51 protein-coding genes and 1 pseudogene (2 of these 52 cut by a window edge) are annotated in these 57,671 nt (G+C 68.7%); 13 read left to right on the top strand and 39 right to left on the bottom strand.

Annotated features, from left to right (window positions below; translation table 11 throughout):
• Nucleotides 1-252, top strand: a pseudogene (locus WKC72_RS17815) (IS1380-like element ISRop1 family transposase) (it extends 1,148 nt beyond the left edge of the window).
• A 156-nt stretch (nt 253-408) separates the two neighbouring features.
• Here the strand turns inward: WKC72_RS17815 and WKC72_RS17810 are convergent.
• Genes WKC72_RS17810 through WKC72_RS17795 form a run of 4 tightly spaced genes read right to left on the bottom strand, consistent with a single transcriptional unit; the run spans nt 409 to nt 4,224 of the window.
• Nucleotides 409-1,161 (bottom strand): succinate dehydrogenase/fumarate reductase iron-sulfur subunit, encoded by a 753-nt coding sequence (locus WKC72_RS17810; protein ID WP_037240754.1) that lies wholly within the window; start codon nt 1,159-1,161, stop codon nt 409-411.
• A 1-nt stretch (nt 1,162) separates the two neighbouring features.
• Nucleotides 1,163-3,097 (bottom strand): fumarate reductase/succinate dehydrogenase flavoprotein subunit, encoded by a 1,935-nt coding sequence (locus WKC72_RS17805; protein ID WP_007297414.1) that lies wholly within the window; start codon nt 3,095-3,097, stop codon nt 1,163-1,165.
• A gap of 21 nt (nt 3,098-3,118) precedes the next feature.
• Nucleotides 3,119-3,943, bottom strand: coding sequence for a hypothetical protein (locus WKC72_RS17800; protein ID WP_037240749.1), 825 nt, complete (start codon nt 3,941-3,943; stop codon nt 3,119-3,121).
• Nucleotides 3,940-4,224: a hypothetical protein gene (locus tag WKC72_RS17795; RefSeq protein ID WP_037240747.1), complete on the bottom strand. Its 285-nt coding sequence runs from the start codon at nt 4,222-4,224 to the stop codon at nt 3,940-3,942. The genes WKC72_RS17800 and WKC72_RS17795 overlap by 4 nt, the downstream gene beginning before the upstream one ends.
• 171 nt (nt 4,225-4,395) lie before the next feature.
• Between WKC72_RS17795 and WKC72_RS17790 the strand changes: the two genes are divergently transcribed.
• Together WKC72_RS17790 and WKC72_RS17785 are read left to right on the top strand one after the other, a co-directional pair.
• Nucleotides 4,396-4,782: a VOC family protein gene (locus tag WKC72_RS17790; protein ID WP_037240744.1), complete on the top strand. Its 387-nt coding sequence runs from the start codon at nt 4,396-4,398 to the stop codon at nt 4,780-4,782.
• Nucleotides 4,783-4,804: 22 nt separating this feature from the next.
• Nucleotides 4,805-5,179: a VOC family protein gene (locus tag WKC72_RS17785; RefSeq protein WP_037240741.1), complete on the top strand. Its 375-nt coding sequence runs from the start codon at nt 4,805-4,807 to the stop codon at nt 5,177-5,179.
• A 7-nt stretch (nt 5,180-5,186) separates the two neighbouring features.
• Here the strand turns inward: WKC72_RS17785 and bioD are convergent, their stop codons facing one another.
• Both bioD and WKC72_RS17775 read right to left on the bottom strand, forming a co-directional pair.
• Complete coding sequence (gene bioD, locus WKC72_RS17780) at nt 5,187-5,882, bottom strand: dethiobiotin synthase (protein ID WP_112299710.1); 696 nt, start codon at nt 5,880-5,882, stop codon at nt 5,187-5,189.
• Complete coding sequence (locus WKC72_RS17775; protein ID WP_037240736.1) at nt 5,879-7,033, bottom strand: 8-amino-7-oxononanoate synthase; 1,155 nt, start codon at nt 7,031-7,033, stop codon at nt 5,879-5,881. The genes bioD and WKC72_RS17775 overlap by 4 nt, the downstream gene beginning before the upstream one ends.
• Nucleotides 7,034-7,098: 65 nt before the next feature.
• Here WKC72_RS17775 and WKC72_RS17770 point away from each other — a divergent pair, with 65 nt between their 5' ends.
• From WKC72_RS17770 to WKC72_RS17755, 4 genes are read left to right on the top strand one after another with little or no spacing between them, the layout of a single operon-like run.
• On the top strand, nt 7,099-8,394 hold the full coding sequence (locus WKC72_RS17770; RefSeq protein ID WP_370183697.1) for an adenosylmethionine--8-amino-7-oxononanoate transaminase: 1,296 nt from the start codon (nt 7,099-7,101) through the stop codon (nt 8,392-8,394).
• A gap of 51 nt (nt 8,395-8,445) precedes the next feature.
• On the top strand, nt 8,446-10,701 hold the full coding sequence (gene glgX, locus WKC72_RS17765; protein ID WP_370183694.1) for a glycogen debranching protein GlgX: 2,256 nt from the start codon (nt 8,446-8,448) through the stop codon (nt 10,699-10,701).
• Between the two features lie 13 nt (nt 10,702-10,714).
• Nucleotides 10,715-13,072: a malto-oligosyltrehalose synthase gene (treY, locus tag WKC72_RS17760; protein ID WP_370183693.1), complete on the top strand. Its 2,358-nt coding sequence runs from the start codon at nt 10,715-10,717 to the stop codon at nt 13,070-13,072.
• 54 nt (nt 13,073-13,126) lie between these two features.
• Nucleotides 13,127-14,068 carry an NADP-dependent oxidoreductase gene (locus WKC72_RS17755; protein ID WP_370183691.1) on the top strand — a complete coding sequence of 314 codons (942 nt, stop codon included), beginning with the start codon at nt 13,127-13,129 and terminating at the stop codon, nt 14,066-14,068.
• A 17-nt stretch (nt 14,069-14,085) separates the two neighbouring features.
• On the opposite strand, the gene WKC72_RS17750 is transcribed toward WKC72_RS17755, so the two are convergent.
• The gene (locus WKC72_RS17750) at nt 14,086-14,712 is read right to left on the bottom strand and encodes a TetR/AcrR family transcriptional regulator (protein WP_370183688.1); all 627 of its coding nucleotides are present in this window, start codon (nt 14,710-14,712) and stop codon (nt 14,086-14,088) included.
• Nucleotides 14,713-14,803: 91 nt separating this feature from the next.
• Nucleotides 14,804-14,992, bottom strand: coding sequence for a DUF1918 domain-containing protein (locus WKC72_RS17745; RefSeq protein ID WP_005247576.1), 189 nt, complete (start codon nt 14,990-14,992; stop codon nt 14,804-14,806).
• Between the two features lie 109 nt (nt 14,993-15,101).
• Between WKC72_RS17745 and WKC72_RS17740 the strand changes: the two genes are divergently transcribed.
• Entirely contained in the window at nt 15,102-15,251 is a 150-nt protein-coding gene (locus WKC72_RS17740; RefSeq protein ID WP_005260252.1) for a hypothetical protein, read from the top strand.
• A gap of 40 nt (nt 15,252-15,291) precedes the next feature.
• Nucleotides 15,292-17,025, top strand: coding sequence for a malto-oligosyltrehalose trehalohydrolase (gene treZ / locus WKC72_RS17735; protein ID WP_370183683.1), 1,734 nt, complete (start codon nt 15,292-15,294; stop codon nt 17,023-17,025).
• On the opposite strand, the gene WKC72_RS17730 is transcribed toward treZ, so the two are convergent.
• Nucleotides 16,992-18,557, bottom strand: a complete 1,566-nt coding sequence (locus WKC72_RS17730) for an MFS transporter (RefSeq protein ID WP_112299717.1) — start codon at nt 18,555-18,557, stop codon at nt 16,992-16,994. The two genes, treZ and WKC72_RS17730, sit on opposite strands and share 34 nt — an antisense overlap.
• Nucleotides 18,558-18,681: 124 nt before the next feature.
• On the opposite strand from WKC72_RS17730, the gene WKC72_RS17725 reads away from it, so the two are divergent.
• Nucleotides 18,682-19,206, top strand: a complete 525-nt coding sequence (locus tag WKC72_RS17725) for a TetR/AcrR family transcriptional regulator (RefSeq protein ID WP_037226667.1) — start codon at nt 18,682-18,684, stop codon at nt 19,204-19,206.
• Between the two features lie 4 nt (nt 19,207-19,210).
• On the opposite strand, the gene ilvA is transcribed toward WKC72_RS17725, so the two are convergent.
• The 3 genes from ilvA to WKC72_RS17710 are packed head-to-tail and all read right to left on the bottom strand — an operon-like array spanning nt 19,211 to nt 22,871.
• Nucleotides 19,211-20,563 (bottom strand): threonine ammonia-lyase IlvA, encoded by a 1,353-nt coding sequence (gene ilvA, locus WKC72_RS17720; RefSeq protein WP_037226701.1) that lies wholly within the window; start codon nt 20,561-20,563, stop codon nt 19,211-19,213.
• A 43-nt stretch (nt 20,564-20,606) separates the two neighbouring features.
• Nucleotides 20,607-22,382, bottom strand: coding sequence for a pyruvate dehydrogenase (locus WKC72_RS17715; protein WP_037226665.1), 1,776 nt, complete (start codon nt 22,380-22,382; stop codon nt 20,607-20,609).
• Between the two features lie 54 nt (nt 22,383-22,436).
• Nucleotides 22,437-22,871, bottom strand: a complete 435-nt coding sequence (locus WKC72_RS17710; RefSeq protein ID WP_037226700.1) for a nitroreductase family deazaflavin-dependent oxidoreductase — start codon at nt 22,869-22,871, stop codon at nt 22,437-22,439.
• Between the two features lie 171 nt (nt 22,872-23,042).
• Here WKC72_RS17710 and WKC72_RS17705 point away from each other — a divergent pair, with 171 nt between their 5' ends.
• A complete protein-coding gene (locus tag WKC72_RS17705) occupies nt 23,043-23,279 on the top strand; it encodes a hypothetical protein (RefSeq protein WP_128641972.1) in 237 nt (78 codons plus the stop codon).
• A gap of 3 nt (nt 23,280-23,282) precedes the next feature.
• On the opposite strand, the gene dnaE is transcribed toward WKC72_RS17705, so the two are convergent.
• From dnaE to lspA, 5 genes are all read right to left on the bottom strand, one after another.
• Nucleotides 23,283-26,819 carry a DNA polymerase III subunit alpha gene (gene dnaE / locus WKC72_RS17700; protein ID WP_370183681.1) on the bottom strand — a complete coding sequence of 1,179 codons (3,537 nt, stop codon included), beginning with the start codon at nt 26,817-26,819 and terminating at the stop codon, nt 23,283-23,285.
• A 98-nt stretch (nt 26,820-26,917) separates the two neighbouring features.
• Nucleotides 26,918-27,835, bottom strand: coding sequence for an EamA family transporter RarD (rarD, locus tag WKC72_RS17695; protein ID WP_370183678.1), 918 nt, complete (start codon nt 27,833-27,835; stop codon nt 26,918-26,920).
• Nucleotides 27,832-28,509, bottom strand: coding sequence for a hypothetical protein (locus WKC72_RS17690; RefSeq protein WP_112299720.1), 678 nt, complete (start codon nt 28,507-28,509; stop codon nt 27,832-27,834). The genes rarD and WKC72_RS17690 overlap by 4 nt, the downstream gene beginning before the upstream one ends.
• 1 nt (nt 28,510) lies before the next feature.
• Nucleotides 28,511-29,437, bottom strand: coding sequence for an RluA family pseudouridine synthase (locus tag WKC72_RS17685; RefSeq protein WP_037226659.1), 927 nt, complete (start codon nt 29,435-29,437; stop codon nt 28,511-28,513).
• A complete protein-coding gene (gene lspA / locus WKC72_RS17680) occupies nt 29,434-30,030 on the bottom strand; it encodes a signal peptidase II (protein WP_174233796.1) in 597 nt (198 codons plus the stop codon). Before lspA ends, WKC72_RS17685 begins: the two co-directional genes overlap by 4 nt.
• A gap of 51 nt (nt 30,031-30,081) precedes the next feature.
• Between lspA and WKC72_RS17675 the strand changes: the two genes are divergently transcribed.
• A complete protein-coding gene (locus tag WKC72_RS17675) occupies nt 30,082-31,035 on the top strand; it encodes a hypothetical protein (protein WP_112299723.1) in 954 nt (317 codons plus the stop codon).
• Nucleotides 31,035-31,787, top strand: coding sequence for a sensor domain-containing protein (locus tag WKC72_RS17670; protein WP_370183672.1), 753 nt, complete (start codon nt 31,035-31,037; stop codon nt 31,785-31,787). Before WKC72_RS17675 ends, WKC72_RS17670 begins: the two co-directional genes overlap by 1 nt.
• A 102-nt stretch (nt 31,788-31,889) precedes the next feature.
• Here the strand turns inward: WKC72_RS17670 and WKC72_RS17665 are convergent, their stop codons facing one another.
• The 22 genes from WKC72_RS17665 to mraZ form a co-directional block, all read right to left on the bottom strand.
• Nucleotides 31,890-32,390, bottom strand: coding sequence for a hypothetical protein (locus WKC72_RS17665; RefSeq protein ID WP_005247603.1), 501 nt, complete (start codon nt 32,388-32,390; stop codon nt 31,890-31,892).
• Nucleotides 32,391-32,542: 152 nt separating this feature from the next.
• Nucleotides 32,543-33,877, bottom strand: coding sequence for a DNA polymerase IV (locus WKC72_RS17660; protein ID WP_370184390.1), 1,335 nt, complete (start codon nt 33,875-33,877; stop codon nt 32,543-32,545).
• 46 nt (nt 33,878-33,923) lie between these two features.
• Nucleotides 33,924-37,091 (bottom strand): isoleucine--tRNA ligase, encoded by a 3,168-nt coding sequence (gene ileS / locus WKC72_RS17655; protein WP_112299725.1) that lies wholly within the window; start codon nt 37,089-37,091, stop codon nt 33,924-33,926.
• Nucleotides 37,092-37,352: 261 nt separating this feature from the next.
• A complete protein-coding gene (locus WKC72_RS17650) occupies nt 37,353-37,604 on the bottom strand; it encodes a hypothetical protein (RefSeq protein WP_128641967.1) in 252 nt (83 codons plus the stop codon).
• A 49-nt stretch (nt 37,605-37,653) separates the two neighbouring features.
• On the bottom strand, nt 37,654-38,499 hold the full coding sequence (locus tag WKC72_RS17645) for a DivIVA domain-containing protein (RefSeq protein ID WP_005247608.1): 846 nt from the start codon (nt 38,497-38,499) through the stop codon (nt 37,654-37,656).
• Nucleotides 38,500-38,601: 102 nt separating this feature from the next.
• Entirely contained in the window at nt 38,602-38,904 is a 303-nt protein-coding gene (locus WKC72_RS17640; RefSeq protein ID WP_005247609.1) for a YggT family protein, read from the bottom strand.
• 133 nt (nt 38,905-39,037) lie between these two features.
• Complete coding sequence (locus WKC72_RS17635; RefSeq protein WP_005574458.1) at nt 39,038-39,715, bottom strand: cell division protein SepF; 678 nt, start codon at nt 39,713-39,715, stop codon at nt 39,038-39,040.
• 85 nt (nt 39,716-39,800) lie between these two features.
• Nucleotides 39,801-40,526 carry a YggS family pyridoxal phosphate-dependent enzyme gene (locus tag WKC72_RS17630; RefSeq protein ID WP_370184387.1) on the bottom strand — a complete coding sequence of 242 codons (726 nt, stop codon included), beginning with the start codon at nt 40,524-40,526 and terminating at the stop codon, nt 39,801-39,803.
• Nucleotides 40,527-40,573: 47 nt separating this feature from the next.
• Nucleotides 40,574-41,317, bottom strand: a complete 744-nt coding sequence (pgeF, locus tag WKC72_RS17625; RefSeq protein WP_037226651.1) for a peptidoglycan editing factor PgeF — start codon at nt 41,315-41,317, stop codon at nt 40,574-40,576.
• Nucleotides 41,314-42,513: a cell division protein FtsZ gene (gene ftsZ, locus WKC72_RS17620; RefSeq protein WP_037226649.1), complete on the bottom strand. Its 1,200-nt coding sequence runs from the start codon at nt 42,511-42,513 to the stop codon at nt 41,314-41,316. Before ftsZ ends, pgeF begins: the two co-directional genes overlap by 4 nt.
• A gap of 217 nt (nt 42,514-42,730) precedes the next feature.
• Nucleotides 42,731-43,618 (bottom strand): cell division protein FtsQ/DivIB, encoded by an 888-nt coding sequence (locus tag WKC72_RS17615; RefSeq protein ID WP_255221326.1) that lies wholly within the window; start codon nt 43,616-43,618, stop codon nt 42,731-42,733.
• A complete protein-coding gene (murC, locus tag WKC72_RS17610; RefSeq protein ID WP_037226648.1) occupies nt 43,615-45,126 on the bottom strand; it encodes a UDP-N-acetylmuramate--L-alanine ligase in 1,512 nt (503 codons plus the stop codon). The genes WKC72_RS17615 and murC overlap by 4 nt, the downstream gene beginning before the upstream one ends.
• Entirely contained in the window at nt 45,123-46,271 is a 1,149-nt protein-coding gene (gene murG / locus WKC72_RS17605; RefSeq protein ID WP_370183665.1) for an undecaprenyldiphospho-muramoylpentapeptide beta-N-acetylglucosaminyltransferase, read from the bottom strand. The genes murC and murG overlap by 4 nt, the downstream gene beginning before the upstream one ends.
• Nucleotides 46,268-47,803 (bottom strand): putative lipid II flippase FtsW, encoded by a 1,536-nt coding sequence (gene ftsW / locus WKC72_RS17600; RefSeq protein ID WP_112299727.1) that lies wholly within the window; start codon nt 47,801-47,803, stop codon nt 46,268-46,270. Before ftsW ends, murG begins: the two co-directional genes overlap by 4 nt.
• Entirely contained in the window at nt 47,800-49,299 is a 1,500-nt protein-coding gene (murD, locus tag WKC72_RS17595; protein ID WP_037226645.1) for a UDP-N-acetylmuramoyl-L-alanine--D-glutamate ligase, read from the bottom strand. Before murD ends, ftsW begins: the two co-directional genes overlap by 4 nt.
• A 4-nt stretch (nt 49,300-49,303) precedes the next feature.
• Nucleotides 49,304-50,383 carry a phospho-N-acetylmuramoyl-pentapeptide-transferase gene (gene mraY / locus WKC72_RS17590; RefSeq protein ID WP_005247625.1) on the bottom strand — a complete coding sequence of 360 codons (1,080 nt, stop codon included), beginning with the start codon at nt 50,381-50,383 and terminating at the stop codon, nt 49,304-49,306.
• Nucleotides 50,380-51,894, bottom strand: a complete 1,515-nt coding sequence (gene murF / locus WKC72_RS17585; RefSeq protein WP_370183661.1) for a UDP-N-acetylmuramoyl-tripeptide--D-alanyl-D-alanine ligase — start codon at nt 51,892-51,894, stop codon at nt 50,380-50,382. The genes mraY and murF overlap by 4 nt, the downstream gene beginning before the upstream one ends.
• Nucleotides 51,891-53,504: a UDP-N-acetylmuramoyl-L-alanyl-D-glutamate--2,6-diaminopimelate ligase gene (locus tag WKC72_RS17580; RefSeq protein WP_037226643.1), complete on the bottom strand. Its 1,614-nt coding sequence runs from the start codon at nt 53,502-53,504 to the stop codon at nt 51,891-51,893. The genes murF and WKC72_RS17580 overlap by 4 nt, the downstream gene beginning before the upstream one ends.
• A gap of 169 nt (nt 53,505-53,673) precedes the next feature.
• Complete coding sequence (locus tag WKC72_RS17575; RefSeq protein ID WP_037226642.1) at nt 53,674-55,524, bottom strand: penicillin-binding protein 2; 1,851 nt, start codon at nt 55,522-55,524, stop codon at nt 53,674-53,676.
• Complete coding sequence (locus WKC72_RS17570; protein ID WP_037226640.1) at nt 55,521-56,198, bottom strand: hypothetical protein; 678 nt, start codon at nt 56,196-56,198, stop codon at nt 55,521-55,523. Before WKC72_RS17570 ends, WKC72_RS17575 begins: the two co-directional genes overlap by 4 nt.
• Nucleotides 56,195-57,211: a 16S rRNA (cytosine(1402)-N(4))-methyltransferase RsmH gene (rsmH, locus tag WKC72_RS17565; protein ID WP_037226638.1), complete on the bottom strand. Its 1,017-nt coding sequence runs from the start codon at nt 57,209-57,211 to the stop codon at nt 56,195-56,197. The genes WKC72_RS17570 and rsmH overlap by 4 nt, the downstream gene beginning before the upstream one ends.
• Before the next feature lie 196 nt (nt 57,212-57,407).
• Nucleotides 57,408-57,671, bottom strand: partial view of a division/cell wall cluster transcriptional repressor MraZ gene (mraZ, locus tag WKC72_RS17560; protein ID WP_005247637.1) — the 3' portion only. The gene runs 168 nt beyond the window's last position; only the last 264 of its 432 coding nucleotides appear in the window; its start codon lies beyond the right edge, outside the window; the stop codon is at nt 57,408-57,410.

Below are 57,671 nucleotides of genomic sequence, written 5' to 3'. Positions count from 1 at the left end.
GCCGCCAACAGTGCCTGGCTGGTGCTTGCGGTGATGGCGTTCAATCTCACCCGCGCCGCCGCCACCCTCACCGGGGCCCGCCTGGCCAAGGCGACGACCGCCACCATCCGCCGGACCCTGATCTCGGTCCCGGCGCGGATCGCGTCCTCGGCCCGCCGCCTCACCCTGCACCTGCCGCGGCGCTGGCCCTGGGAATCCGAATGGAACCAACTCTTCACCCACACCCGACATCGAAGACCCCAGGTCACCTAATCCGCCCGGCCACCCCCGGCCCCGACCCGAAAGACCCAGTGGAACAACCCGACACATCGGTCGGGCGATCACCCACACCCCTGACAGCCCATCAACGGCCACAACCGAACCCATCACCCGACCCGCCCCTATCGGTGGATCCAGGTTAACAAGTACTCACGGGCGGCGACGCCGCAGCTTGTTGCCCAACCAGACGATGGGGTCGTACCGGCGGTCGACCACCCTTTCCTTCATCGGAATGATGGCGTTGTCCGTGATCTTTATCCCTTCGGGGCACACCTCGGTGCAGCATTTGGTGATGTTGCAGAGCCCGAGACCGAATTCTTCCTGCGCCGCGTCACGACGATCGGCCGTGTCGAGTGGATGCATCTCCAGTTCGGCGACACGGATGAAGAAGCGGGGGCCGGAGAACGCCGGCTTGTTGTCGTCGTGATCACGGATGACGTGGCAGGTGTTCTGGCAGAGGAAGCACTCGATGCACTTGCGGAATTCCTGCGACCGTTCGACGTCGACCTGCTGCATCCGGTACTCGCCCGGCCCGAGCCCCGGCGGCGGGGTGAACGACGGGATCTCCCGCGCCTTCGCGTAGTTGAACGACACGTCGGTGACGAGATCCCGGATGACCGGGAACGCTCGCAGCGGCGTGACCGTCACGACCTCGTCTTCGGTGAACGTCGACATCCGCGTCATGCACAGCAGCCGTGGCTGGCCGTTGATCTCCGCGGAACACGACCCGCACTTGCCCGCCTTGCAGTTCCATCGCACCGCCAGGTCCGGGGTCTGCGTCGCCTGCAACCGGTGGATGATGTCGAGCACCACCTCACCTTCGTTGACGGGGATGGAGTAGTCCTGGAGTGCTCCGCCGTCGGCGTCGCCGCGCCAGACCCGGAACTGCGCGTCGTAACCCATCTCAGGCCTTCCTTCCCGGGTGTTCCGCGAGTTCGGCGTCGGTGTAGTACTTGGCCAGTTCGTCGATGTCGAAGAGTTCCAACAGCTCTGCGCGCATCGGGAGCTGCGGCTCGCGGGTGACGGTGACATCCGGCACCACCGAATCGGGATGCGCGGACATGTCGCCGACCACGCTGCACACCAGCAGGGTATTGCGCCACTCCGCCTCCATGCTCGGGTGGTCGTCGCGGGTGTGCCCGCCGCGACTTTCCGTGCGCAGCAAGGCCGCCTGCGCGACGCATTCGCTGACCAGCACCATGTTCCGCAGGTCCACGGCGAGGTGCCATCCCGGGTTGAACTGGCGGTGCCCCTCCACCTCCACGCCCCCGATCCGGCCCTTGATCTCCGTGAGTTTCTCCAGAGCGCGGACGATCTCGTCTTCCTTCCGGATGATGCCGACGAGGTCGTTCATGGTCTGCTGCAGTTCGGTGTGGAGCGTGTACGGGTTCTCGGTGGTGCCGCCCTCCCCGACCGCGGGATCGAACGGCGACAACAACATCCGTGCCGCAGCATCGACGGCGTCCGCGGAGACGACCGGCCGCTCCTGCAGCGACTTCACGTACTCCGCCGCCCCCAGTCCGGCGCGACGCCCGAACACGAGAAGGTCGGAGAGGGAGTTGCCGCCGAGCCGGTTGGAACCGTGCATCCCGCCCGAACACTCCCCCGCCGCGAACAGACCCGCGACGCTGGACGATCCGCTGTCGGGATCGACTTCGATGCCCCCCATCACGTAATGGCAGGTGGGCCCGACCTCCATCTGCTCCTTCGTGATGTCGACGTCGGCGAGTTCCTTGAACTGGTGGTACATCGAGGGCAGCCGCCGGACGATCTCGTCGGCGGGCATCCGTGAGGCGATGTCGAGGTACACGCCGCCGTGCGGGGTCTGCCGTCCGGCCTTGACCTCGGAGTTGATGGCCCGGGCCACCTCGTCGCGGGGCAGCAGATCCGGTGTGCGGCGGTTGTTGTCGGAATCCTTGTACCAGCCGTCTGCTTCTTCCTCGGTCTCCGCGTACTGGCCTTTGAAGACCGGCGGGATGTACGAGAACATGAACCGTTCGCCCTCGGAGTTCTTCAGGACCCCGCCGTCGCCGCGAACGCCTTCCGTCACGAGGATGCCCTTGACGCTCGGCGGCCACACCATGCCGGTGGGGTGGAACTGCACGAACTCCATGTTGATGAGGTTGGCGCCCGCGCGCAGGGCGAGGGCGTGACCGTCGCCGGTGTACTCCCACGAGTTCGACGTCACCTTGAACGACTTGCCGATCCCGCCGGTGGCCATCACGACCGCCGGCGCCTCGAACAGGACGAAACGTCCACTCTCGCGCCAGTATCCGAATGCACCCGAGATCCGGTCGCCGTCCTTGGTCAGCTCGGAGATGGTGCACTCGGCGAAGATCTTGATCCGGGCCTCGTAGTCGCCGGTGGCGGCGAAATCTTCCTGCTGCAGCGACACGATCTTCTGCTGCATGGTGCGGATCAGTTCGAGTCCGGTGCGATCACCGACGTGCGCGAGCCGCGGATACGTGTGACCGCCGAAGTTGCGCTGGCTGATCCGGCCGTCGGGGGTCCGGTCGAACAGGGCGCCGTACGTTTCGAGTTCCCATACCCGGTCGGGAGCCTCACGGGCGTGCAGTTCGGCCATTCGCCAGTTGTTGAGGAATTTGCCGCCGCGCATCGTGTCCTGGAAATGGGTCTGCCAGGTGTCCTTCTCGTTGGCGTTTCCCATCGCGGCGGCGCAGCCACCCTCCGCCATGACCGTGTGCGCCTTGCCGAACAGCGACTTGCAGACGACGGCGACGGACAGACCCTGTTCGCGGGCCTCGATGACCGCTCGCAGTCCGGCGCCGCCGGCACCGATGACCACGACGTCGTACTGGTGCCGTTCGACTTCCGTCATTCCACTCCCTCTTCGATGAAGTCAGTTGATCAGGCGCAGGTCGGAGATGGTGCCGCTGGCCACGAGCATCACGTAGAAGTCGGTGATGATCAGTGTGGCGAGGGTGGTCCAGGCGAGCTGCATGTGCCGGGTGTTCAGTGTGCTGACCCAGGTCCAGAGCCGGTACCGGATCGGGTGCTTGGAGAAGTGGGTGAGTCTGCCACCCATGACGTGCCTGCAGGAATGGCAGGAGACGGTGTACGCCCAGAGCAGGATCACGTTGCAGACCATGATGAGTGTGCCGAGCCCGATTCCGAATCCGCCGTCGGCGCCGTGGAACGCGCGGATCGCGTCGTACGTGTTGATCAGCGAGACGACGAGTGCGACGTAGAAGAAGTAGCGGTGTGCGTTCTGGACGATCAGCGGCAGGCGCGTCTCACCCGTGTAGGTGCCATGGGGCTCCGCGACCGCGCACGCGGGCGGCGAGAACCACACCGACCGGTAATAGGCCTTGCGGTAGTAGTAGCAGGTGAGCCGGAATCCGAGCAGGAACGGCAGCACCAGGAACCCGAGCGGGATGATCATCGGCAACTCGCCGATGGGTGTCCCGAAGTCGCTCGAACCGGGCACACAAGAATCGCTCAGGCACGGCGAGTAGAACGGCGTCAGGTAGTGATAGTCCTCGACGAAGTACGCGGTGCGGACCCACGAGCGGACCGATGCATACACCACGAAGACGGACAGGCCGAGCACCGTCAGCAGCGGGGCCAGCCACCACCGGTCGGTGCGGAGGGTGCGTTCCGCTATCCGGGCACGCGTCGGTGCCCCCACACCGGCACTTTCGGGCTTCTTCGGCGGCGCGCTCATCCGCGCTCGTAGTGGAGCCCGCCCAGCCCCTCGTCGTCGACGCCGAGCCACATCGACGCGTCGTACGGGGTGTCCGACACCTTGATTCGCTCCACCGGCTCGCGGTGGACGACGTTCGGCGGCGATGCGTCGAGGTCGCGCGCGTCGATCTCGAGCCGTTCCAGATCGTTGGTCAGTCGCCGCACGGATGCGGCGTCGCCGTACATCGAATGCAACGACCCGACAGCGCGCCGGAGACGGTCGATGGTGCGATTCAATTCGAGCATTTCGGAGGTCGACATGTGACCCCTCCCAACCCAGCCGGATGTAGCCGTGACACGAATCACACTACCGACATTCCGGGAACCCGGGGCAGCTTTCGGCCCCCGGCAACGCCGTGGCGATGAATTTCGCCGGGCAGCCGAGTCCATACCTGTAGGACAACCGAAACCGAACCCCACCGGGAGGAAATCATGGCCGACGCCACGATCGGAAGCATCCTGCTCGCCAGCACGCGCCCCGAGCGATTGCGGGACTGGTACACGGCCGCATTCTCGCCGAAGGTCGAACGTACCCCCGGCGAACCCGGCTACGACGTCCTCGATTTCGACGGCTTCTACATCATGCTCGACCGCCGCGACGACGTCGGCGACACGAATCCCGAACCCGGCCGCGTACTCCTCAACGTCGAGGTCACCGACGCCCGCGCCGCAGCAGGCCGGATCGACGAACTCGGTGCGACGTGGCTGTCCCCGCTCGAGGATCGTGACGGCAGCTGGTTCGGCACCGCCGTCGACCCCGACGGCAACTACGTCCAGATCATCCAGCTCAGCGCGCAGGCGCGGGCCGAGATGTCCTGACCGGCAGAGAAAGAGAACAGACATGTTGAACAATGCGAGAGCATTCAGTGGATTCGCCGTCGACGACATCGCCGCGGCCAAGTCCTTCTACACCGACGCCCTGGGCCTCGAGGTCACCGAGGAGGAGATGGGCCTGCTGGGCCTGCATCTCCCGAAGGGGCCCGTGGTGCTGATCTACCCCAAGCCCGACCACACGCCGGCGACGTTCACCATCCTCAACTTCGCCGTCGAGGACGTCGAGAAAGCCGTCGACGCGCTCACCGAACGCGGGATCCAGTTCCTGCGGTATGACGGTTTCGATCAGGACGACAAGGGAATCATGCGCGGCAACGGTCCCGACATCGCGTGGTTCACCGACCCGGCCGGCAACGTGCTGTCGGTGCTGGCGGAATCCTGACGGCCGCTCAGCGAGCCGTCAGCGTCGCCTTCAGCCAGGTGCCGTCGAACCACGTGGACGCGGCCGCACCGAACGACGCGGAGTCGAGGCGTCCGCTGCCCGCAGGCACCGAGCCGACGACGTCGACCCCCGTGACGGCGGGCAGGTCGTCGAGATTGCACCGCTCGGCCAGGCCGGGCTCGTCCGGCCACGACCCGATCACCGTTCCGGCGCACGCGAGACCGGCCGCCGACAGTGCCCGGATCGTGAGCTCGGTGTGGTTGAGCGTGCCGAGGGCTGCCGCGGCGACCACGACAGCCGGTGCGTCGAGGGCGCGCGCGAGATCGACGAGCGTGAAGCCCTCCGCGCCCAATCGCACCAGCAGGCCGCCCGCTCCCTCGACGAGCACCAGATCGTGCCGGTCGTCGAGAGCGCGGACCGTCTCGACGACGTCGGCGCACCGCAGCATCGGCAGGCCGCTGCGCCGGGCAGCGGTGTCGGGGGCGAGGGGTTCGGGGTAGCGGGCGAGTTCCACCACCGCCGTGACACCGGACAATCTGGTCACCTCGGCCAGATCGCCCGGTTCTCCCGGGGCGACGCCGGTCTGCGCGGGCTTGCACACCGCCACGGACAGGCCGGCCTCGCGTGCAGCCGCCGCGAGCGCCGCCGTGACCACCGTCTTGCCGACGTCCGTCGACGTGCCGGTGACCACCAGGATGCTCACGCCGACGCTCCCGTCAGGACGTCGGTCAGCACGGTTTCGATCCGCGCCAGCTCGTCCGCGTCGAGCGTCGCACGCGCGGTGAGCCGCAGACGCGACGTCCCCTCCGGCACCGACGGCGGCCGGAAGCAGCCGACGTGCAGTCCCTGTTCCCGGCAGGCGGCGGCGGCGTCGACGGCGCGTTGCGGGTCGCCGAGGATCACGGAGACCACGGCGGACTCCGGTGTCCCGGCGCCGGTGAACCGCGCGAGATCCCGTGCGCGATCGAGCACGGATTCGGCACGGTCCGGTTCACGCCGCAGGACGGCGAGCGCCGCCCGCGCCGCGCCGACGGCCGCGGGGGCCAGTCCGGTGTCGAAGATGAACGTGCGCGCGGCGTCGACGAGATGCGCGCGCACCTTCTCCGACGCCAGCACCGCACCGCCCTGACTGGCCAGCGACTTCGACAGCGTGGCCGTGACGACGATGTCGGGTTCGCCGGCGAGCCCCACCTCGTGCACGAGTCCGCGGCCCCCTGCGCCGCGGACTCCGACGCCGTGCGCCTCGTCCACGACGAGGAACGCGCCGTGGTCGCGGCACACCCGGTGGAGGTCGACGAGGGGTGCGAGATCACCGTCCGCGCTGAACACCGAGTCGGTGACGACCAGCGCCCGCTCCTCCGGCCGGGTGGCCAGTGCACTGCGGACGAAGTCGAGATCGGAGTGCGGTGCGACGGCGACGCGGGCCCGGGACAGCCGGCATGCGTCGACCAGCGACGCGTGGCTGCCCGCGTCGGAGACGATCAGCGATCCGGCGCCGGACAGTGCGGTGACGGCACCGAGATTCGCCGTGTACCCGGAGGAGAACACCAGCCCGGCCTCGGCGCCGACGAACTCGGCCAGTTCCGTTTCGAGGAGTTCGTGTTCGGTGGTCGATCCCGTGACCAGACGGGAGCCGGTGGCCCCCGCACCCCAGCGACGCAGCGCTGTCATCGCGCCGTGCAGCACCTCGGGGTGCCGTACGAGTCCGAGATAATCGTTGGACGCCAGGTCGATGAGCGCGTTGCCGGGCGTGCGTGGACGCAACTCGCGGCGCAGTCCCGCGGCACGCCGCCGGTCCTCGACGTCGTCGAGCCAGGTGGTGAAGGTGCGGTCGATACTCACCCCCGGCACCATACGCGACTTGAACGGTGTTCAACCCGGGTGGGCCCGGTTTTCCTCGGGTGGCTAGGGTCGAGACCGTGACCACCCCGAGCCTGTCCGTCGACGACATCACGTCCCTCGATGCCTCCCTGCTCTGGCATCCGTACGGCGCCTTCCCCGCCTCGACCACCCCGCTCGTGGTGGCGGAGGCGAGCGGGACGCGCCTCACTCTCGCCGACGGACGCGAACTCGTCGACGGCATGAGTTCGTGGTGGGCCGCGGTCCACGGGTACCGGCATCCCGTCCTCGACGCGGCGGCGACGGCGCAGCTCGGGCGGATGAGCCACGTGATGTTCGGCGGGCTCACCCACGAACCGGCCGCGCGGCTCGCCCAGCTGCTCGTCGAGATCACCCCGAACGGACTCGACAAGGTCTTTCTCGCCGATTCCGGGTCGGTGTCCGTCGAGGTCGCCGTCAAAATGTGCCTGCAGTACTGGCGCAGCCGCGGCAGGCCGGAGCGACATCGGCTACTCACCTGGCGCAGCGGGTACCACGGCGACACGTTCGCCCCGATGAGCGTCTGCGACCCGGACGGCGGCATGCACTCCCTATGGACGGACGTCCTGGCACGGCAGGTCTTCGCGGGACCGCCGCCCCGCGAGTTCGACCCGCAGTACGTCGCGGAGTTCGAGCGTCTGGTGGCGTCGCACACCGACGAACTGGCGGCCGTCATCGTGGAACCGGTGGTGCAGGGCGCCGGCGGCATGCGCTTCCACGACCCCCGGTACCTGTCGGAGCTGCGGCGGATCTGCGACGAGCACGGGCTGCTGCTGGTGTTCGACGAGATCGCGACCGGTTTCGGCCGCACCGGCGAGCTGTTCGCCGCGGACCACGCCGGTGTCCGGCCCGACATCATGTGCGTCGGCAAGGCCCTCACCGGCGGGTACCTGACGCTCGCGGCGACGCTCTGTTCCACCGACGTCGCCGAGACCATCAGCGCCGGGGACGCCGGCGGGCTGATGCACGGTCCCACGTTCATGGCCAATCCGCTCGCCTGCGCCGTCGCGGTGGCGTCGATCGACCTCCTGCTGTCGCGCGACTGGCGAGGCGAGGTCGAGGCCGTGCGCCGCGAGCTCGAATCGGGACTCGCGCCGGCGCGGGAACTGCCCGGCGTCCGCGAGGTCCGGGTGCTCGGCGCGATCGGTGTGATCGAACTCGCCGAACCCGTCGACATGCGGGCCGCCACCGACGCCGCGGTGGCCGCCGGGGTCTGGTTGCGGCCGTTCCGGAACCTGATCTACGCGATGCCGCCGTACGTGTGCACCACCGAGGACGTGCGGAAGATCACAGCCGGAATGCTTGCTGCCGCACGGAGCTCCACCCCGGGCCGCTAGCCCGCTCTCGTCGAGCTGAGAGCGACGCCGACGCGGGCTAGTGTTCTCGATATGGAAGCAAGCGAGTCGACCGGCACCACGCCCATTCCCGTGTGGCCCGGCAGCGCCTACCCCCTGGGTGCCACCTACGACGGGGCCGGGACGAACTTCTCCTTGTTCTCCGAGGTCGCCGAGGCGGTCGATCTCTGCCTCATCGCGAAGGACGGCACGGAGACGCGGGTGCGCCTCGACGAGGTCGACGGCTACGTGTGGCACGCGTACCTGCCGACCGTCGTTCCCGGTCAGCGCTACGGGTACCGGATCCACGGGCCCTGGGATCCCGCGGCCGGCCACCGCTGCGACCCCAGCAAGCTTCTCCTCGACCCCTACGGCAAGGCGTTCGACGGCGAGTTCGACGGAGACCGGTCGCTGTTCTCCTACGACATCGACGCGCCCGACGAGCCCGCCTCCGAGGACTCGGAGGACGTCATCGAGATCGTCGACACGGACGACGACATCGAGGCCGAGGACGACGCCGAACTCGCAGCGGAACCCGAGGACACCTCGGTGCCGGGACTGCCCGGACACGACTCGCTCGGCCACACGATGACGACGGTGGTGATCAACCCGTTCTTCGACTGGGCCGCCGACCGCGCGCCGAAACACCCCTACCACGACACCGTGATCTACGAGGCCCACGTCAAGGGCATGACGGCGACGCACCCCGGCGTGCCGGAGGAGCTTCGCGGCACGTATGCGGGCCTCGCGCATCCGGTGATCATCGACCACCTCGTCGACCTCGGGGTCACCGCGATCGAACTGATGCCGGTGCATCAGTTCATGCACGATCAGACGCTGCTCGACAAGGGGTTGCGGAACTACTGGGGCTACAACACGTTCGGGTTCCTCGCCCCGCACACCGGGTATTCGTCGGCGGAGAAGCCGGGCGCCGCGGTGTCGGAGTTCAAGGCGATGGTCCGCTCGTTCCACGAGGCGGGCATCGAGGTCATCCTCGACGTCGTCTACAACCACACCGCCGAGGGCAACCACCTCGGTCCGACCATCTCGTTCCGCGGCATCGACAACGCCGCCTACTACCGGCTCGTCGACGGCGACGCCGAGCATTACATGGACTACACGGGCACCGGGAACAGTCTCAACGCCCGGCACCCGCACACGCTGCAACTGATCATGGACTCGCTGCGGTACTGGGTCACCGAAATGCACGTCGACGGATTCCGGTTCGACCTCGCGTCCACGCTGGCCCGTGAACTGCACGACGTCGATCGGCTCTCCGCGTTCTTCGACCTCGTCCAGCAGGATCCGATCGTCAGCCAGGTCAAGCTCATCGCCGAGCCGTGGGACATCGGCGAGGGCGGCTACCAGGTGGGCAACTTCCCGGGCCTGTGGACGGAGTGGAACGGCAAGTACCGGGACACGGTGCGCGACTACTGGCGCGGCGAACCCGCGACGCTCGGCGAATTCGCGTCCCGGCTCACCGGCTCCTCCGACCTGTACGAGGCGACCGGGCGCCGTCCCGGCGCGAGCATCAACTTCGTCATCGCCCACGACGGGTTCACCCTGCACGACCTGGTGTCGTACAACGAGAAGCACAACGAGGCGAACGGCGAGGGCAACAACGACGGCGAGAGCCACAACCGGTCCTGGAACTGCGGTGTCGAGGGACCGACGGACGATCCGGAGATCCTCGACCTGCGCGGGCGGCAGAGCCGCAACATCCTGGCCACCCTGCTGCTCAGCCAGGGAACCCCGATGCTGGCGCACGGCGACGAGATGGGCCGCACCCAGCAGGGCAACAACAACGTGTACTGCCAGGACTCGGAACTGTCGTGGATGGACTGGTCGCTGGCGGACTCCAACGCCGACCTGGTCGAGTTCACCAAACGGGTGATCGCACTGCGGATGAAGAATCCAGTGTTCCGTCGTCGCCGGTTCTTCGAGGGCACCCCCATCCGCAGCGGTGATCAGACCCGCGACATCGCGTGGCTCACCCCGGCCGGTGAGGAGATGACCCCCGAGGACTGGGACAGCGGTTTCGGGAAGTCGCTCGCGGTCTTCCTCAACGGAGAGGGCATCCCCGAACCCAACCACCGAGGCGAGCGGGTGGTCGGCGACTCGTTCCTGCTGTGTTTCAACGCGCACGACGAGGAGATCGAGTTCTCCACGCCGAACTCCGATTACGCCGACGAATGGGCGGTCGTGCTCGACACCGCCGTCCCGACGGGGGCGAAGGAAGCGGTGATCAAGGCCGGGAATCCGCTGCTGGTCGAGGCCCGGTCGCTGGTCGTGCTGCGCCGGACCGCCTGAGCCGGGGACGACGATGTCGATCACGGCCACCTACCGGCTGCAACTGCGCGGTGACTGCTTCACCCTGGCGGACGCCGCCGCCGTCGCCGACTACCTGGACGACCTCGGGATCTCCCACGTCTATCTGTCGCCGATCCTGACGGCCACCACCGGGTCGACCCACGGCTACGACGTCACCGACGTGACCCGCGTGTCCCCCGCACTCGGCGGGCGGGAGGCGCTGGCCGCGCTGGCCCAGGAGTTGCAGGGCCGCGGCATGGGCCTGGTCGTCGATCTCGTCCCCAACCATGTGGGTGTCGCGAATCCGCGTGAGAACGCGTGGTGGTGGGACGTGCTCACGCACGGTCGCCGCTCCGAGTACGTCGGGTACTTCGACATCGACTGGAGCGACGACAACGGCGCAGGCGGGCGGCTCGCGCTGCCCGTCCTCGGATCGGACGCCGATCTCGAGTCGCTGACCGTCGACCGCTCGGGACCCGAGCCGTTGCTCGCGTTCTACGAGCACCGTTTCCCGATCACCCCCGGCACCGACGCCACCGAGCCGAAGGCGGTGCACGACGCGCAGTCCTACCGTCTGGTCCCGTGGGACTCCGGGCTCATCGGGTACCGCCGGTTCTTCGCGGTCAGCGAACTGGCCGGCGTCCGTCAGGAAGACCCGCGGGTATTCGAGGCCTCGCACCGCGAACTGCGGAGCTGGGTGGCGGACGAGTTGATCGACGGAGTGCGCATCGACCACCCCGACGGGTTGTCCGATCCGGCCGAGTACCTCGACCGGCTGCGCGACGTGATCGGCGCTGACCGGTGGCTCGTGATCGAGAAGATCCTCGGCCACACCGAACCACTGGACGACCACCTGCCGATCGCGGGCACCACCGGCTACGACGCACTGGCCGAACTCGGCGGCGTCTTCGTCGACGCGTCGGGAGCGCCCGCGCTCACTGCCCTGTCGGCGGCCCGCACGGGCGACCGGGGTGACGCGACGTGGATCCACGATCACGAAACGGCGATCAAACGCGACGTCGCCGGAACCATCCTCGCCCCGGAGGTCCGGCGCCTCGTCCGCGCGATCCGCGCGGAGACCGGCACCGACAGCAGCGATGCGGACCTGCGCGACGCCGTCGTGGACGCCGTCGCGGCCATGCCCGTGTACCGGTCCGACTACAGTCCGCTGGCCGGGCTGGCGAAGCGCGTGATCGGTGACGTCCTGCGGCGGGAACCGCAACGGTCCGACGCGCTGTCCGCCCTCGCCGCCGCCCTGATCGCCGGCGGTGAGGCAGCCAGCCGCTTCCAGCAGGTGTGTGGCGCGGTGATGGCGAAATCCGTGGAGGACTGCCTGTTCTACCGCACCGCCCGGCTCGTGTCGCTGCAGGAAGTGGGTGGCAATCCGGCGAACGTCGGCGTCTCCCCCGCCGAATTCCACCTGGCCGCAGCCGAGCGAGCCACCCGGTGGCCGCAGGCGATGACGACGCTCTCGACGCACGACACGAAGCGCGGGGAGGACGTCCGGTCCCGGATCGGCATCCTGTCGCAGGTGCCGGATCTGTGGGCGGAATGCGTCGATCAGTGGGAACGCATCGCACCCAGCCCGGATCCCGTCACCGGACTGTTCCTGTGGCAGAACCTGTTCGGGGTGTGGCCGGTCGACGGCCGGGCCGCGGGCGACGTGCCCGACTTCCGGGACCGCGTCCACGCGTACGCGCAGAAAGCGGTCCGTGAGGCCGGGACCCGGACGTCGTGGCACGACGTGAACGAGGACTTCGAAACAGACCTCCACCGTTGGCTGGACACGGTGATCGACGGCACCGTCGGCAGGGCGCTCGGTTCGCTGTGCACCCAGCTGGCCCCGCACGCCTGGTCGGACTCGCTCGGTCAGAAGCTCCTGCAGCTGTGCGGGCCGGGGATCCCGGACGTGTACCAGGGAACCGAGCTGTGGGAGGACTCGCTCGTCGACCCGGACAATCGCCGTCCCGTCGACTACGGCGTGCGACGGACCGTGCTCGCGGGGCTCGGCACTCCCCCGGTCGATGCGACGGGCGCGGCCAAGATGCACGTCGTCCGCACGGCTCTGCGCCTGCGCCGGGAACGTCCGGACAGTTTCGTCGGCGGGACCTATGCGCCGGTCTTCGCGTCGGGGACCGCGGCGGAGCATCTGATCGGTTTCACTCGCGGACGACAAGGAGCGGCGCCGGACGTCGTGGCACTGGCCACCCGGCACACCGTCGGACTGGAGCAACGCGGCTGGGGCGACACGACCGTGACCCTCCCGGACGGCACCTGGACCGATCTGCTCACCTCCGAGGCGTACACCGGCGGCCGCGTCGACACGTCGACGCTGTTCGCCCGCTACCCCGTTGCCCTTCTGGCCCTGTGAGTACTTCTTAACCGCCCGCGGTTAACAAGTACTCACAGGGGTACTGGCTCTGGTATGTCGCGACGTGTGGTTGCCCGGGCGTACGGAGGGCCGGAGGTCCTCGCGGTCGTCGACGCGGAGCCGGTGGGTCCCGCACCCGGCGAGGTGGTGATCGAGGTTCGCGCCATCGGGGTCAACCCGATCGACTACAAGCTCTACAGCGGCGCGTTCGGCGCCGACCCGGACGCCCTGCCCCTGCGGCTGGGCAGCGAGGCCACGGGCATCGTCGGCGAGGTGGGTGACACCGCGGCGGGACCGGTGGGCCCGATCTCGGTGGGCGACGAGGTGATCGTGTATCCGGTGTCGGAGTCGTATGCGGATCGACTTGTCGTGTCCGGTGATTCGGTGATCCCGAAACCGGCGTCGTTGCCGTGGAACGAGGCTGCCGGACTTCTCGCGGTGGGTGCCACCGCGGTCGACACCCTCGACACGGCGAACGTCGGCGCCGGCGACCTCCTGCTCGTGCACGGAGCGTCGGGCGGCGTCGGGTCGTTCGTCGTGCAGTTGGGGCGGGCCCGCGGTGCCACGATCATCGGCACGGCGCGCCCCGAGCACCACGACTACGTCCGTTCGCTCGGCGCCACCCCGGTGTCCTACGGCACCGGCCTAATCGATCGGGTCCGTGTCCTGGCACCGGACGGGGTGGATGCCGTCATCGACACCGCGGGCAGCGACGAGGCGGTCGACGTGTCCGTGGACCTGGTGCGGGACCGGTCGCGGTTGGTGACGACCGTCCCCGGGCCCCGGCCGGCGGAAGCCGGTTTCCGGATCGTGGGTGCGCTGGGGCCGGAAGGCATGGAGCCGCGTAAGCGGGCCCGCGTCTACCTCGTCGACCTCGCGGGCAACGGGGACGTGCGGGTGCGCGTCGCGCGCACGTACGCGCTGTCCGAGGCGGCGCGGGCTCACGCCGATCTCCGGAAACCGCACGCGGCGGGCAAGTTCATCCTGCTGCCGTAGGCGGGACGCACCTCGGATCAGTGGAGCAGACTCGCCCGGATCGTCGCTTTCACCCAGTTCCGGTACTCGTCGACGTCCCACCCGCACTGCCGGCGCAGCATCGAATACACCTGCGGCGACACGACCGTGAACAGCACGTCGGCGGCTCGCTGGACGGAGATCTCGGGACGCAGCAGTTCGTGCGCGGCGAGTCCCTCGGCGAGCGTCATCGCATTCTCGGCCGAGGCCCGCGCTCCCTCGTCGGCGAACCGCCGCATGTCGTCGTCCGCTCCCGAGGATTCGATCGACGTCGTCATCAGGGTCCCGGCCCGCTCCAGGACGTCGGTGCTGAATCCGACCATCTGGTCGAGGATCCGTTCGACCGGGTCGCCGTCCCGGGGCACCTGTGTGGGGGCCGCGGCGCCATCACCCTCGATGGCCGCGTGAAGTACCTCGTGGAACAGTTCCGCCTTGCCACCGGGAAACGCGGTGAACACCGTGCGGGTCGAGACCCCGGCGGCCTCGGCCACGGTCCGCACCGTCGTGCTGACGTATCCACGGTCGATGAACAGCCGGGCCGCGGCGTCCCGGACGAGGAGACGGGTCCGGCGCGCCGATTCCGCACGCAGCGGCGAACTGTAGGGCCTCTTGGCGGATTCAGGCATGGGCTCACGATAGACGCATTCGATACATCACTCGTGCAACCAATATGGCACGGCGATTCGCCGCACATCGACCAGGCGAAACGCCCGATACCTACGACTTCGGGTGTTCCACCCAGGCATCGGATCCAGGAAACACGAGCGCCTCGTGGCCGTCGTCGTACCGGACGAGATAGGGCGGTTCGCCGTTCTCTCCGTGTACCTCCACGACCTCGGCGGTCGTCTCGTGCACTCCGACCACCCGCCCCTGAACGTGCAACCGGTCTCCCACTGCTACGTGCATGACTGCTCCTCGCGACGTTCGAGTCCGTACTCTCAGCTTGCTACTTCCGGAACCGGGGCGAAAGGGCCGACTCGCCGCCATCTCTGCCGGCGTGTGCCATCGTGGGGACATGGCTACGTATCGATACCTCGACAAGGACCGTAACGTGCTCGAGGAGCAGGACTTCGGCACCGTGCAGGACGCCGAGGAACACCGGTTGTCCGTTCTCGGCGCCGAGATCATCGAGGAGGTCGAGGACTCCGGCACACCCGAGAGCTGACTGTTCTGCGCGGCCCGCCGCGTCGAGGCATGCTGATCGGGTGCACACATTCGAGGTATGGGCCCCGATTCCGGAATCCGTCTCTGTGGAGGTCGACGGCCGACGCCACGACATGACGCCGTCACCGGACGGATGGTGGCGAGCCGACGTCGACGCGTCGCCGGATTCCCGGTACGCGTTTCTCCTCGACGACAGCGACACCCCACTTCCCGATCCCCGGTCACCGCGCCAGCCCGACGGAGTCCACAGTCCGTCGCAGCTCCACACCCTCGACGAGAGCCTCTGGACCGACTCGCGGTGGACCGGGCGGCAACTCGCCGGCTCCGTCGTCTACGAATTGCACGTCGGCACGTTCACCCCGGAGGGCACGTTCGCAGCCGCCGTCGACAAGCTCGACCATCTCGTCGCTCTCGGCGTCGACTTCGTGGAACTGATGCCCGTCAACGGTTTCAACGGAACCCACAACTGGGGATACGACGGCGTTCTCTGGTACACGGTGCACGAGGGTTACGGCGGGCCGGACGGACTGCAGACCCTCGTCGACGCGTGCCACGCCCGCGGTCTCGGCGTGGTCCTCGACGCCGTGTACAACCACCTCGGACCGTCCGGCAACTACCTCGACCGGTACGGCCCGTACCTGGCGCAGGGCGCCAACACGTGGGGCCGGAGCATCAATCTGGACGGACCGGACAGCGGCGAAGTACGCCGATACATCATCGACAACGCGCTGCGGTGGTTCCGCGAGTTCCACATCGACGCGCTCCGCCTCGACGCGGTCCATGCGCTCGTCGACCACACCGCCACCCACCTTCTCGAGGACCTGGCCATCGAGACCCGCCGGCTGTCCGCGCACCTGAGGCGGCCGCTGACGCTGATTGCCGAGAGCGACCTCAACGATCCGCGCCTGATCACGTCGCGGTCGGCAGGCGGCTGCGGCCTCGACGCCCAGTGGGACGACGACGTGCATCACGCCATTCACGCCGCGGTCTCGGGCGAGAGGCAGGGCTATTACGGGGATTTCGGTTCGATGGCCTGCCTCGCCGACACTCTGCGCCAGGGGTGGTTCCATGCGGGCACGTTCTCGACGTTCCGCGGTCGCACCCACGGCAGGCCGCTGGATACCCGCCGGACCCCGGCCAGTTCTCTGGTCACGTACACGTGCACACACGATCAGATCGGCAACCGGGCGATCGGCGACCGCCCCGGCACGTATCTCGATTCCGGGCAGCTCGCCGTGAAGGCCGCGCTCGTGCTGTGCTCGCCGTTCACGCCGATGCTGTTCATGGGTGAGGAGTGGGGGGCGAGCACCCCGTTCCAGTTCTTCACCTCCCACCCCGAACCGGAACTCGCGAGAGCGACGGCGGAGGGGCGCAAGGCCGAGTTCGCCGAGCACGGCTGGAGCACGGACGACGTCCCCGACCCGCAGGACCCGGAGACGTTCGAGCGGTCCAAGCTCGACTGGGACGAACTGGTCCGCGAACCGCATGCCCGGCTGCTCGACTGCTATCGCTCGTTACTGCACCTACGACGGGAGCGCGCCGAGTTGACGGATCCGTGGCTCGAGAACCTGTCCGTCGACTACGACGAGGCGGAGCAGTGGATCGTGGTGCACCGCGGGGCACTTCGGATCGCGTGCAACCTGGGTGCCGAACCGGTGACCGTCCCGGTCGGCGGCTCCCCTGTGCTGTGGTGGGAGCCGCCGACACAGGACGAGACCGCGTCGGCGACGGTGCTACCGGGTCACTCGTTCGTGGTGCTCGACAGCTCGCCCTGACGGTCGCGCAGCATCCGCAGGACGAGGATGGCGGTCGCGAACAGGATCACGGCCGTCGCGCCCGCGGCGACGTGCATGCCGTCGACGAACGCCGACTGCGCGGACTCCAGGAACGCCGCCCGGACCGTCTCCGGGAGGTGCTGGGCCTCCGCGACGGCGGCACCGAGCGTGCCCTGCGCGGGCTCGACCTGTTCCGGTGGCAGCATCGACGTGTCGAGGCCGCTCCGGAAAATCGCCATGACGACGCTGCCGAGCACTGCGACGCCGAGTGCGATACCGAGTTCGTATGCGGTCTCGGACACCGCGGAGGCGGCGCCGGCCCGTTCGGGCTCGACGGCGCTGACCACGAGGTCGGACGTCAGGGTCAGTGCGATTCCGACACCGGCGCCTGCGAGGCCGAAGCCGATGACGAACATCGTCGGGGCACCGTCCACACCGAGCGTGAGCATCAGCGCCGCACCCACCGCCGCGGTCGCGAGACCGCCGCCGAGCACGTGCGACGTGGCCCACCGGCGGACCATCCAGGCCGCCGCGAGTGCGGTGACCGCGCTCATCAGCATGCCGGGCAGCATCAGCACGCCCGATTCGAACGCGCTGTTACCCAGCACCAACTGCAGGTACTGCGAGCCGAAGAACAGCACGCCGGCCAGCGCGAAGATGGACAGCAGGTTGGTGAGGACGGCGGTCGAGAACGCCGGCTTGGCGAACAGGCCGATGTCGATCATCGGGTCCTTCATCGCCTTCTGCCTGCGCACGAACACCACACCGGACACGACGCCGACGAGTCCGACGGCGAGCAGCACCGGGTCGACACCGTGCACCACGGTCTCCTTGACCGCGTAGACCAGCGGCAGCATCGTCGTCATCGACAGCGCCGCGCTGAGCAGGTCGAAGCGTCCCGGGGCGGGGTCCTTGGACTCGGGAATGACGAGCGGTCCCACGGCGATCAGAACCAGCATCACGGGGATGTTGATCAGGAACACCGAACCCCACCAGAAGTGCTCGAGCAGCCAGCCGCCGATCAGCGGGCCCGCCGCGGTGCCGCCACCGGCCATCGCGCCCCACACGCCGATGGCGAGGGTCCGCTGGCGAGGGTCGACGAAGATCGTGCGGATCAGACCGAGTGTCGCGGGCATCAGCGTCGCACCCGAGATTCCCTGCAGTACGCGCGCCGCGATCAGCATCTCGGGTGTCGGCGACCACGCCGCGATCAGCGACGCGATGCCGAATCCGGCGGCACCGACGAGCAGCAGGCGACGCCGTCCGATCCGGTCGCCGAGCGTGCCCATCGTGATGAGCAGGCCGGCGAGGACGAACGAGTAGACGTCGATGATCCACAGCAGCTGTGTGCTGCTGGGTTCGAGGTCTGCGCTGATGAACGGCAATGCGAGGTCGAGCACTGTGCCGTCGACGGCGATCAGGAGGACGGCGAAGGCCAGGACGACCAATCCGAGCCAGTCTCGGCGTGATGCGGAGGTCTGATCCGGCGCGCCATGAGCGTCGTTGATCCCGCGATCCGTGGAGACAGACATTTATCTTCCTGCGACTTTCCGATTAGAGAGCTGGCGGCAATTAACCGTCCAGCCGGTACAGTTCCGTTACATTACCGTGAACCGTCCGGACGGTAAAGTTATTTCCCGGGTACAGTCCGTCACCATGGCTGCCGGTACGCGCGATCGAATACTCGACGCCCTCGAGAAGCTGCTGCTCGACGTGGGAATAGCCCAGGTGACCCTCGAAGCCGTCGCGGCGGAGGCGGGAGTCTCCAAAGGCGGACTCCTCTACCACTTCCCCAGCAAGGAAGCCCTCCTCGCCGCCATGGTGCGCCGGCTCGGTGAGCGTGCGGACGCCCAGCGCGCCGACGCCGTGTCCGGCGGCACGTCACTGTCCGAGTGGTATCTCCAGGTCCCCGACGCGAGCACCACCGAGGAACTCGCCCTCTACCGGTCGACCATCGCCGCGCTACGGAGCGTCGACGGTCAGCACGACGAGATCCAGAAGGCCGTTACCGAAGTGATGCGCGGCTGGGACGAAGGTCTCCAGAGCGAGATCGACGACCCCGTGCAGGCCGAGATCGTGCGCCTCGTCGGCGACGGCATCTACCTGGCCGCCCTGCTCGGGCTCCCCATGCCCGAGCCCGAGCTGTACAAGATGGTCGTCGCGCGGCTGCTGCAGAAGTAGCGGCTCAGGTGAGGTAGCGGTACGCGGGGCTCCCCGGCTCCAGGCGTTCCACCTGCATCCGGGACTGCTCCATCCGCTCGAGCAGTTCGCCGAGCCCCTCGGCCTTGCCGAGTTCGATACCCACCAGAGCGGCGCCGGTCTCGCGGTTGTTCCGTTTCACGTACTCGAACAGGGTGATGTCGTCCTCGGGGCCGAGCACCTCGTCCAGGAAGCGGCGCAGCGCGCCCGGCTCCTGCGGGAAGTCGACGAGGAAGTAGTGCTTCAGGCCGAGATTCACCAGCGAGCGTTCCAGGATCTCGCCGTACCGCGACACGTCGTTGTTGCCTCCGGAGATCAGGCACACCACCGTGGAACCCGGTTCGAACGTGATGTTCCCGAGGGCCGCCACCGACAGCGCGCCTGCCGGCTCCGCGATGATGCCCTCGTTCTGGTACAGCTCGAGCATCGTGGTGCACAGGGCGCCCTCGTCGAGGTTGGCCATCACGAAGCTCTCGGGATCGAGCCGGATCGTGGTGGACCGGTCGGACTGGCCCAGCGACGTGTGGGTCACCACCTCGGCGCCCAGGGCGGAGACCACCGCGTAGGGAAGGTCGCCGACCCGCTTCACCGACGCGCCGTCGACGAACGGGTCGATCTCCGTCAACGTCACGGGACCACCGGCCACCAGGGCCGCCGTCATCGACGCCGCCCCCGTCGGCTCCACCCCGACGATGGCCGTACGGGGTGCATGCGCACGCAGATACGTGGCGATACCGGCGATGCACCCGCCGCCACCGACCGGGACCAGTACGGAATCGGGGGCCGCACCGAGCTGCGCGAGGATCTCGGCGGCGATGGTGCCCTGCCCGGCCGCGGTACGGGCGTCGTCGAACGGCGCAACCATCGTCGCGCCCGTCCGCCGCACGTCGTCGGCGGCCGCAGCGGCAGCGGCGTCGTACGTCTCCCCCGTCAGGATCAGCTCGACGAACTCGCCGCCGTGCGCGCGGATGCGATCACGCTTCTGCTTGGGGGTGTTCGACGGAACATAGATGCGGCCGGTGATTTCCATTGTCCGGCAGGCGAACGCAACGCCCTGCGCATGGTTGCCCGCGCTGGCCGTCACCACTCCGGCCGCACGCTCGCCGGCATCGAGCTGGGCCATGAGGTTGTAGGCGCCGCGCAGCTTGTAGGAGCGGACGACCTGCAGGTCTTCGCGCTTGAGGTAGACGTTCGCGCCGGTCAGCGACGACAGGCGCTCGCTCCGCTGCAAAGGGGTCGCGTCGATCACGTGGGAAATTCGCTCGATGGCCGCGTCGATGTCGCCCACTGTCAGGGGCAAGGTGATGTTCTGGGCTGCGGTATCGGGCGATGTGGACACCCGGATATGTTCCCACTCTCGCGCCATGGGATACCAGTCGGGTTCAGCCGCGCGGATCGAACTGGGACGGTCGCGGCACGTTGCGGACGTTCGACTTCGCCATCTTCACGGCCTCGCCGACACCCCCGTTCATCACCATCTTCGACAACGCCAACGCGAAACCGGTGACCTGCCCGCCCGTGATGGTCGGTGGCAGCGACAACGCCAACGGGTCGGTGACCAGATCGACGAGAGCCGGTCCGTCGTGATCGAACGCCTGCCGCAGACCCGATTCGATGTCGGCCGGATCCTCGATCCGGCGGGCGAAGATGCCCAGTGCCGACGCCACCGCCGAGTAGTCGACGGGCGCGACGTCCACCCCGAAATCCGGCAGCCCGTCCACCAGCATCTCCAGCTTGACCATGCCCAGAGTGGAATTGTTGAACACCACGATCTTGACCGGGAGCCGGTACATCGCGACCGTCACCAGTTCCCCCAGCAGCATCGACAGCCCGCCGTCGCCCGACACGGACACCACCTGCCTGCCGGGTGCGCACACCTGGGCGCCGATCGCATGCGGCAGGGCGTTCGCCATCGATCCGTGCAGGGCCGAGGACAGGAACCGCCGCGACCCGTTCGGCGTCAGGTAGCGCGCCGTCCAGACGTTCGACATTCCCGTGTCGGTGGTGAAGATCGCGTCCTCGGCGGCGAGGTCGTCGAGGATCGACGCCGCATACTCCGGGTGGATCGGGATGCGCTGCTTCGCGGGTTTCGTATACGCACCGACCACCTTGTTCATCAGCGTCCGGTGCTTCTCGAGCATCTCGTCGAGGAATCGGCGATCGTCCTTCCGCCGGATCAACGGGGCAAGGGCACGCAACGTGCTCGCCACGTCGCCGTGCACGGCCAGGTCGACGTTCGTTCTCCGGCCGATTCGCTGTGCAGCCCAGTCGATCTGCGCGGTGCGGACGCCGTCGGGCAGGAACTGGTTGTACGGGAAGTCCGTTCCGACGAGCAGCAGAAGGTCGGCGCCGTGCATGCCGTCGTGCGCCGCGCCGTATCCCAGCAGCCCCGTCATTCCGACGTCGAAGGGGTTGTCGTACTGGATCCATTCCTTGCCGCGCAGCGTGTGGCCGATCGGCGCACCGATCGTGTCGGCCAGGGTCAGCAACTCCTCGCGAGCCTCCCGCACCCCTTCGCCGGCGAAGATCGCGACCTTTCCCGCCGCGTTCACGGCGTCGGCGAGCGCCTGCACGTCGGCCTGGGCGGGCACGATCGCCGGTGCGCCGGTGCGCGGCACCGACGGGGCCTTCCCCTCGGCGGGGCGGTCCGCGATGTCGCCCGGAAGGGTGATCACCGCAACGCCGGACAGCGCGGTCGCGTGCGCGATGGCGGACGCGGTCACGCGCGGCGCCTGAGCGGGACTTCCGATCAGCTCCGCGTACCGGGAGCACTCGACGAACAGGCGGTCCGGGTGGGTCTCCTGGAAGAAGCCGAGCCCGATCTGCTCGCTCGGGATCTGCGCCGCGATCGCGAGTACCGGCGCCCCCGAGCGGTCCGCGTCGTAGAGACCGTTGATCAGGTGCAGGTTCCCCGGGCCGCACGAGCCGGCGCACACCGCCAGCTTGCCGGTGACCTGCGCCTCCGCTGCCGCGGCGAACGCGGCGGCCTCCTCGTGACGCACGTGGATCCAGTCGATTCCGCCCTTCTCCGCGCCACCCGAACGCCGGACCGCGTCGACGACGGGATTGAGGCTGTCGCCCACGATTCCGTAGATCCGCTGGACGCCGGCGTCCTGGAGTTGACGCACCAGCTGATCGGCAACGGTTTTCGCTCTCATCGGGCCTCCGGTCGGGGGACGGTCGAACGGCGAAGGACAGCGGTGGTTCGGATGTCAGGCGGATTCGAGCACGAACACCGGGATCTCCCGGTCGGTCTTCTTCTGGTATTCGGCGTAGTCCGGGAACGCGGCGACGGCGCGATCCCACCACGTGACCTTCTCGTCGCCCGTGACCTCACGGGCCACCATGTCCTGTGTGGTCGAGCCGTCGCGGAGTTCGACATGCGGCTCGGCCTTCACGTTGTAGTACCAGACCGGATTCTTGGGGGCGCCGCCGAGTGAGGCGACGATCGCGTACGTCCCGTCGTGTTCGACACGCATCAACGGCGTCTTGCGAAGTTTGCCGGATTTCGCGCCGCGGGTGGTCAGCAGGACGACGGGCCTGCCGCCCAGCGTCGTGCCCTTGGCTCCGTCGGTGGATTCCATCAACTCGGCCTGATCTGCTGCCCACTTGGACGGACTGGGCTCGTATTCACCTGTGAGTGGCATGCGTCCAGTCAACACCTGATCCGCGAGAACGCGCCACCGAATCCGCCGAACGAGCGCACATGCGAAGAACCGCATCCGTTTGTTCGTTGCGCCGAACTCCGGGTTCCGAGTACCCTGATCCCACGCGGGGGACGTCCGCTCCCCCGACCCGCGCCAGTGAGGTGACCTGCGATGACGACACACGACGCATGGGTGCGCCGCGAGGTTCGCCGCAGCGACCCCGCCCGGACCGTCGACATCGCCGGCACCCCGTGGCCCCTCTACAAGCTGGAAGCGCTGGCCGTCGCGCTGCTGGTCTTCGTCACGATCCTCGTCGTCACCCAGACGCTGCAGGCGGCCGTCCTCACCGCCGCCGCGGTGGCCGTCGTGGTGTGGTGGGCGCGGCGCCTCTTCCCGCCGCGCCCCTAGCCGTCACACGGACAGGCAGCTCGGCCCGAGCAGCGCCTTCAGATCGCCCATCAACGCCGACGACGGTTCCACCCGGAGCACGTCGTCGACCTTCCACAACGTGACCTCGGTGCCGCCGATCAACCGCACATGCACGTCCGATGTGCCGGGATGGCGCGTGAGCACCTGACGCAGCGCACCGAGCTTGTCCTTGGTGCACTGACGCAGCGGCAGACTGACCGCCAGCGGCTTCGCGACCCCCACCGCGGAGAGGTCCGGTACCGCAAGGTCGTTGGCGATGAGCGAGATCCGGTCGTCCCGGATCGACACGCGCGCCTTGACGAGCACGACGGAGTCCTCCGTGACATCCATCCCGTACACCGAGTAGGCCTGCGGGAAGAACAGCACCTCGATACCACCGGTCAGATCCTCGAGCTGCGCGGACGCCCAGGTGAGACCGTTCTTGTTGATTCGCCGGTTCACCGACGCGAGGATGCCGCCGACGGTGACCTGGGTGCCGTCCTTGATGTCGCCTTCGAGGATCGTCGGGATCGCGGTGTCGGACTGCGCCGACAGCACGTGTTCGACGCCGTTGAGCGGGTGCCCGGACACGTACAGTCCCAGCATTTCCCGCTCCAGCGCCAACCGGTGCTTCGAGTCCCACTCCTCCTCGGGGATCTTCACGTTGAACACCGAGGAGATCGACTCGTCGGCGTCGTCGCCGCCGAACAGGTCGAACTGTCCGATCGCCTCCGCCTTCTTGGTGCCCATCACCGCGTCGATGGCGTCGGCGTGGACGAGCATGAGTCCCTTGCGCGGATGGCCCAGCGAATCGAAGCCGCCTGCCTTGATCAGCGACTCGGTGACCTTCTTGGAGCAGGCCGCGGCGTCGATCTTGTTGAGGTAGTCGGAGAAGTCGACGAACTTGGACTTCTCCTTGCGCGCCTTGATGATCGAGCCCACGACGTTGGCGCCGACGTTGCGGACGGCGCCCATGCCGAACCGGATGTCCTCACCGACGGAGGCGAAGTTGACCTCCGATTCGTTGACGTCCGGCGGCAGAACGGTGATCCCCATCTTGCGGCAGTCCGCGAGGTAGATGGCGGCCTTGTCCTTGTCGTCACCGACCGAGGTGAGCAGACCGGCCATGTATTCGGCCGGATAGTTGGCCTTGAGATACCCGGTCCAGAACGACACCAGGCCGTATCCGGCCGCGTGCGACTTGTTGAACGCGTACCCGGCGAACGGGAGGATGGTGTCCCACAGCGCCTTGATGGCGGGCTCGGAGAATTCGTTGGCGAGCATGCCCTCGCGGAAACCGGCATACGCCTCCTCCAGCACCGAGAGCTTCTTCTTACCCATCGCCCGGCGGAGAATGTCGGCCTGTCCGAGCGAGTACCCGGCCACCTTCTGAGCGATCTGCATGATCTGCTCCTGGTAGACGATCAGGCCGTACGTGTCGGCCAGGATCTCCTTCAGGGGCTCCTCGAGCTCCGGGTGGATGGGTTTGACCTCTTGCCGCCCGTTCTTGCGGTCGGCGTAATCGTTGTGCGCGTTCATGCCCATCGGACCGGGCCGGTACAGGGCGAGCACCGCGACGATGTCCTCGAAGCCGGTGGGCTGCATGCGGCGCAGCAGGTCGCGCATCGCGCTGCCGTCGAGCTGGAACACGCCGAGAGTGTCTCCGCGCGAAAGCAGTTCGTACGTGGCCGCGTCGTCGAGCGCGAGGGTGTCGAGATCGAGATCGATTCCCCGGTTCGCCTTGATGTTGTCGATGGCGTCACCGATGACGGTGAGGTTCCGCAGTCCGAGGAAGTCCATCTTCAGCAGGCCGATGGCCTCGCACGACGGGTAGTCCCAGCCGGTGATGATGGCGCCGTCCTGGGCGCGCTTCCACACGGGAATCGCGTCCATCAGCGGTTCGGACGACATGATCACCGCGCAGGCGTGGACGCCGGCGTTACGGATCAGGCCTTCGAGCCCCTTGGCCGTCTGGTAGATCTTCGCGACGTCCGGGTTGGAGTCGATGAGGGCGCGAACCTCCACCGCTTCCTTGTAGCGCTCGTGGTTCGGGTCGGTGATGCCGGACACCGAGATGTCCTTGGCCATGATCGGCGGCGGCAGCGCCTTCGTGATCTGGTCGGCGATCGCGAAACCGGGCTGGCCGAACTGGACTCGGGCGGAGTCCTTGATGGCGGCCTTCGTCTTGATCGTGCCGAATGTGATGACCTGCGCGACGCGGTCGCTTCCCCACTTGTCCGTCGCGTAGCGCACCATCTCGCCGCGACGGCGATCGTCGAAGTCGATATCGATATCGGGCATGGAGACGCGCTCGGGGTTCAGGAACCGCTCGAACAGCAGGCCGTGCGGGATGGGGTCGATGTTGGTGATGCCCATCGCGTAGGCGACGAGCGAACCGGCCGCCGAGCCTCGGCCGGGGCCGACGCGGATGCCGACCTCCCGGGCGTGGTTGATGAGGTCGCCGACGACGAGGAAGTAGGCGGGGAAACCCATTTCGAGGATGACGCCGATCTCGTAGTCGGCGCGGGCGAGGTACTCCTCCGGAGGTCCGTCGGGGAACCGGCGGTCCAGTCCGCGCATGACCTCCTTGCGCAGCCAGGTGCCCTGCGTCTCGCCGTCGGGGACCGGGAAGATCGGCATCCGGTCGTGGTGCGCCCACACGTCGTCGTACGACTGGACCCGCTCGGCGATCAGCAGTGTGTTGTCGCATGCGCCGGGCACCTGGTCGTCCCACAGGGCCCGCATCTCCGCGGCGGATTTGAGGAAGTAGCCGTCGCCGTCGAATTTGAACCGGGTGGGGTCGGACAGCGTCTTCCCGGTCTGGATGCAGAGGAGGGCCTCGTGGTTCTCCGCTGCCTCCTTGGTGACGTAGTGGCAGTCGTTGGTGGCGAGCGGCGGAATCTCGAGCTTCTTACTGATCTCGAGCAGGCCCTCACGGACCCGTCGCTCGATCGACAGTCCGTGGTCCATCAGCTCGAGGAAGAAGTTGTCCTTACCCCAGATCTCCTGCCACTTGGCGGCGGCCTCGAGTGCCTCGCGGTCGTGGCCGAGTCGCAGCCGGGTCTGGATCTCCCCGGACGGGCAGCCCGTGGTCGCGATGATGCCCTCGTGGTGGGTGGCGATGAGCTCTTCGTCCATACGCGCCCACTTGCCGAGCTGTCCCTCGATCGAGGCGAGCGAGGACAGCTTGAACAGGTTCCGCAGACCGGTCGCGTTCTCCGCGACCATCGTCATGTGGGTGTACGCACCGCTACCGGAGACGTCGTCGGACTTCTGGCTGCGGTCGCCCCACAGCACACGCTTGGTGTTGAAGCGGGACTCGGGCGCGATGTACGCCTCGATGCCGATGATCGGCTTGATGCCCTGCTTCTTCGCCACGTTGTAGAACTCGCTGGCGCCGTACATGTTGCCGTGGTCGGTCATGCCCACCGCCGACATCCCCAGTCGCTCGGCCTCTTCGAACAGGGGGCCGACCTTGGCCGCACCGTCGAGCATCGAGTACTCGGTGTGATTGTGCAGATGTACGAACGAGTCAGCCACGTGCGCCTCTCTGAAGGTCTGGGAGCCTCACGAGTGTAGGCCCTCGGACCGACAGCACCGGTCGCCGACGGCGGGTGTCGGCGAAGTCGTGACGCGAGTTACGGGACGGACGCCTGGGACGGTTCGATCTTTCGCCGCTCGCGCCGGACCCGTACCAGCGCATCGGTACTGAAGATCGCGAGTGCCACCCAGATCAGCGCGAAACCGATCCACAGCGACGCCGGCATGTCCTCGTGGAGGACGGCGACACCCCACGCCATCTGCAGCGCCGGCGTCAGGTATTGCAGCATGCCGAGTGTGCGCAACGGCACCCGTTGCGCCGCCGCGCCGAACAGCAACAGCGGCAGCGCGGTCACCGGTCCCGCGGCCATCAGCAGCAGGGTGTGACCGAGCCCGAACCCGAGGAACGTGCCTGCCCCGGTGAGGGCCAGGAACACGAGGTAGCCGACCGCGACGGGCGCGGCCACGATCCCCTCCGCGGTGAGGCTCGTCCGCGGGTCGAGCGGCACCACCTTCTTGCACAGCCCGTACAGCGCGAACGAGGCGGCCAGGGTCAGCGCAATGTACGGCGGATGCCCGTAGTCGACGGTGATCACGATCACCGCGACGGCGGCGAGCGCGAGCGCGACGATCTGGGCGGGGACGAGCCGTTCCCGGAAGATCACGACCCCGAGCAGCACGCTCACCAACGGGTTGATGAAGTAGCCGAGCGCCGTCTCGACCACCCGGTCCGAGGTGACCCCGTAGATGTAGGTGCCCCAGTTCACGGCGATGGCCATCGATGCGGCCGTGACCAGCAGCCAGGTGCGCGCGCTCAGCCCCCGCAGCGACCGGAGCCGGCCCGAGACCGCGAGGACGACGAACATGAGCGCGAGAGTCCACACCACCCGGTGCGCGAGGATCTCGACCGACCCGGCCGGGCCGAGCAGTCCGAAGAATGCCGGGAACGCGCCCCACAGCACGTAGGCGCCGACTCCGCAGGCGGCGCCCACACTCTCCGCCTGCCTCGCCTTCACGAACCGCTCCCCGGGACGATGCCGTCGTCGGGGCCGGGCCCGACGATCTCGACCTGCTCCGGCAGCAGTGGGCGCACGGCGAACCGCCCGGCGACGGCGTCGGCGCCGAGTGCCTCGACCGCCCGGACGTCCGGGGCGGACCGCAGCGCGGTGAGGGCTTCGCGATCGCCGCGGACGACGACGCCGATCACGCAGGCGCAGTTCCGCGCGAGTTCCGCCGACGACACCGCCGCGATCTGCGCCTGCCGCTCCGTTTCGCCCGTCACCGCCTGGGCGCGTCCGGCGGCCAGGGCGCTCGCCCGTGCGAGCGCCGCGTCGCCTGCCGCGACGGGCACGGAGACGAGGGGTGTCTGCACCCGGTCCAGGGGCACGCGGAAGAGAACCTGCGACACCCGGATGCCGGACGCGACGTCCCGGACGGCCTCCGTCGTCACCGGGCGGGTGAACGAGACCAGCGCCCAGTGCTCTCGGCGCCCGTCCGCCGCGTCGAGCGATCGGTCCGCCCGGGCCAGATAGTCGGCCACCACTTCCCCGTTGTCCGGTCCCAGGGTGTCCGTCGACACGGGCGCGCGCCGGACGGGATGCAGCACTCCGAGCACGACCGTCACCGCGATCAGGACGACGGCGGTGAGCACTGCCGGCACCGCGGTACCGCTCGAGTGCGGGCGCCTCACCTCAGCTCGCCCGCAGGACCTCGAGAGCGTCCTCGAGATCCTTCGGGTACTTGGACGTGATCTCGACCCACCGCCCGTCCGCGGGATGCGCGAAACCGAGCGACCGGGCGTGCAGCCACTGCCGTTCCAGCCCGAGTCGTTCCGCCAGCCGCGGATCGGCCCCGTACGTGAGGTCGCCGCAGCACGGGTGCCGCAGTGCGGCGAAGTGGACGCGGATCTGATGGGTCCGACCCGTTTCGAGGTGGATGTCCAGCAGGCTCGCCGCCTGGAACGCCTCGACCGTGTCGTAGTGGGTGATGCTGGGCTTGCCGTCCGCGGTGACGGCGAACTTCCAGTCGTTGCTGCGGTGCCTGCCGATCGGCGCGTCGATGGTTCCGCTGCTCGGATCCGGGTGACCCTGCACCAGCGCGTGGTACCGCTTGTCGATGGTCCGCTGCTTGAATGCGCGCTTGAGGAGGGTGTAGGCGCGTTCCGACGTGGCCACCACCATCACTCCGGACGTGCCGACGTCCAGGCGGTGCACGATGCCCTGCCGTTCGTGCGCACCGGACGTCGAGATCCGGAAGCCCGCGGCGGCGAGACCGCCGATCACGGTCGGACCGGTCCAGCCCACGCTGGCGTGGGCGGCGACACCCACCGGTTTGTCGACGGCGACCACGTCGTCGTCGGCGTACAGGATCTCCATGCCCTCGACGGGTTCCGCCTCGATGGTCAGCGGACGCGGCGGTTCGGGCAGTTCCACCTCGAGCCAGGTGCCTGCGGACAGGCGATCGGACTTGCCGACGGGTGCGCCGTCGACGAGCACCGAACCTTCCTCGGTGAGCTGAGCCACCGCGGTGCGCGACAGGCCGAGCAGTCGAGCGAGGCCGGCGTCGACCCTCATCGCTTCGAGCCCGTCCGGGACCGGCATCGACCGTGTTTCCCTCACTTCTCTACCCCCTTACGTGTTCCGTCCGGTTCCAGCCCTATCAGGGTGAGCACGACGAGCAGGATCGCACCGCACACGATGCCGGAATCCGCCACGTTGAACACCGGCCACCAGCCGACGGAGACGAAATCGACGACGTGACCCTGCATCACTCCCGGGGCCCGGAAGAACCGGTCGACGAGATTGCCGAGCGCGCCCCCGAGTACCAGCCCCAGACCGAGCGCCCACCACGGCGACCGCAGCGTGCGGCCGATGCGGACGACACCGATCACCACACCCACGGCGACGAGCGTGAGCAGCCACGTCATGCCGGTGGCCATGGAGAACGCCGCACCCGGGTTGCGCACGAGCCGCAGTGAGACGACGTCCCCGATCAGCCAGACCGGCCGGCCGGGCTCGATGTTGGCGACGGCGAGGATCTTCGTCAGCAGGTCCGTGGCCAGGACGGCACCTGCGATCGCGAACAGCAGAAGCCTGCGCTGATGCTTCACCGGCTGGGGCGCTGCGGTGCCGGACGGGTCACCGTCGTTTCGGTCTTCTGCGTCGGTCTCGTTCTCTGCCGTGGGGTCTTGACTCACCCGTTCATCATCCACTACGGAGGCAAGCCTCCGTTCACGCGCTCCCGCGCGCACTAACCTGGGGGCGTGCCACTGTTCTCGAAAGCTCTGCGACCCGGATTCTGCCTACTCGCCACAACCCTCTCCCTGGTCGCTCTGACCGCCGGGTGCGGAGGTGACGGCGACTCCTCGGAGTCGAACCCCGCAGGGTCCACGTCCACTCCCGCCGAAGTGACCGTCCCGATCTCCGCCACCACCGTCGAACTGATCCAGCCCGGCGAGGAACCGCGCGAGGTGATCCAGCGCAGACCGCCGGTGGGGGTCACGCAGCAGGTGCAGCTGACCACCGACGCGCAGGTGTTCCAGCAGATCGACGACCAGCCCGCCCAGGACTTCTCCTCACCCGAGATCACACTCCCGCTCACCGCCGCCGTCGGGCAGGCCACCGACGACACGGACGGCGGCACCACCGTCGACCTGACGCTCGGTGACGTCACCAGCCCCGACGACCGCCTCGGCAGCGCGCTCGAGGCCAGTGCCGGTTCCGGCGCCGGCTTCACGGTCGACCCGACCGGTGCGATCACCGCGCTGCGACTGCGCCCGGACGCCGAAGCCCAGGACATCGCCCGCTCCGCGATCGAGCAGGCTTTCTACCAGGCCGTGTATCGCACGGTCCCGTTTCCGGCGGAACCCGTCGGGGTGGGCGCCCAGTGGACGATCCGCCAGCAGGTGATGAGCGGCATCGCCCTCGACCAGACCACCGTGGCCACCCTGACCGCCCGGGACGGCAACCGCCTCACCGTCGACTACACGATCGACCAGAAGCCGAAGTCCCCGGTCTGGGAGCTGCCCGGCGAGGCAGGCACGCTGAACGTCGACCAGTACGTGATGCAGGGCTCGGGCACGATGACCGTCGACCTCGGCCTGCCGCTGCCCGTCACCGGGGCCGTGACGGTGGGCGGCGACCAGGAGTACAGCGACCCGGACGGCGCCACCCGCCTGCACCAGACCACGTCGAACTCGGTCCGGTGGGGTTCCTGATGCGCCGCGGACCCGTCGCCGTCTCCTGCTGCCTGTTCGCCGTGCTCACACTGTCGTCGTGCTCGTCGAACGCGTCCGGCGACGCCGGCGACGCCGCCTCACTCGCGCCGCTCGGACCGGTGGTGACCGCCGCACCGGACACGGCGGGCACACCGTTCGCCGATCAGGCCGCACTGAAGGCGGCCCTGCTCGACATCGGCGACCTTCCCGTCGGATTCACCCCCGCGCCCGATCCCGAGGACGATCTGGGGCTGCCTCCGGCGTCGGAGTCGGCGGACTCCGACAAGTCGAGCACGGATCCCGCGGAATGCGGCGCCGTGCTGTCGCCCGTCGCGGATCAGCGACCGGGCGCGGTGGCGTCGGCGTCCGGCTGGTTCACCGGTCCCGACTTCGCGACCATCGACCAGGACGCGGCGAGCTACGGCACCGGCACCGACGCGTCCCAGGCCTTCGCGGCGGTGCAGGACCGGCTGGTGGGATGCACCGAGTACACCGGCACGGACGCCGACGGCGTGCAGGTGCAGTACCGGGTCGGCGGCCGCGAGCAGCAGCCCGCCGGTGACGCGTCGGTGGCATTCCGGCTCGTCACCACCAGCGAGGGCGTCAGTCTCGTCTCGGACGTGGTGGTGGTCGTCGTCGGGAGCACCGTCACCCAACTGGTCGCGACGGGCCAGGACCCGATCGACGCAGGCGTCTTCGGCGACCTGACGAGCACCGCCGTGGTGAAGCTCGCGCCCGCACCCGCCGGCTGACCGACCCAGGCCATAAGCGACCGATGCCGGTGTCCCCGAGGGGACACCGGCATCGGTGCGAGAACGCGGCGATCCGTCAGGACCGCGCGGTTCGGCCTGGAATCAGGCAGGGCATGCAGGCGAGGTCAGCTGCGCGAGCGACACGATCTGGCATGCGGTGATCTTCGACAGCTTCCACGTTCCGTTCTCGCCGGGAACGAAGATGGCCGGAACGCCACCCTGCTGGACCTGGCCGTTGACGGTCAGCTGCAGCTGGCCGCTGGCGGTGCCGTCACCGTTGTCGATGACGGGGTCGAGAACGGTGACCTCGGCGTTGTTGGCCTTGGCTGCGGCGGCGACCTGGTTGATGAGCTCCGGATCCTGCTCCGAGCCCTCGACCATCGCGGACTTGACCTCGAGCGGCGTTGCCGGATCGAGGCCCTGCACCAGAAGCGCGTTGAGATCGGCCGCGGTGGGCACCTCGATGGCTTCCGAGGTCTCGGCAGCTGCGGAAGTCGTCGTCGTGGTCTTGGTCGCCGTGTCGCTTTCGTCGGAGCCACACGCGGACATCGTGAGGGCTGCGGCGATTGCTACTCCGGCAACCGTGATCTTACGAAGCTTCAACTCAATAACCTCTTCATTCTCGGTGTTCGTTCTCGGACGATCTGAGCATCTATCGCTACCCGGGCCAACATTACCCAAGGGTAAGCATCAGCGCCCGAGGCTACCTTCTCGTGGAGCCGGTCTCCACTCCTTCGTCCGGGCGGTGGATCCGGTCACTCGAGCGAGCCTTCCACATCGGCCCGTTCGAGTTGTACGTCGTCCTCCTTGAAGGTCCGCGCCTTCCCCGGACCCGTTGTGCGCGTTTCGAATCGGACGGTCACGACACCGTGGCCGGCTCCCTGTACCCAACCGTGGCCGAAGTCCGGGTGCGTCACGTCGAGACCGGGATGCCACCGGGTGTCGATCGCCCGGGCGGGTGCGGGAACGGGCGCGGAGGGGCCGTCGTCGGCGCCCGCCATCGTGATCTTCGACTCCTGATAGCCGGGGACGTCCAGGTCCAGTTCGGGGAACAGCGAACCCTGGCGGACCGTCGACAGTCCGGCGAATCCCACCCCGACCAGACGCACCGGCCCGAGTTCGAGCGGATCGATCACCTGGCGCTGCGCCGCCGCAACGAGGATCTGACGGTCGAGGGTCGCGTAGGGCAGCGTGACCGAGCGCGTCACGATGCTCATGTCCGCCTTCTTCAGCTTGAGCACCACCGTCCGCGCCGCCCGGCCGTCCTTCTGCAGGCGCACGAACGCGGACGCCGCGCTCGACTCGACGGCACCCCGCAGCTCCGCCATCGTGACGATGTCGGTGGCGAATGTCGTCTCCGCACTGACCTGTTTGGACTCGGCGCGTTCGGCGACGGGCCGATTGTCGATGCCCTGAGCCAGCCGGTGCAGGCCCGGTCCGACCGTGGTGCCCAGAATGGACGCCACCTCCGATTCCGGGGTCCGCGCGAACCCGCCGATGGTCTCGATGCCGAGGCGCTTCAGCTTCTCCTCCGCGACGGGGCCGATGCCCCACAGCTTCCGCACCGGAAGCTCGTCCAAAACCGCATGCTGCTCGTCCGGCGAAATCACCGTGATCCCGTCGGGTTTGGCCAGACCGGACGCGATCTTGGCCACCTGCTTGCCCGACCCGGCGCCGATGGACGCGACCAGTCCCGTCTCCTCGAGCACCAGGGCACGCAGTCCCTCGCAATAGCGTTGCACCGCGGCCGCATCCGCCCCAGCCAATTCGGTGGGTTCGCCGAACGCCTCGTCCATCGACAGTTGCTCGAGCACCGGCATCGGACCGCGGAGAGCGTCGAACACGGACTTGCTCAACATGCCGTAGAGGCGACCCCGCGGCGGCAGCACCACCGCACCCGGACCCACCAGCCTGCGGGCCTGATGCATCGGCATGGCCGAACGCGCTCCGAACACCCGCGCCTCGTAGCTGGCCCCGGCGACGACGCCGCGTCCGCCGAGACCACCGACGAGAACCGGGCGGCCACGGAGTGTCGGCCGGGTGAGCTGCTCGACCGACGCGAAGAACGCGTCCATGTCGAGGTGCAGCACCCACCGACGACTCACCTGGTGCAAAATACCCGCCCGGTCCGACAGGTCACGCCTTGGCGATCGCCGCCCGCACACCCTCACCGAGCTCGACGGCGTCACCCGGCGCCTCGGCCAGTTCCAGCTCGACGGCGAGGATCTCGCCCGCGATCAGCTCCCGGTGCGCGAGCGCCCAGTCCCGCCGCTCCGCGGGCACGTCGAGGACGACGGTGATCCGATCGGACACCTCGAGCCCGGCGGCGCGCCGCGCGTCCTGCAACTCGCGGATCCGGTCCTTCGCCCAGCCCTCGGCTTCCAGTTCCTCGGTGACCGCCGAGTCCAGGACGACCAGACCGGCCCCGTCGGGCAGGGCTGCCGTCGACTCCGGTTCGGCGGCCACGAGCCGCTGCGTGTACTCCTCCGGCAGCAACTCGATCCCCGCCGCGACGACGACGCCGTCCGAATTCTCCGACCAGTCACCGGCCTTCACGGCCTTGATGACGGTCTGCACGTCCTTGCCCAGGCGCGGTCCCGCGGCGCGCGCGTTGACGACCAACTCGAACCGGCCGTGCACGTCCACGTCGGTGGTGAGGTCGACCTTCTTGACGTTGACCTCGTCGGCGATGAGACCCAGGTACGGGCGCAGGCGCTCCGCGTCGTCGGACGCGACCGTCACCTCGGGCAGCGGCAGCCGCACCCGGAGATTCTGCGCCTTGCGCAGTCCCAGCACCGTCGAGCACACCGACCGCACCTCGTCCATCGCCGACACCAACTCCGCATCCGCCGGCAGCTCACCCGCGGTGCTTCCGGGTCGCTCCGCAGGCTCCGCTCCCGCCGGCCAGTCCGCGAGATGCACGGACCGTCCGCCGGTCAGTCCCCGCCAGATCACCTCACTGACCAGCGGTAGCAACGGAGCGGCGAGCCGGGTGACCACCTCGAGCACCGTGTGGAGGGTGTCGACGGCGTCCTTGTCTTCGTCCCAGAAGCGCGAACGCGACCGCCGCACATACCAGTTCGTCAGCGCGTCGCAGAACGTGCGCAGTTCGTCGCACGCCCCGGCGATGTCGTTCGCCTCGAGCGCACCGGTGATGGCGTCCCGGGTTCCGGCCAGCTTCGCGAGGATATACCGGTCCAGGACGTTCGCCGAATCCGTGCGCCACTCACCGGACGTGGGCGCGTACAGCTGCAGGAAGCTCCACGCGTTCCACAGCGGCAGCAGCGCCTGCCGGACACCCTCGCGGATGCCCTGTTCGGTGACGACGAGGTTTCCGCCGCGCAGGATCGGCGAGGACATGAGGAACCAGCGCATGGCGTCCGAGCCGTCGCGCTCGAACACCTCCTTCACGTCCGGGTAGTTGCCCTTGGACTTGCTCATCTTCAGTCCGTCTTCGCCCAGGACGATGCCGTGGGCCGCAACGGTCTTGAAGGCGGGACGATCGAACAGCGCCGTCGCCAGCACGTGCAGCGTGTAGAACCAGCCGCGGGTCTGCCCGTTGTACTCGACGATGAAATCGCCCGGGAAGTGACTGTCGAACCACTCACGGTTCTCGAACGGGTAGTGCACCTGCGCGTAGGGCATGGACCCGGACTCGAACCAGCAGTCGAGGACCTCCGGCACACGCCGCATCATCGACTTCCCGGTCGGGTCGTCCGGGTTCGGGCGCACCAGATCGTCGATCATCGGCCGGTGCAGATCCGTCGGCCGCACACCGAAGTCGCGTTCGAGTTCGTCGAGCGAGCCGTACACATCGGTGCGCGGGTACGCCGGGTCGTCGGACACCCACACCGGAATCGGGCTGCCCCAGTACCGGTTGCGGCTGATGTTCCAGTCGCGGGCACCCTCGAGCCACTTGCCGAACTGGCCGTCGCGGATGTGCTCGGGCACCCACGTGATGTCCTGGTTCAGCTCCACCATGCGGTCGCGGAACTTGGTGACCGCGACGAACCACGACGGGACCGCCATGTAGATCAGCGGCTGCCCGCTGCGCCAGCTGTGCGGGTACGAGTGCTCGATCGTCTCGTGCCGCAGCAACTTTCCAGCAGCCTTGAGGTCCTTGATGATCACCGGGTTCGCGTCGAACACCTGGAGACCCTCGTAGGGCGGCACCATCGCCGTGAACTTGCCGCCCGGGTCGAGCGGCTGCACGATCTCGATCCCGTTCGCCGCGCAGTACTCCATATCCTCTTCACCGAAAGCCGGTGCGAGGTGGACGATTCCGGTACCGGACTCGGTGGTGACGTAGTCGGCGGAGATGACGCGGTGCGCGTTCTCGTGACCGACGAAGAAGTCGAACGGCGGGTCGTAGCGGAGCCCGACGAGGTCCGAACCCTTGTGCTCGGACAGCACCTCGGGCGTCTCACCGAGTTCGCGGGCGTAGTGCCCCAGCCGATCCTTGGCGAGCACGTAGCGCTTACCGTCGGCGCCCGTCACCTGGACGTAGTCGATGTCCGGGTGCACCGCGACAGCGAGGTTGGACGGCAGCGTCCACGGCGTCGTGGTCCAGATGATCGCGTTGGCGCCGTCGAGCGGGCCCTCGCCGTGCAGCGGCATGTCGACCGTGACGGCGGGATCCTGGCGCATCTTGTACGCGTCGTCGAGCCGGGTCTCCTGGTTGGACAGCGGCGTCTGCTCGTACCAGCTGTACGGCAGCACACGGAAGCCCTGGTAGATCAGGCCCTTGTCGAACAATTCCTTGAACGCCCACATGACCGACTCCATGAAGTCGAGGTCGAGTGTCTTGTAGTCGTTGTCGAAATCGACCCACCGGGCCTGACGGGTGACGTAGTCACGCCACTCGTCCGTGTAGCGCAGCACGGAGGACTTGCAGTACTCGTTGAACTTCTCGAGACCCATGACGTCGATCTCGGACTTGTCCTTGATGCCGAGTTGCTTCTCGGCCTCGAGTTCGGCGGGCAGACCATGGCAGTCCCAGCCGAATCGGCGCTCGACCTTGTTGCCGCGCATGGTCTGGAACCGCGGGATCAGGTCCTTGACGTACCCCGTCAGGAGGTGGCCGTAGTGCGGGAGACCGTTCGCGAAGGGCGGACCGTCGTAGAACACGAACTCGGGCGCGTCGTCGCGCTGGGCGACCGACGCCCGGAAGGTGTCGTCCTCGTCCCAGCCGGCCAGCACACGCTGCTCGATCTGAGGGAACCGGACACCCGCATCCTGCGAGACGCCGTAGTCGACCTTGGGGTAGGACTCGTTGCTGCTGGTCACGTTGCTGGTGTCGGTCACCGCGATCTCCTCGTGCCTGACGTACTCGGCACGGGGACGACGGAGACGCCTCCTGCGTCACCACCGCGGTACCACCCCGCTTGCACCCCGGAGGGCGCCTCTCGGTGCCGGGCTGTGACGGGCCCACCCGTTCGGTTCTACTGAGCCGGCGTGCCGGCCGTTCTTCCGAAGGCTCCCCGGTGATGGCCGGATCGTCGCCGCGAAACTCGGTTACTGAATTACTCGCTGAATGCAGTCTAGCCGCCACCGGCGTGCGGCAGCTCAGTCGCCCTCGTCGGATCCGGGCGTCGTGTCCGTGTCCCGTGCGGGACCACGTTCACCGGGGACACCGCTCGCGGGTTGCCCGGGCACCGCCGCCGCCTTCTTGCCCGCGAGGGCGCTGACGAGCAGCAGGACCGCTCCGGCGACGCACACTACGATACATCCCCAGGCCCACACGACCGAACCGGTCATGAGAGCCACCACCAGGAGAGCGAACCCCACCGCTGCAAGAGCGAGTGTCACGACCAGCACGGCTCAACCTCTATCCGGGCCGCTGGCTGGGCAACTACCGCGCGCTCAGTCAGCTATTGCCCTTGGCGTAGGACTGGCTGTAATTGGACTGCGATCCACCCTGCGCGAACGAATCCTGACCGCCGTCCACCGGAACCGCGGATCCCCGCTGCTCCAGCTCTTCGAGCTGCGACTCCAGGTACGACTTCAGGCGCACCCGGTACTCGCGCTCGAACGTCTTGAGCTGCTCGATACGGCCCTCCAGCACGGAACGCTGCTGGTTGATCGTCGCCATGATCTCGGTGTGCTTCTTCTCCGCGTCCGCCTGCAGCGCGTCGGCCTTCTCCTTGGCCTGGCGCAGCTGGGTCTCGGAACGGGTCTGAGCGTCGGTGATCAGTGCTTCCGACTTCTGGCGGGCGTCCGCGATCATCGTCTCGGAACGGGTCCGCGCATCGCTGACCAGCTGCTCCGAGTTGGTGCGCGCGTTGCCGAGCAGCTGCTCGGACTCCGTCTTCGCGTCACTCGTGAGGCGGTCCGCCATCTCCTGGGCGAGACCCAGAACCTTGGCGGCCTGCATGTGAGCGTCGGCGCCCTGCGCGGGGGCTGCCGCAGCAGCAGCGGCGGGAGCCGGTGCCGGCGCGGGAGCCTTGGGCTGCTCGACGACGCGAGCCGGCTCCGCCTTGGGAGCGGGAGTCTGTGCCGCGGACGCAGGGCGTGGAGCCTTCTTCGCATCGGCGAGCTCCTTGTCGAGCTCCCCTACTCGCTGCCGAAGGTCGGCGTTCTCCTCGATCAGGCGCGACAACTCTTGCTCGACGAGGTCGAGAAACGCATCGACTTCGTCTTCGTTGTAGCCCCGCTTACCGATCGGTGGCTTGCTGAACGCGACATTGTGCACATCAGCGGGAGTCAGCGGCATGGAAGGATCCCTTCACGCGTCATTTGGCGGTCTAGCAAGCATTCAGTTACAGCGCAGTCTACGTAACGGTGAAACAAGACTGGATCAATGGGGTCCATTCTGTCACACCAGACCCGTAGCACGCGCTTGTCCCTGAACGATCGACATCAGGATGAAGACGATGAACAGCAAGACCATGATGGATAGATCCAACCGCACCCCACCGAGATTGATCGGGGGGATCAACCGCCGTAGCAGTTTGACCGGTGGATCGGTGACCGTAAAAATCGCCTCGAGAATGACGACCACGACGCCGGTTGGCCGCCAGTCTCGTGCGAAGGTCCGTACGAACTCGACAATGATTCTGCCGATGAGTAGCAGCCAAAAGACAAACAGTATCAAGTAGATCACCGAGAACAAGGCCACACCTTCACTCTGCCTGAGAATGTCCGGCCGATCAAAACGAGCCGCGTGGCCAGGGCTTTCTCCGCCACAGCCGCCGCGGCCCGCGTCGTTTCGGACGTTCGGATCCCGATGGTCGTTTTCCCCGCTCCCCGGTTTACTTCTGGCTGTAGAAGCCGGTTTCCGCGATGCGGCGACGCTCCTCGGCGGACACGTCGATGTCTGCGGGTGAGAGCAAGAACACCTTCGTGGCCACCTTGTCGAAGGACCCGCGCAGCGCGAATGCCAACCCGGCAGCGAAATCGACGAGGCGCTTGGCGTCGGCGTTGCTCATCTCGACGAGGTCCATGATGACGGGAGTGCCGTCACGGAACCGCTCGCCGATCGTGCGGGCCTCCCCGTAGTCGCGGGGGCGCAGCGTGGTGATCTTGGACAGCGGGCCGCCCTCGTCGAAGAGGGGTCCGCGACGACTCTCCACCCGCTCGGACCGCGTGTCGACGGCCAGCGCACCGCGGGTGCTGCCGCGCACCGCACCGCTCGCGCTGGGACGGGCCGACCGGACGGCCACGGGTTCCACCCGGGACGAGTGCCGGGGGCCGTCGTACCGGTCGAAGTCGTCGTCGAGGTCGTCCCGGCGGCCGGGAGCGTAGGCAGCCTTACTGAAGGCCGGTTCGGCGAAGTCACGGTCGTCGCGGTCGAGGTAGGGATCACGTCCACTGTCGCGGGCCGGTCGAGCGGGCCTGCGGGCAGGTTCCGGCTCGTCCAGGTACTCGTCCTCGTAGTCGTCGAGGGGAACCATGCCGAAGTAAGCCTTGAACTTGTGCAGACTGCTCATTGATCGACCTTCCTTGGCGCGGCGGACAGGATCCAACTGCGACCGGTCGCAGCGGTGTGGACGGGTTGGCGATCACCTGGGCGATCTATTTCGAGGTTATAGGCCTCGAACCCAACAGCGCGGTTCCGACACGCACGCACGTCGACCCGTGTCGGACAGCGTGCTCGAGATCATTCGTCATGCCCGCCGAGAGTTCCGTCGCATCAGGATGGTCGCGCCTCAGCCGCGCGTGTATCTTCTCCAGTTCCTCGAACGCCGCATCCGGGTCGGCATCGATCGGCGGAACCGCCATCAGCCCGCGGTATTCGAGTCCCGGCGACGACTGCACCTGCGCGGCAAGATGTTCGAGGTCGGCGATCGCGGCACCGCCGCGCTGCGGATCGCCGTCCAGACTGACCTGCAGCAGCACCCGCAGCGGCTCGGGCCGCTCCCCCGCCTCGAGTGCCGTGGTCGCCGCGCGACCGAGGGCGCCGACGAGGCGTTCGCTGTCCACCGAGTGGATGGCATACGCCCAGTGCGCGACGGCCTTCGCCTTGTTGCGCTGGAGGTGTCCGATCATGTGCCACCGCACCGACGGATCCGTCACCGCGGTCCGGAACTCCGCGATCTTGGCCGTGGCCTCCTGCTCCCGTGACTCCCCGAACTCGCGGCACCCGAGGTCGTACAGGATCCGCGCGTCGGATTCGGGGAAGAACTTGGTGACGGGCAGCAGCGACACTTCCGCGGGGTCGCGGCCGGCGTCCCGGCACGCCGCGTCGAGCCGTGCGCGCACGGCGCCGAGCGCAGTCTCGATCTCCCCGACCCTGCTCATCGTTTCCACTCCCACACCGAATCCCTCGCCGCCACCGGCGGCACTCGTCACACGCTGTCTTGCCCAGTATCCATCCAGATCACCGCCGCGAGCCGACCGGTCGGGGCCTGCCTGCGATGACTGAACAGTGTCTGGTCCTCGATGGTGCAGCGCGGATCCTCCGCCACTCCCGCGACACCCGCGTCGAGCAGCTGCTTCCGCAGGCCGGCCCGCAGGTCCAGGCCGGGGGTGCCCTTGACGGTGCGGGTGGCGCTGCCGGGAAGGAACTTCTCGACGTCCGCCTGCATCGCCGCGGGGACCTCGTACTGTCGGCCGCTCGCCGCCGGACCCAGGAACGCGCCGATCCGGTCGAGCCGCGCCCCCTGCTCGACCATGACGTCGAGCACCCGCGGGACGATGCCGATGCGGGCACCGATCCGGCCGGCGTGGACGGCGGCGATCACCCCGGCCTCGTCGTCGGACAGCAGCACCGGGACGCAGTCGGCGCTGAGGGTCGCGAGCGCGAGCCCCGGCACCGTCGTCACCAGCGCGTCCGTGGCGGGCACCGGCGCGTCGGTGGGGCCGTCGACCACGGTCACGGTGCGACTGTGGATCTGCTCCATCCAGACCAGATGGTCGAAGGCCACGCCGATGTTGTCTGCCAGTCGACGCCGGTTGGCCTCCACCGCGGCCGGATCGTCGCCGACGTGATCACCGAGGTTGAACGTGTCGTACGGTGCGACGGAGTGCCCTCCGGCACGGGTGGTGACGACCCGGCGAACCCTGAAATCGGGGGCGGACGGTGAGCTCAACGACGCATGAAGGAGGGCACGTCGACTTCGTCTTCACCCTCCTCGTCGGACACCGGCACCGCGCGGGACTGACCGTTTCCCGGCAGTGGCGGGAGACTGCTCGGGCTCTGGTGGGAGCTGATCGTCTCTCGGGTCACCGACATCGGCTCGCTGTGCTGCTGCTCGGCGGACTGTCCTACCTCGCCTGCCCGCCCGGCTCCGATGGCGCTGCGACCGGCAGCGCCCGACTCGACCGGCCGGCGGGCGGGGGCGCCGCCGTCGAACCCGGCGGCGATGACGGTGACCCGCACCTCGTCGCCGAGCGAATCGTCGATGACGGTGCCGAAGATGATGTTGGCGTCGATGTGGGCGGCTTCCTGCACCAGCGACGCCGCCTCGTTGATCTCGAACAGGCCGAGGTCGCTGCCACCGGCGATCGAGAGCAGCACGCCGCGCGCACCCTCCATCGACGCCTCGAGCAGCGGAGAGTTGATCGCCGATTCCGCGGCCTTGATGGCCCGGCCCTCGCCGCGCGAGGATCCGATGCCCATCAGCGCGCTACCCGCGCCGGACATGACGCCCTTGACGTCGGCGAAGTCGACGTTGATCAATCCGGGGGTGGTGATGAGGTCGGTGATGCCCTGGACACCGTTGAGCAGGACCTCGTCGGCGCTGCGGAACGCGTCCATGAGGCTGACGGCGGCGTCGCCGAGTTGCAGGAGGCGGTCGTTCGGGATCACGATGAGGGTGTCGCACGATTCGCGCAGCGACTGGATACCGGTGTCGGCCTGGCCGCCGCGGCGCTTGCCCTCGAAGGAGAAGGGGCGGGTGACGACACCGACGGTGAGGGCTCCGAGCTTGCGCGCGATACTCGCGACGACCGGTGCGCCACCCGTACCCGTGCCGCCGCCCTCGCCTGCGGTCACGAACACCATGTCGGCGCCCTTGAGGACTTCCTCGATCTCGTCCTTGTGGTCTTCTGCGGCCTTGCGGCCGACTTCGGGATCCGCGCCGGCGCCGAGCCCGCGGGTGAGTTCCCGGCCGACGTCGAGCTTGACGTCGGCGTCACTCATCAGCAGCGCTTGCGCGTCGGTGTTGACGGCAATGAACTCGACTCCCTTGAGTCCCTGCTCGATCATCCGGTTGACTGCGTTCACGCCGCCGCCGCCGATGCCGACGACCTTTATTACGGCGAGGTAGTTGTGCGGGGGCGTCATCGGCTCTCGCCTTCCATGAGTGTGTATCACGCTTTCGTACAGATCGGTCCAGCCTGAACCCTCAACCTCAACCATAGGGTTACGGTTATGTCAAGTGCTGCTCGACTAGAGCGAAACGCTATGCACCGGCACAGGGATACGCCATTAGGCGCGCCGAGACGCGCCGAGTTATTTGACGAACTCGCCCGCAACTCTTTCGCATCCGGGTCACCACCCGTCACCGCACCGTCGGCAGGTCGGGACTCGATACGTCGTAGGTCTGCCCGGGCTGGGTGAGCAGCGGCAGGGTGACCGCAGCCTTGCGCTCGGACTTCTCCGTACCGCCCCACACCACGATCCGGCCGTCGAGCAGCGTCACCGAGATATCCGAAATCGACTTCGCCGCAACCTGTCCCACCTGACCGCGCAGCTGCGGCGGCATCGACTCCAGCACCTCGATCGCCGCCTCCGTCGACGGGTCGCCCCACCCCGGCGACTCCGTCACCAGACGCGGCACCCCGGGCGGCGGCGGTGCGATCTCGTAGTCCACGGCCTCCGCGTCGAGGAGATGGGTACCGCCGGGGCTGTCGACGAACACGACCGGCACCCGCTCGGTTACCGTCACCCGGATGGTGGACGGGTACACCCGCTGGACGCGCGCGGACGCCACCTTCGGGATCGCGGCGACCCGCTGAGCGGCACCCTCCGTGTCGACACGCAGCAACGGCTGCCCCTGCGGCACCGCCAGCACCTGGCGAATCTGCTCCCCGGAAATCGACGTCGCCCCCGCGACGTCCGTCTCCCGCACCGACAGCAGCGGCGTGAACCAGGCGACGAGACCGAGGGCCACGACCACGACGACGCCGACGACGCCCATCACCGACGGCCGCCGGTACCACGGCCGCCGCGGCGTCTCCACCGCGGCGGACTTCCGTGCCGCCGAAGCCGATTCGCGGGTGCGCCGGGTTCCGGGGTCGGTGACCGTCGAGGTGCGCCGGCGCGAGGACGTCCGATCGCTCGCCGCCGCGCGGGCACCGGCCGCACCCCCGGGCCGCGGACTGCGCTGGACGTCGCGGCGGACAGGGCGGTCCGGCCGCTCGGACCGGCCCCGACGCTCCCGCGTCATCGCGACGGGTGGTGGTGCGGAGCCGCACGCAGAGCGTCGAGGATCTGGTTGCCGAGCATCGTCACGTCACCGGCACCCATGGTGATCACCACGTCCCCGGGGGACGCGAGCGCCGCGACCTGCCGCGGCGCCTGCGACAGGTCCGGCTGGTAGTGCACCGGCTTCGACACCGACAGCGCGACCAGGGCGCCGCTGACGCCGGGGAGCGGTTCTTCCCGCGCGCCGTACACGTCGAGGACCACGACCTCGTCGGCGAGGTCGAGCGCGTGCCCGAACTCTTCCGCGAATGTTGCTGTCCGGGAATACAGGTGGGGCTGGAACACCACGATGACCTTGCCGCTGCGCACCGAATCCTCCGATTCGCGGCGGTCGGCCTCGTGGGGCTGGCGCACCAGATCGGCGGCGGCGCCGAGCACGGCACGCACCTCCGTCGGATGATGCGCGTAGTCGTCGAACACGCGGACCCCGTGCTCGCGGCCGGTGAACTGGAACCGGCGGTGCACTCCCCCGAATCCGGCGATGCCTTCGAGGATCTCGTCCACGTCGGCGCCCGCCTCCCGGGCGGCGAGGAGAGCGGCCAGCGCGTTGAGGGCCATGTGCCTGCCGGGCACACCCATCCGGACCGTCCTCGGCGACTGCTCGCCTGCCAGCTGGAACTGCAGGACTCCGCCGACGTCCCTGGCCTCGAAGCTCAGCAGTCGCGCGCCGACCTCGACGCCGTCGACGGGAGCGAAGGCCCCGTCGGCGTACTCGGCGCTGCCGTATCCCAGCACCCGCACACCGGGCAGTCCCCGCGCCGCCACCCGCTGCGCGAGCGCCGCGGACCCCGGATCGTCGAGACAGGCGACGAGCAGACCACCGGGCGACAGACGTGCCGCGAAATCGTCGAACACCTGGATGTACGCCTCGGTGCTGCCGAAGTAGTCGAGGTGGTCGGCTTCGACGTTGGTGACGACGACGACGTCCGGTTCGTACTGGAGCAGCGAACCGTCACTCTCGTCGGCCTCCGCGACGAACACGTCGCCGCTGCCGTGGTGGGCGTTGGTTCCGGCCTCGTTGAGTTCGCCGCCGACCGCGAACGACGGATCGAAACCGCAGTGCTGCAGCGCCACCACCAGCATCGACGTGGTCGACGTCTTGCCGTGGGTGCCCGACACCAGCAGGGTGCGGTGCCCCTGCATCAGCGAGGCCAGCACCGCGGGTCGCAGGATCACGGGAATCCCGCGCCGGGCCGCTTCCACGAGTTCCGGGTTGTCCTTGGGGATCGCGGCGTGGGTGGTGACCACGACGGTCGGGCCGCCGGGGAGGAGGTCGAGTGCGCCGGCGTCGTGGCCGATGCGGACGTGCGCGCCGCGGGCACGCAGCGCGAGGACGCCGCGGCTCTCCTTGGCGTCCGATCCGGACACCTGCCCTCCCCTGGCCAGCAGGATCCGCGCGATTCCGGACATTCCGGCGCCGCCGATCCCGACCATGTGGACACGTTCCAACTCCGCGGGCAGGTCGGTCATCGGGTTCCCCTTGTCAGCGCGGCCACGTCGAGCACGATGCGCGCAACCTCGGTGGCTGCGCTACGGTGACCCGCGCCGGCCGCACGTCGCCCCATCTCCTCGAGCTGTGCGGGGTCGCGCAGCAGCGGGATCACGGTCTCCGCGACGAATCCGGCGGACAGGTCTCCGTCGGCGACAATCATTCCACCTCCGGCGGCGACCACCGGTCGCGCGTTCAGTTCCTGCTCCCCGTTGCCGTGCGGCAGCGGCACGTACACCGCGGGAAGTCCCACCGCCGACACCTCCGCCACCGTCATCGCACCCGACCGGCAGATCACCGCGTCCGCGGCCGAGTAGGCGAGATCCATCCGCGACAGGTAGGGAACGGCCACGTACGGCGGGCCGCCCGGTGTCACGGGAACGTCGAGGCTGTTCTTCGGTCCGTGCGCGTGCAGAACGGCCACACCGGCCGCGGCGAGCGACTCCGCCGCGCCCGACACGGCCTCGTTGAGCGACCGCGCGCCCTGCGAACCGCCGAAGACGAGCAGCACGGGACCGTCGGCGGGAAGGCCGAAGTGTGCGCGTGCCTCCGCCCGCAGGGCGGCCCGGTCGAGACCGGTGATCGATGCCCGGACCGGGATCCCGAGGATCTCCGCGTCCGCGCGGCCGCGCGCGGAGACTCCGGAACCGGCGACCGCGGCCAGGACCCGGGCGGCGCGTCGGGCACCGATCTTGTTCGCGATCCCGGCGCTGGCGTTCGCCTCGTGCACCACGATCGGAATGCGGCGCCTGCGGCGGAGCAGTCCGCGGCCGGCCGCCAGATATGCGGGCAGCGCGACGTACCCGCCGAATCCGACGACGACGTCGGCGCCGGTCGCGTCGAGCACTTCGCGGGTGCGGCGCACCGACGCGCGCACCCGGCCGGGAAGCCGCAGCAGGTCGAGGGTGGGTTTACGGGGCAGCGGCACCGGCGGAATGAGCTCGAGCGGGTAGCCCCGCTCGGGAACCAGGGTGGTTTCGAGGCCGCGCGCCGTGCCCAGAGCGGTCACCACCGCGGTGTCGTCGATCGCCTTGATCGCATCGGCCACTGCCAGAGCCGGTTCGATGTGCCCGGCGGTACCACCACCGGCCACGATCACCGACAGGGTGGACTTGTCGCCGTTCACCTACGAAATCCTCGCTCTCCTGCTCGGCCACCCGAGCTTCGCTGTTGACGTGCACCCCGTTCGGGGGTGCGGCCCTTGCCGCGTTCGGGGCGGCCCTTCTCGTATGTGACGCTGCGGGTCCGCGGGGCCATCTCGCGGCCGGCCCGCCTGCGGGCTTCGGCTCGGCGCACCGCCTCGGCGCGCGCCGCGTCGGCCCGCACCGGCGAATACGCCTCCGGCTTGCGGAGCCGCAGGAGACGACCGAACGGGCCGTCCTGCCCGGAGTGCAGCGCCGCGACCGCCTCCGGTTCGTGCCGCGCCGCGTTGGCGACGAGGCCGAACATGAACAGTGTGGTGGCCGTCGACGTTCCACCGGCCGACACCAGCGGCAACTGCAGACCGGTGACGGGCAGCAACCCGATCACGTATCCGACGTTGATGAACGCCTGTCCGGTGATCCACACCGTCGCCGTTCCGGTGAGCAGGCGCAGGAACGGGTCGGCGGATCGGGCCGCGATGCGCAGGCCCGTGTACACGAACAGACCGAACAGGCCGAGGACGGCGGCGCCGCCGAGATATCCGAGCTCCTCGCCGATGATGGCGAAGATGAAGTCGTTGTGGGCGTTCGGCAGGTAGCTCCACTTCGCGCGGCTCTGCCCCAGCCCGCGTCCGAGGATCCCGCCGTCCGCGAGCGAATACATCGCCTGCCGCGACTGGTACCCGATGCCCTGCGGGTCGGAACCGGGATTGAGGAACTCGCGCACGCGAGCGGAACGGTAGCCGGCGGTGAGCGCGAGGATCACGATCCCGCCGAAACCGGTGCCGACGATGGCGATGAACAGCTTCAGCGGCAGGCCCGCGAACCACAGCAGCGCCATCAGGATGATCGCCAGCGACACCGTCGTACCGAGGTCGGGCTGCAGGATGATCAGGACGAACGCGACGAGCGCGGCCGGCACCAGCGGAACGAGCATGTCCCGGATACTGGAGATGTCGCTGCGCCGCGACGCCAGGATGTGCGCACCCCACACGGCCAGCGCGATCTTGGTGAGCTCGGCGGGCTGCAACGAGAATCCGGCGACGACGAACCAGCCGCGGGTGCCCTGGGACACCGTGCCGATGCCGGGTATGAGGACCAGGACCAGCAGGATGATCGTGACCGCGAAGGCCGGGAACGACAGGGCGCGCATCACCCGGACCGGGATCTGCAGCGCCGCGTAGAACAGGCCGAGTCCGAGAGCCGCGAACAGCGCCTGCCGGGTGAAGAGGGTGTACGCCGAACCGTCGGAGGCGTAGGCCTCGACGCTCGAGGACGACAGCACCATCACCAGGCCGAGGACCGTCAGCAGAAATGCGATCGTGACCACGAGGTGGAACGACGCCAGAGGCCGCGACAGCCAGGCCCCGATCCGGGTGCGTGGGCCGCGCGGAGGTGCCGTGCGCGTGCGGGGACTCGACGGTGCACGCTTCGCCACCCCGGGGCCGGCCGCCGCGCGGGCCGGGGACCTCTGTCCCTCGGGGACGCGGCGGGTGCGGGCTCCGGCGGAGGTCATCGCAGCGTCCTGGAGATGTCCGACTCGTCGAGCCCGCCGACGGCGTCCGCGAAGCTGCGCCCCCGGTGACCGTAACTGTCGAACATGTCGAGCGAGGCCGCCGCGGGCGCCAGGACGACGGAATCCCCTGCCGTTGCCAGCGCAGCCGCTTCGCGCACGACGACACCCATCACGGCGTCGCTGTCGGTGTCCGCCGGCAGCACCACCCGGTGCGTCGCGGTCTGCGGGACTGCACTCACACCTGCATCGTCTCCCGTTTCGACAGTGACCACGGGAACCTCGGGGGCGTGTCGCGCAAGGGACTCTGCGATCTGCATCGCATCGCGGCCCAGCAGGACGGCGCCGGCGAGACGACCGGCCACCTCCCGAACGAGGTCGTCCACCCGCGCACCCTTCAGCAGACCACCGGCGATCCACACCACCCGCTCGTGGGCGAGGATCGACGGGCGAGCAGCATGCGGGTTGGTGGCCTTGGAGTCGTCGACGAACGTCACTCCCCCGACCTCGGCGACGTGTGCCGCACGGTGCGGGCCCACGACGTGGGCGGCCAGGCCTGCGGCGACGGCGTCCGGCGGAACTCCGATCGCCCGGGCCAGAGCTGCCGCGGCCAGGGCATCCATCAGTCCGGCAGGCCCGGGCGGGGTGATCCCCGCGGCCGGGGCCAGCCGCTCACGATCCGCGAACGCGCGGTCGACGAGATACCCGTCCTCGACACCCAGTTCGCCCGGCGCAGGCACACCCAGCCGGAAACCCAGGGTCCGGACGGCGAGGGACGAGGAGAAGAGAGAGGACGCGACCTCGTCGTCGAGGCCCAGTACCGCGACCTCACCGGTCAGGGCGCGGGCCTTCGCATCGATGTACGGCTGCATCCCGCCGTGCCAGTCCAGATGATCTTCGGCGATGTTGAGGATCGCGCCTGCGGTCGGCCGGACCGACGGCGCCCAGTGCAGCTGGAACGACGAGAGTTCGACCGCCAGCACCTCCGCCCGGGGTTCGGTCCGCCGCAGGGCGTCGAGTACCGGCAACCCGATGTTGCCGCAGGCCAGACTCGGCAACTCGGCCGCCTCGAGGACGGACTGCAGCATCGAGGTCGTCGTGGTCTTGCCGTTGGTGCCGGTGACCACCAGCCACCGCCGGGGCGGGCCGTAGAGCCCGGCCCGGTCCACGTGCCAGGAGAACTCGATGTCGCCCCAGATCGGCACCCCGTCCCCGGCGGCGAGCGAGAGCAGCGGCGCGTCCGGGCGGAACCCCGGGCTCGTCACGACCAGCGCGAACTCGGCGACCCGGTCCCGCTCGGCGAGCAGATCGTCGATCGGGACGGTCGCGGCGCCGAGTCGCGCGCACTCGGCGAGAGCGTCGACGTTCGCGTCGGTGACGGTGACGAGCGCACCGAGGTCACGAAGAGGTTCGATGGTGGCCCGGCCGGAGACACCCGCACCGGCGACGAGGACGCTGCGACCCCGCAACCAGTCGAGCCCGCCGTGTTCCTCTGCCACGTCGTCAGCCCCCGATCGCTGCCAGGTACTCGCTGTAGAACAGCGCGAGCCCGATCGCGGAGGCGATGGCGGCCAGCAACCAGAACCGGATGATCACCGTGGTTTCCGCCCACCCGGCGAGTTCGAAGTGGTGGTGGAACGGAGCCATCCGGAACACCCGTCTTCGGCTCGACCGGAACACCGCGACCTGAATCACCACCGATGCCGCCTCGGCGACGAACAGCGCGCCGATCACGACCATCAGCAGTTCGGTGCGCGTCGTGATCGACAGTCCGGCGAGCATGCCGCCGAGTGCCAGCGAACCGGTGTCGCCCATGAAGATCTTGGCGGGCGCCGCGTTCCACCACAGGAACCCGATGCACGCACCGGCACCGGCCGCGCATATCAGGGCGAGGTCGAGCGGATCGCGGACGTCGTAGCAGCCCTTGCCGGGGCTCGTCTCGCACGCGTTGCGGTACTGCCAGAACGTGATGATCACGTACGCGCCCAGCACCAGGCTCATGGAACCGGCAGCGAGACCGTCGAGTCCGTCGGTGAGATTGACCGCGTTCGACCACGCGCTCACCAGCAGATAGCAGAACGCGACGAACACGACGGAGCCCATCGTGACCGTGGCGATGTCACGCACGTACGACAGGTGCTCACTGCCGGGGGTGAGGTCGTTCGCGCCCCGGAACTGCAGCGCGAGAATGCCGAATGCCACTGCCGCGATCAGCTGTCCGACAAGCTTCGCGGTCTTGTTCAGACCGAGGTTGCGCTGCTTGCGGATCTTGATGAAGTCGTCGAGGAACCCGACCCCGCCGAGCGCCGTCGTGAGACCGAGAACCAGCAGTCCCGAAGCCGACGGCCCGTCCGCGTTGTAGCCGATGCCGATCAGATGCGAACCCCAGTAGCCGGCCCACAGTCCGGCGAGGATGGCGACGCCACCCATCGTCGGGGTGCCGCGCTTCGACTGGTGGCTCGCCGGACCTTCGACACGGATCTCCTGGCCGAACCCCTGACGGGAGAAGGCCTTGATGAGAACGGGGGTCAGCAGAATCGAGACGGCGAGCGCGATGCCCGCCGCGAAGAGGATCTGTCTCACCGCGTAGCCTCCGAACCCTTCTGTCCCGTGCTTCCCGCCAACACCGTGTCCGCAACCTCCCACAATCCGATGGACTGCGACGCCTTGACCAGCACCAGGTCACCCGGCGCCAGTTCCGCTTCGAGCAATGCGACCGCACCGGCGATGTCGGGGACGAGGATCGACTCCTCACCCCACGAACCTTCCATGACCGCACCCTGGTGCATGGCGCGGGCGGGCCTGCCGGTTCCGACGATGATCAGCCTGCTCACGTCCAGCCGGACCGCGAATCTGCCGATGGCGTCGTGTTCGACCACTGATTCTGGACCCAGCTCGGCCATTTCTCCGAGCACCGCCCAACTCCGGCGCGCCGCCCCCCGGCCCGTCCTGGCCATCGACACCAGCGCCTTCAGAGCCGCCCGCATCGAGTCGGGGTTCGCGTTGTACGAATCGTTGACGACGGTCACACCGTCCGGCCGGTCGCGGACGTCCATCCGGCGCGCCGAGACCGCGGCGGCACCGGAGAGAGCCTGCGCGATCTGCTCGAGGTCCGCCCCGCATTCGAGCGCCACCGCCGCCGCGGCGAGCGCGTTGCCGACCTGGTGTTCGCCGTGTACGGCGAGCTCGACGGCGACACTGCCCGCCGGCGCCGTGAGAGTGAAACGCGCCCTTGCCTTCTCGTCGAGCACGATGTCGGTGGCCCGCACGTGCGCGGACTCCGACCGGCCGACGAGGACCACCCGGGCCGACGTGCGCGGGGCCATGGCCGCCACCAGCGGATCGTCTGCGTTGAGGATCGCGACGCCACCCTCGTCCGCCGGGGGCAGCGACTCCGCGAGCTCACCCTTGGCGACGGCGATCGCCTCACGCGAACCGAATTCGCCGAGGTGCGCCGTTCCCACGTTGAGGACGACCCCGATCTTCGGGGGCGCAATGTTCGCGAGGGAGGCGATGTGGCCGCGGTCGCGGGCCGACATCTCCAGAACCAGGAATCCCGTCTCCGCGTCCGCGCGGAGCGCGGTCCACGGGTGGCCCAGTTCGTTGTTGAACGATCCGGGCGGCGCGACGACGGGGCCGAGGGGGCGCAGGACGGCGGCGAGCAGATCCTTCGTCGACGTCTTCCCCGCCGATCCGGTGACGCCGACGACGGTGAGCCCCTTCGCGGTGAGGTCGTCGACGGAGGCGCGCGCGAGCTTCGCGAGGGCCGCGAGCACGGCGGCGCCCGATCCGTCGGTGTCGTGCTCGAGTGCCATCGCCTTGCTCGGGATGTCGCTCGGTGTCGGGGTGACGACGACGGCGGGGACGCCGACCGGGCGCGCCGCCAGGACCGCGACCGCGCCGGCCTCGACTGCCGAGGCCGCGTGATCGTGGCCGTCGACGCGGGCGCCGGGCAGTGCCAGGAACAGTCCCCCGGCGGTGACCTTCCGCGAGTCGAACTCGACCGTTCCCGTCACCTCGGCCGACGGGTCGGTGACGTCGTGCAGTTCGCCACCCACGATCTCGGCGATGCGAGCGAGTGTCATCGGAATCATCGCGCTCCTCCGACCTGTCGCTCGATCGCGTCGCCCAGTACGTCGCGGTCGTCAAATGGGTACTTCACCCCGTGTATCTCCTGACCGATCTCGTGTCCCTTGCCTGCGACCAGAACCACGTCGCCTGCCTGCGCCCAGCCGACGGCGTCGGCGATCGCCTTCGCTCGGTCCGCTACTTCCCACACCTGTCCCCGCTCGGATTCGGGCACCCCGAGAGCGCCCTCGCGGACCGCGGCCCTGATCTTCGCCGGATCCTCGGTGCGGGGGTTGTCGTCCGTGATGATCAGCAGGTCGGCTCCGCGGGCTGCCGCGGCGCCCATCAGTGGCCGCTTTCCTGCGTCGCGATCGCCGCCCGCACCCACGACGACGGCGACGCGACCGCGTACCTGCTCGCGCAGCGTCGCGATCACGGCCTCGACCGCTGCGGGCTTGTGCGCGTAGTCGACGACGGCGAGGAAATCCTGCCCCCGGTCGATCCGCTGCACCCGGCCCGGCACGTCGACCCCGGCGATGCCCCGGGCGGCGTCGCGCGGATCGACACCCAGCGCCGCGCACAGCGCGACGGCGAGGGACGCGTTGGCGACGTTGTACTGCCCCGGCAGACGGAGCTCCACGTCGAGCGTCGTGCCCTCGGCCGTGGTGAGCGCGAAGGTCTGCGAACCCGAAGGTGACACCGTCGCCGGCCCTGCCGTCCACACCGCGCCCTCGCTCTCCGGCGTGGTGGCGACGGTCGTCACCATCGAGTGCGCGCCGCGGGCGACGTCGGCCATCCGCTGCCCCCACACGTCGTCGACGCAGATGACGGCGTGCTGGGCGTGGACGGACGAATCGGCCGCGAAGAGCCGTGCCTTGGCGGCGAAATAGTCCTCGAAGTCGCGGTGGAAGTCCAGGTGGTCCTGGGAGAGGTTCGTGAACGCGCCCACATCGAAGCGGACCCCGTCGACACGGCCGAGCGACAGCGCGTGGCTGGACACCTCCATGACGACGGTGTCGATCCCCTGCTCGAGCATCACGGCGAACAGGGCGTGGAGCTGCGGCGCCTCGGGGGTCGTCAGCGCGCTCGGCACCCGGCGGCCACTCATCCGGGTCTCGATGGTGCCCACGAGACCCGTCGTCCGCCCCGCGGCGGTGAGGGCGGCTTCGACGAGATACGAGGTCGTGGTCTTCCCCGACGTCCCGGTGATGCCGATGACCTGCATCTTCTCCGAGGGTCGACCATAGATGGTGGCCGACAGCTCGCCGAGGACGCCGCGGGGGTCGTCGTGGACGAGCACCGGCATGTCGGAGCCCAGTGCGGATACCAGCGCGAATCCGGCCTCGTCGGTGAGGATCGCGGTGGCGCCGCGTGCGAGAGCGTCGGCGGCGAATGCCGCGCCGTGCGCGCGGGCCCCGGGGAGGGCCGCGAACAGATCGCCCTCGATGATCCCCTGGGCGCGGAGATCCACCCCGGTGACGATCACGTGCTCGGCGGTTCCGGTGGGTGCCTCGACCCTCGCTCCGGCGAGCGCTGCCAGAGCGCTCACCGTGGTACGGACCGGCTGGGCGGGGCGAAGGCTGTCTGTGACCTTCACCTCCACTGACGCCGACTGCGGGCGGGACGGAACAGGCACCGGGCTCCTCTCGGATGTCGACTCTCACTGACAACGGCATAGTGCACGGATCGATACAGCGTGCTACCTCGGCAGTTCCGTACGTCCACGGAAAAGTCCGTGTCCACTGAACGGCCGACGTGTCAGATTACCGCGACAGCTCTCGGAACCCGATTCGGCCGACCTTCGCTCAATCGGCCTGCAGCACCAGCCTGCGTCCGGGGTCCGGGGACATCGGCACGCTGTCGCGTTGCAGCATCCAGGACGCGATGTTGTGGAACAGCGGTGCCGCGGACTGGCCGCCTGTGCCGTCCGCGCTGCGTGTCGGCGCATTGAGCATGATTCCGACGACGTACCGCGGATTGTCGGCCGGGGCGATCCCGGCGAACGTGATCCAGTAGTTCGAGTTCGAGTAGCACTTGCAGGCGGGATCGACCTGCTGGGCGGTACCCGTCTTGCCGCTGATCTGATACCCGTCGACGGCGGCCTGCACCCCGGTGCCTCGCTGGTTGCCCGTGTCGTTCTGGGTGACGGACCGGAACATGTCGCGAACCGTGGACGCGGTCTGGGGGCTGACGACCGTCACCTCCTCGGGCGCCTCGGTCTCCGTCCGGTTCCCGGACGCGTCGACCGTCGCCTTGACGATGCGCGGCGGGATGCGGACACCGTCGTTGGCGATCGCCTGGTACATGCCGGTCATCTGCAGCAGCGTCATCGACAGGCCCTGACCGATCGGCAGGTTCGCGAACGTGCCCCCCGACCACTGGTCGCGGCTGGGGACGCTGCCGGCGCTCTCACCGGGTAGCCCGACGTCGGTGCGCTGGCCGAGGCCGAACCTGGACAGCATGTCCGCGTAGCGGTCCTCCCCCACGCGCTGGGCGAGCATCAGGGTGCCGACATTCGAGGACTTACCGAACACACCCGTGGCGGTGTACGGGGCGACCCCGTGGTCCCACGCGTCTTTCACCGACACACCCGACATCTGAATGTTGCCGGGGACCTCGAGAACTTCGTCCGGTGTGGTCAGCCCGTACTCGATCGCGGCCGCCGCGGTGACGATCTTGTTGACGGAGCCCGGTTCGAACGGCGTGCTCACCGACAGGTTGCCCATCTCCACGGTCCGCGGATTGTTGCCCACCCCGATCGCCGGATTGAACGTGCTGTCGTTCGACATCGCGAGCACCTCGCCGGTGTGGGAGTCGAGTACGACCGCCGACGCGTCCTTCGCACCGGACTTGTCCTTGGCCATCTGCACCTGCTGCTGGACGTAGTACTGCAGGTCGGAGTCGATGGTGAGTTCGACGCTCGACCCGTCCACCGCCGGTTGCTTGTCACGCCAGCTGCCGGGAATCACCGCGCCGTCGGAGCCCCGGTCGTAGGTCTGGGAGCCGTCGGTGCCTGCGAGAGTGGAGTCGAGCGAGTCTTCGAGGCCGAGCAGTCCGTGACCGTCCCAGCCGGTGGCGCCGACGAGGTTGGCGGCGAGGGATCCGCCGGGGTACTCGCGGATGTCCTGGCGTTCGAGTCCGACCTCCGGGAACTTGTCGCTGATCTGTGCGGCGATGTTGGGGTCGACGCTGCGCGCGAGATAGACGAACGTGTCGTCGCCGTGCAGTTTCTCCTTCAGATCCTTCTCCGGTGCGGCGTCGCCGAGCCGGTCGTGGATCTCCTTCGCGATCGCGTCGAGACGGGAGTCTACGTCGGGGGCGGTGTCGCTCTTGGCCTTCGCCTCCTCGAGTTCCTTCCGGACCCGTGCGGGCTGGAACGTCAGGGCCTTCGCCTCCATCGTGAATGCGATGGGGTTGGCGTTGCGGTCGGTGATCGATCCGCGCAGCGCCGGATCCACCTCGGTGGTGGTGCGCTGGTTCGCCGCTTCCGCGGACAGTTGTGGTGCGTCGATGACCTGGATCCACAGAAGCTGCGCGGCCGCGAGGCCGAGCGCCAAGAACATCACCAGGCGTCCGTACCGTTGTCTGAACGGAAAGGACGCCGTACCGGCGCCCTTGGGGCGCCGGGGACGACTTCTCGGTGCGCTTCGACTCACCGGCGACCGCCGGACGGTGGAGCAGTCGTCGGAGCGGTGGCCGAGGGGATCACGGGAACCAATTGTTCACCCTGCGCTTGGATCTCCGTGCCATTGCCGGGCTGTGGCGTGGCGCGCGGCGACTGCGTCGTCGTCCCGCGGTTCGGGGCGGTCGCGACGGCGTTGCCGCGCTGGGTGGGCGGGGCGGCGACGTCCAGCGGCGGCACGGGGGCACCCGACGCCGGGGCCGGCTTTCCGACGACCTCGACGCTGCCGTCGGGGTGGACGACGAGTCGAGCGGGATCGTTGGCGGGCACCATGCCGAGCTTGGCGGCTTCCTCCGCCAGTTTCGGGGCCGAGTTGGCGGTCTCGACGTCACGCTGGAGCGCCGCCTTCTCCTCCGCCAGCGACTGGTTGTGGGCGCGGGCGGCGCTCAGCTGGTACGAGTCCTCGGCGGACCGGGTCGTCAGCAGCAGTGTCATGGCCAGGCCCATGGCGAGCAGAACGAGGATCGTCGCCACGAACGGGATGCGGGCGGTGAGCGTGCCGGTGCGGTTCTTGCCGGAGACGGCGATCGCGGACCCACTGTGCACGGCCGCGCGCTGGGTGCGCTTCTTGTACGCCCGCTCAGCCGCGCCCGTCCGGTTGGCCGCCCGCGCGGGCCGCATCTCGGTGGAACTCACCTGAACCGTCATGCCGCCGACCTCCTGGCAATTCTTTCTGCAGCGCGCAACCGCACCGGGGCTGATCGTGGGTTCTCTTCGACTTCCTGTTCGGACGCCCGCTCCGCCCCTCGTGTGAGGATCCGGAACTCCGGTCCCATCCCCGGTAGTTCGACAGGAAGCCCCTCGGGGCTCTTCGACTTCGACCTGGGAGTGATTTCCTGCTTGACGACCCGGTCTTCCAGGGATTGGTACGACATGAACACGACGCGTCCCCCGACGGTCAACGCGTCGAGTGCAGCCGGGACCGCGGCGCGCAGTGAATCGAGCTCGCCGTTGACCTCCACTCGAAGGGCCTGGAACGTCCGCTTGGCGGGATGTCCCCCGGTACGGCGGGTCGCCGCAGGAATGGTGCGGTACAGCAGTTCGACCAGCGCTGCGCTGGTGGTGAACGGCTCCTTCGCGCGCTGCCGGACGATCTCCGACGCGATCTTGCCCGCGAAGCGCTCCTCGCCGTACGTGCTGAGGATGCGGGCGAGATCGCCGTGGCTGTACGTGTTGAGGACCTCGGCCGCGGTGATGCCGGTGGTCGGGTCCATCCGCATGTCGAGGGGCGCGTCGATCGAGTACGCGAACCCCCGATCCGATTCGTCGAGCTGCATCGAGGAGACACCGAGGTCGAAGAGGATCCCGTGCACCGATTCCTGCGCGGGGAGGCCCGCCTCGGTGAGCGCGTCCTCGATGCCGTCGTAACGGGTGTGCACGAACGTGATGCGATCGGCAAACGGCGCGAGCCGGCCACCGGCGATCTCGAGCGCATGCGGATCACGGTCGAGGGCGATGAGTCGCAGCTGGGGGTACGTCCGCAGGAAGTGCTCGGAATGTCCGCCGAGACCGAGGGTCGCGTCGATCATGACGGCTCCCCCGCCCTGCGGGTCGTTCACGGTGAGGGCAGGGCCCAGCAGTTCGTCTGCGCGGTGAAGCAAGACCGGAATGTGACCGAAACCATCGGCGGGCGAGGAATCTTCCCCCTCGTGATCCACCATGATCCCTCCGGCTCCTGCTCTGTGGTGCGGGTGAAGTGCCCGATGCCGGGGTTCACTGCTCGAACTTCTCTTGTCGGCCAGTTGCCGTGGCGAATGCTTCGAGGTCCCTGCCCGAAATGAAAACCTGGCGCTGGGGAAGTGCGTCAGGGTTCCGTCGGACAGAGGCCTCGCGGCATTCGCGGGGGCGCGGTCACGCTCAGACGATCTCGCCGAGCGCGACTCCTGTTGCCTGCGAGTAGTTCTCCTCGTTCGCCTCGACGTAGGTCTGCCAGGCTTGCGCATCCCAGATCTCGAGGAAATCGACCGAACCGATCACTACGCAGTCCTTGGAGAGACCCGCGTAACGACGGTGATCTGCCGAGAGGGTGATGCGCCCCTGGGCATCTGCGTGCTGCTCGTCGGTACCTGCCGCCAGTCCGCGAACGAAGGCTCGCGCCTCCGGATCGCTTCTCGACGCGGC

Source organism: Rhodococcus wratislaviensis (assembly GCF_041228765.1).
Lineage (GTDB): Bacteria > Actinomycetota > Actinomycetes > Mycobacteriales > Mycobacteriaceae > Rhodococcus_F > Rhodococcus_F wratislaviensis.
Note: the sequence above shows the minus strand (reverse complement) of the source record. Positions and strands in the feature narration are given on the sequence as shown.

Excerpts from the sequence above, each read along its gene's own strand:
- ftsZ (WP_037226649.1), bottom strand. The coding sequence starts at position 42,513 with ATGACGCCCCCGCACAACTACCTCGCCGTAATAAAGGTCGTCGGCATC.
- ftsW (WP_112299727.1), bottom strand. The coding sequence starts at position 47,803 with ATGACCTCCGCCGGAGCCCGCACCCGCCGCGTCCCCGAGGGACAGAGG.
- WKC72_RS17670 (WP_370183672.1), top strand. The coding sequence starts at position 31,035 with ATGCGCCGCGGACCCGTCGCCGTCTCCTGCTGCCTGTTCGCCGTGCTC.
- WKC72_RS17645 (WP_005247608.1), bottom strand. The coding sequence starts at position 38,499 with ATGCCGCTGACTCCCGCTGATGTGCACAATGTCGCGTTCAGCAAGCCA.
- WKC72_RS17790 (WP_037240744.1), top strand. The coding sequence starts at position 4,396 with ATGGCCGACGCCACGATCGGAAGCATCCTGCTCGCCAGCACGCGCCCC.
- WKC72_RS17810 (WP_037240754.1), bottom strand. The coding sequence starts at position 1,161 with ATGGGTTACGACGCGCAGTTCCGGGTCTGGCGCGGCGACGCCGACGGC.
- WKC72_RS17750 (WP_370183688.1), bottom strand. The coding sequence starts at position 14,712 with ATGCCTGAATCCGCCAAGAGGCCCTACAGTTCGCCGCTGCGTGCGGAA.
- WKC72_RS17740 (WP_005260252.1), top strand. The coding sequence starts at position 15,102 with ATGGCTACGTATCGATACCTCGACAAGGACCGTAACGTGCTCGAGGAG.
- WKC72_RS17805 (WP_007297414.1), bottom strand. The coding sequence starts at position 3,097 with ATGACGGAAGTCGAACGGCACCAGTACGACGTCGTGGTCATCGGTGCC.
- treY (WP_370183693.1), top strand. The coding sequence starts at position 10,715 with ATGTCGATCACGGCCACCTACCGGCTGCAACTGCGCGGTGACTGCTTC.
- WKC72_RS17705 (WP_128641972.1), top strand. The coding sequence starts at position 23,043 with ATGACGACACACGACGCATGGGTGCGCCGCGAGGTTCGCCGCAGCGAC.
- WKC72_RS17775 (WP_037240736.1), bottom strand. The coding sequence starts at position 7,033 with ATGGTGCCGGGGGTGAGTATCGACCGCACCTTCACCACCTGGCTCGAC.
- WKC72_RS17755 (WP_370183691.1), top strand. The coding sequence starts at position 13,127 with ATGTCGCGACGTGTGGTTGCCCGGGCGTACGGAGGGCCGGAGGTCCTC.
- WKC72_RS17635 (WP_005574458.1), bottom strand. The coding sequence starts at position 39,715 with ATGAGCAGTCTGCACAAGTTCAAGGCTTACTTCGGCATGGTTCCCCTC.
- WKC72_RS17570 (WP_037226640.1), bottom strand. The coding sequence starts at position 56,198 with ATGACGGTTCAGGTGAGTTCCACCGAGATGCGGCCCGCGCGGGCGGCC.
- WKC72_RS17710 (WP_037226700.1), bottom strand. The coding sequence starts at position 22,871 with ATGCCACTCACAGGTGAATACGAGCCCAGTCCGTCCAAGTGGGCAGCA.
- WKC72_RS17745 (WP_005247576.1), bottom strand. The coding sequence starts at position 14,992 with ATGCACGTAGCAGTGGGAGACCGGTTGCACGTTCAGGGGCGGGTGGTC.
- WKC72_RS17630 (WP_370184387.1), bottom strand. The coding sequence starts at position 40,526 with ATGAGCAGGGTCGGGGAGATCGAGACTGCGCTCGGCGCCGTGCGCGCA.
- WKC72_RS17615 (WP_255221326.1), bottom strand. The coding sequence starts at position 43,618 with ATGACGCGGGAGCGTCGGGGCCGGTCCGAGCGGCCGGACCGCCCTGTC.
- glgX (WP_370183694.1), top strand. The coding sequence starts at position 8,446 with ATGGAAGCAAGCGAGTCGACCGGCACCACGCCCATTCCCGTGTGGCCC.
- WKC72_RS17725 (WP_037226667.1), top strand. The coding sequence starts at position 18,682 with ATGGCTGCCGGTACGCGCGATCGAATACTCGACGCCCTCGAGAAGCTG.
- WKC72_RS17715 (WP_037226665.1), bottom strand. The coding sequence starts at position 22,382 with ATGAGAGCGAAAACCGTTGCCGATCAGCTGGTGCGTCAACTCCAGGAC.
- WKC72_RS17785 (WP_037240741.1), top strand. The coding sequence starts at position 4,805 with ATGTTGAACAATGCGAGAGCATTCAGTGGATTCGCCGTCGACGACATC.
- WKC72_RS17730 (WP_112299717.1), bottom strand. The coding sequence starts at position 18,557 with ATGTCTGTCTCCACGGATCGCGGGATCAACGACGCTCATGGCGCGCCG.
- WKC72_RS17795 (WP_037240747.1), bottom strand. The coding sequence starts at position 4,224 with ATGTCGACCTCCGAAATGCTCGAATTGAATCGCACCATCGACCGTCTC.
- rsmH (WP_037226638.1), bottom strand. The coding sequence starts at position 57,211 with ATGGTGGATCACGAGGGGGAAGATTCCTCGCCCGCCGATGGTTTCGGT.
- murC (WP_037226648.1), bottom strand. The coding sequence starts at position 45,126 with ATGACCGACCTGCCCGCGGAGTTGGAACGTGTCCACATGGTCGGGATC.
- murF (WP_370183661.1), bottom strand. The coding sequence starts at position 51,894 with ATGATTCCGATGACACTCGCTCGCATCGCCGAGATCGTGGGTGGCGAA.
- WKC72_RS17800 (WP_037240749.1), bottom strand. The coding sequence starts at position 3,943 with ATGAGCGCGCCGCCGAAGAAGCCCGAAAGTGCCGGTGTGGGGGCACCG.